The sequence below is a fragment of the Heyndrickxia camelliae genome (genome assembly GCF_002844575.1).
In the GTDB taxonomy this organism is placed as follows: domain Bacteria; phylum Bacillota; class Bacilli; order Bacillales; family Bacillaceae_C; genus Margalitia; species Margalitia camelliae.
On the sequence record NZ_PIQO01000006.1, the window covers coordinates 115,344 to 173,014 of the forward strand.

The 57,671-nt window shown below is 36.1% G+C and carries 57 protein-coding genes, 1 other RNA gene, 1 pseudogene and 1 other annotated feature (1 of these 60 only partly in view); of the genes and pseudogenes, 5 read left to right on the top strand and 54 right to left on the bottom strand.

Translation table 11 applies throughout. The features are described 5' to 3' along the window. From CWO92_RS10400 to mtnN, 10 genes are all read right to left on the bottom strand, one after another. Window positions 1–618, bottom strand: partial view of an MFS transporter gene (locus CWO92_RS10400; RefSeq protein WP_101354137.1) — the 5' portion only. Its footprint begins 576 nt before the window's first position; only the first 618 of its 1,194 coding nucleotides appear in the window; its start codon is at window positions 616–618; its stop codon lies beyond the left edge, outside the window. Window positions 619–850: 232 nt separating this feature from the next. Continuing rightward, window positions 851–2,461 (bottom strand): S53 family peptidase, encoded by a 1,611-nt coding sequence (locus CWO92_RS10405; RefSeq protein WP_101354138.1) that lies wholly within the window; start codon window positions 2,459–2,461, stop codon window positions 851–853. A gap of 321 nt (window positions 2,462–2,782) precedes the next feature. Beyond that, a complete protein-coding gene (locus CWO92_RS10410) occupies window positions 2,783–2,929 on the bottom strand; it encodes a YrzI family small protein (protein ID WP_101354139.1) in 147 nt (48 codons plus the stop codon). A gap of 208 nt (window positions 2,930–3,137) precedes the next feature. Continuing rightward, entirely contained in the window at window positions 3,138–3,284 is a 147-nt protein-coding gene (locus CWO92_RS25840) for a hypothetical protein (protein ID WP_158176987.1), read from the bottom strand. Between the two features lie 26 nt (window positions 3,285–3,310). Continuing rightward, entirely contained in the window at window positions 3,311–3,457 is a 147-nt protein-coding gene (locus tag CWO92_RS25375) for a hypothetical protein (protein ID WP_158176986.1), read from the bottom strand. A gap of 416 nt (window positions 3,458–3,873) precedes the next feature. Next, window positions 3,874–5,361 carry a DHA2 family efflux MFS transporter permease subunit gene (locus tag CWO92_RS10415; protein WP_233270130.1) on the bottom strand — a complete coding sequence of 496 codons (1,488 nt, stop codon included), beginning with the start codon at window positions 5,359–5,361 and terminating at the stop codon, window positions 3,874–3,876. A gap of 497 nt (window positions 5,362–5,858) precedes the next feature. After that, window positions 5,859–6,509: an HlyD family secretion protein gene (locus CWO92_RS10420; RefSeq protein WP_101354141.1), complete on the bottom strand. Its 651-nt coding sequence runs from the start codon at window positions 6,507–6,509 to the stop codon at window positions 5,859–5,861. Between the two features lie 7 nt (window positions 6,510–6,516). Beyond that, window positions 6,517–6,957, bottom strand: coding sequence for a MarR family winged helix-turn-helix transcriptional regulator (locus CWO92_RS10425; protein WP_158176985.1), 441 nt, complete (start codon window positions 6,955–6,957; stop codon window positions 6,517–6,519). Window positions 6,958–7,139: 182 nt separating this feature from the next. Then, window positions 7,140–7,397: a YrhC family protein gene (locus tag CWO92_RS10430; protein ID WP_158176984.1), complete on the bottom strand. Its 258-nt coding sequence runs from the start codon at window positions 7,395–7,397 to the stop codon at window positions 7,140–7,142. Window positions 7,398–7,527: 130 nt separating this feature from the next. Continuing rightward, window positions 7,528–8,220: a 5'-methylthioadenosine/S-adenosylhomocysteine nucleosidase gene (gene mtnN / locus CWO92_RS10435; protein ID WP_101354144.1), complete on the bottom strand. Its 693-nt coding sequence runs from the start codon at window positions 8,218–8,220 to the stop codon at window positions 7,528–7,530. A gap of 125 nt (window positions 8,221–8,345) precedes the next feature. Between mtnN and CWO92_RS10440 the strand changes: the two are divergent. Further along, window positions 8,346–8,557, top strand: a pseudogene (locus CWO92_RS10440) (YrzA family protein). Window positions 8,558–8,583: 26 nt separating this feature from the next. Here CWO92_RS10440 and CWO92_RS10445 read toward each other — a convergent pair. The 20 genes from CWO92_RS10445 to CWO92_RS10540 all read right to left on the bottom strand — a co-directional run bounded on the left by CWO92_RS10445 (window position 8,584) and on the right by CWO92_RS10540 (window position 27,537). Continuing rightward, window positions 8,584–9,282: a YrrS family protein gene (locus CWO92_RS10445; RefSeq protein ID WP_101354145.1), complete on the bottom strand. Its 699-nt coding sequence runs from the start codon at window positions 9,280–9,282 to the stop codon at window positions 8,584–8,586. Window positions 9,283–9,389: 107 nt separating this feature from the next. Then, the gene (locus CWO92_RS10450) at window positions 9,390–11,138 is read right to left on the bottom strand and encodes a peptidoglycan D,D-transpeptidase FtsI family protein (RefSeq protein WP_101354146.1); all 1,749 of its coding nucleotides are present in this window, start codon (window positions 11,136–11,138) and stop codon (window positions 9,390–9,392) included. Between the two features lie 129 nt (window positions 11,139–11,267). Continuing rightward, window positions 11,268–11,744 (bottom strand): transcription elongation factor GreA, encoded by a 477-nt coding sequence (gene greA, locus CWO92_RS10455; RefSeq protein ID WP_101354147.1) that lies wholly within the window; start codon window positions 11,742–11,744, stop codon window positions 11,268–11,270. A gap of 190 nt (window positions 11,745–11,934) precedes the next feature. Continuing rightward, on the bottom strand, window positions 11,935–12,570 hold the full coding sequence (udk, locus tag CWO92_RS10460; protein WP_101354148.1) for a uridine kinase: 636 nt from the start codon (window positions 12,568–12,570) through the stop codon (window positions 11,935–11,937). A 45-nt stretch (window positions 12,571–12,615) separates the two neighbouring features. Continuing rightward, window positions 12,616–13,251 (bottom strand): O-methyltransferase, encoded by a 636-nt coding sequence (locus CWO92_RS10465; RefSeq protein ID WP_233270110.1) that lies wholly within the window; start codon window positions 13,249–13,251, stop codon window positions 12,616–12,618. Between the two features lie 138 nt (window positions 13,252–13,389). Further along, window positions 13,390–14,532, bottom strand: coding sequence for an endolytic transglycosylase MltG (gene mltG, locus CWO92_RS10470; protein WP_437177533.1), 1,143 nt, complete (start codon window positions 14,530–14,532; stop codon window positions 13,390–13,392). Between the two features lie 228 nt (window positions 14,533–14,760). Then, on the bottom strand, window positions 14,761–15,057 hold the full coding sequence (locus CWO92_RS10475) for a DUF1292 domain-containing protein (protein ID WP_101354150.1): 297 nt from the start codon (window positions 15,055–15,057) through the stop codon (window positions 14,761–14,763). 12 nt (window positions 15,058–15,069) lie between these two features. Beyond that, entirely contained in the window at window positions 15,070–15,486 is a 417-nt protein-coding gene (gene ruvX, locus CWO92_RS10480) for a Holliday junction resolvase RuvX (protein ID WP_133120551.1), read from the bottom strand. After that, window positions 15,487–15,756, bottom strand: a complete 270-nt coding sequence (locus tag CWO92_RS10485) for an IreB family regulatory phosphoprotein (RefSeq protein ID WP_055739186.1) — start codon at window positions 15,754–15,756, stop codon at window positions 15,487–15,489. It lies immediately after the preceding gene. 89 nt (window positions 15,757–15,845) lie between these two features. Next, entirely contained in the window at window positions 15,846–18,479 is a 2,634-nt protein-coding gene (gene alaS, locus CWO92_RS10490) for an alanine--tRNA ligase (RefSeq protein WP_101354151.1), read from the bottom strand. 364 nt (window positions 18,480–18,843) lie between these two features. Continuing rightward, complete coding sequence (locus tag CWO92_RS10495) at window positions 18,844–19,920, bottom strand: AI-2E family transporter (protein ID WP_101354152.1); 1,077 nt, start codon at window positions 19,918–19,920, stop codon at window positions 18,844–18,846. A gap of 91 nt (window positions 19,921–20,011) precedes the next feature. Then, window positions 20,012–20,143 carry a DUF3918 family protein gene (locus CWO92_RS10500; protein ID WP_101354153.1) on the bottom strand — a complete coding sequence of 44 codons (132 nt, stop codon included), beginning with the start codon at window positions 20,141–20,143 and terminating at the stop codon, window positions 20,012–20,014. 18 nt (window positions 20,144–20,161) lie between these two features. After that, the gene (locus tag CWO92_RS10505; protein ID WP_101354154.1) at window positions 20,162–20,350 is read right to left on the bottom strand and encodes a YrzR-like zinc ribbon domain; all 189 of its coding nucleotides are present in this window, start codon (window positions 20,348–20,350) and stop codon (window positions 20,162–20,164) included. Continuing rightward, entirely contained in the window at window positions 20,322–20,843 is a 522-nt protein-coding gene (locus tag CWO92_RS10510) for a PRC-barrel domain-containing protein (protein ID WP_101354155.1), read from the bottom strand. Before CWO92_RS10510 ends, CWO92_RS10505 begins: the two co-directional genes overlap by 29 nt. A gap of 39 nt (window positions 20,844–20,882) precedes the next feature. Then, the gene (recD2, locus tag CWO92_RS10515) at window positions 20,883–23,282 is read right to left on the bottom strand and encodes an SF1B family DNA helicase RecD2 (RefSeq protein WP_101354156.1); all 2,400 of its coding nucleotides are present in this window, start codon (window positions 23,280–23,282) and stop codon (window positions 20,883–20,885) included. Between the two features lie 12 nt (window positions 23,283–23,294). Continuing rightward, window positions 23,295–23,960 (bottom strand): tetratricopeptide repeat protein, encoded by a 666-nt coding sequence (locus CWO92_RS10520; protein ID WP_101354157.1) that lies wholly within the window; start codon window positions 23,958–23,960, stop codon window positions 23,295–23,297. 177 nt (window positions 23,961–24,137) lie between these two features. Then, on the bottom strand, window positions 24,138–25,253 hold the full coding sequence (gene mnmA / locus CWO92_RS10525) for a tRNA 2-thiouridine(34) synthase MnmA (RefSeq protein WP_101354158.1): 1,116 nt from the start codon (window positions 25,251–25,253) through the stop codon (window positions 24,138–24,140). A gap of 26 nt (window positions 25,254–25,279) precedes the next feature. Next, a complete protein-coding gene (locus CWO92_RS10530) occupies window positions 25,280–26,422 on the bottom strand; it encodes a cysteine desulfurase family protein (RefSeq protein WP_101354159.1) in 1,143 nt (380 codons plus the stop codon). A gap of 30 nt (window positions 26,423–26,452) precedes the next feature. Next, window positions 26,453–26,872: a cysteine metabolism transcriptional regulator CymR gene (gene cymR / locus CWO92_RS10535; protein ID WP_101354160.1), complete on the bottom strand. Its 420-nt coding sequence runs from the start codon at window positions 26,870–26,872 to the stop codon at window positions 26,453–26,455. Continuing rightward, window positions 26,869–27,537, bottom strand: a complete 669-nt coding sequence (locus CWO92_RS10540; protein WP_101354161.1) for a YczE/YyaS/YitT family protein — start codon at window positions 27,535–27,537, stop codon at window positions 26,869–26,871. The genes cymR and CWO92_RS10540 overlap by 4 nt, the downstream gene beginning before the upstream one ends. A gap of 197 nt (window positions 27,538–27,734) precedes the next feature. Between CWO92_RS10540 and CWO92_RS10545 the strand changes: the two genes are divergently transcribed. Further along, a complete protein-coding gene (locus CWO92_RS10545) occupies window positions 27,735–29,021 on the top strand; it encodes a replication-associated recombination protein A (RefSeq protein WP_101354162.1) in 1,287 nt (428 codons plus the stop codon). Window positions 29,022–29,042: 21 nt separating this feature from the next. Here the strand turns inward: CWO92_RS10545 and CWO92_RS10550 are convergent, their stop codons facing one another. The 10 genes from CWO92_RS10550 to CWO92_RS25380 form a co-directional block, all read right to left on the bottom strand. Further along, a complete protein-coding gene (locus tag CWO92_RS10550; RefSeq protein WP_101354163.1) occupies window positions 29,043–29,984 on the bottom strand; it encodes an ABC transporter permease in 942 nt (313 codons plus the stop codon). Then, entirely contained in the window at window positions 29,977–30,891 is a 915-nt protein-coding gene (locus CWO92_RS10555; RefSeq protein WP_101354164.1) for an ABC transporter ATP-binding protein, read from the bottom strand. Before CWO92_RS10555 ends, CWO92_RS10550 begins: the two co-directional genes overlap by 8 nt. Continuing rightward, entirely contained in the window at window positions 30,888–31,610 is a 723-nt protein-coding gene (locus CWO92_RS10560; RefSeq protein ID WP_165786666.1) for an ABC transporter ATP-binding protein, read from the bottom strand. The genes CWO92_RS10555 and CWO92_RS10560 overlap by 4 nt, the downstream gene beginning before the upstream one ends. Beyond that, a complete protein-coding gene (locus tag CWO92_RS10565; protein WP_101354166.1) occupies window positions 31,600–31,977 on the bottom strand; it encodes a GntR family transcriptional regulator in 378 nt (125 codons plus the stop codon). Before CWO92_RS10565 ends, CWO92_RS10560 begins: the two co-directional genes overlap by 11 nt. 3 nt (window positions 31,978–31,980) lie before the next feature. Beyond that, window positions 31,981–32,760, bottom strand: coding sequence for a hypothetical protein (locus CWO92_RS10570; protein WP_101354167.1), 780 nt, complete (start codon window positions 32,758–32,760; stop codon window positions 31,981–31,983). Between the two features lie 120 nt (window positions 32,761–32,880). Beyond that, complete coding sequence (locus CWO92_RS10575; RefSeq protein WP_101354168.1) at window positions 32,881–33,645, bottom strand: tRNA threonylcarbamoyladenosine dehydratase; 765 nt, start codon at window positions 33,643–33,645, stop codon at window positions 32,881–32,883. A gap of 302 nt (window positions 33,646–33,947) precedes the next feature. Next, window positions 33,948–34,138: non-coding RNA, 6S RNA (gene ssrS / locus CWO92_RS10580), on the bottom strand. Between the two features lie 91 nt (window positions 34,139–34,229). Next, the gene (gene aspS, locus CWO92_RS10585) at window positions 34,230–36,008 is read right to left on the bottom strand and encodes an aspartate--tRNA ligase (RefSeq protein WP_101354169.1); all 1,779 of its coding nucleotides are present in this window, start codon (window positions 36,006–36,008) and stop codon (window positions 34,230–34,232) included. Window positions 36,009–36,022: 14 nt separating this feature from the next. Then, entirely contained in the window at window positions 36,023–37,291 is a 1,269-nt protein-coding gene (gene hisS / locus CWO92_RS10590; RefSeq protein WP_101354170.1) for a histidine--tRNA ligase, read from the bottom strand. A gap of 88 nt (window positions 37,292–37,379) precedes the next feature. After that, window positions 37,380–37,619, bottom strand: a binding site (T-box leader). A gap of 73 nt (window positions 37,620–37,692) precedes the next feature. After that, a complete protein-coding gene (locus tag CWO92_RS25380; protein ID WP_165786660.1) occupies window positions 37,693–37,869 on the bottom strand; it encodes a hypothetical protein in 177 nt (58 codons plus the stop codon). 190 nt (window positions 37,870–38,059) lie between these two features. Between CWO92_RS25380 and CWO92_RS10595 the strand changes: the two genes are divergently transcribed. Next, window positions 38,060–39,805 carry an N-acetylmuramoyl-L-alanine amidase family protein gene (locus CWO92_RS10595; RefSeq protein WP_101354171.1) on the top strand — a complete coding sequence of 582 codons (1,746 nt, stop codon included), beginning with the start codon at window positions 38,060–38,062 and terminating at the stop codon, window positions 39,803–39,805. Window positions 39,806–40,059: 254 nt separating this feature from the next. Here CWO92_RS10595 and dtd read toward each other — a convergent pair whose 3' ends face one another. The 6 genes from dtd to CWO92_RS10625 all read right to left on the bottom strand — a co-directional run bounded on the left by dtd (window position 40,060) and on the right by CWO92_RS10625 (window position 48,633). Continuing rightward, on the bottom strand, window positions 40,060–40,509 hold the full coding sequence (gene dtd / locus CWO92_RS10600; RefSeq protein ID WP_101354172.1) for a D-aminoacyl-tRNA deacylase: 450 nt from the start codon (window positions 40,507–40,509) through the stop codon (window positions 40,060–40,062). A 29-nt stretch (window positions 40,510–40,538) separates the two neighbouring features. Next, complete coding sequence (locus CWO92_RS10605; protein WP_101354173.1) at window positions 40,539–42,728, bottom strand: RelA/SpoT family protein; 2,190 nt, start codon at window positions 42,726–42,728, stop codon at window positions 40,539–40,541. A 162-nt stretch (window positions 42,729–42,890) separates the two neighbouring features. Then, window positions 42,891–43,403, bottom strand: coding sequence for an adenine phosphoribosyltransferase (locus tag CWO92_RS10610; RefSeq protein WP_101354174.1), 513 nt, complete (start codon window positions 43,401–43,403; stop codon window positions 42,891–42,893). Then, window positions 43,394–45,763, bottom strand: a complete 2,370-nt coding sequence (recJ, locus tag CWO92_RS10615) for a single-stranded-DNA-specific exonuclease RecJ (protein WP_101354175.1) — start codon at window positions 45,761–45,763, stop codon at window positions 43,394–43,396. The genes CWO92_RS10610 and recJ overlap by 10 nt, the downstream gene beginning before the upstream one ends. Before the next feature lie 158 nt (window positions 45,764–45,921). Continuing rightward, on the bottom strand, window positions 45,922–48,189 hold the full coding sequence (gene secDF / locus CWO92_RS10620) for a protein translocase subunit SecDF (protein WP_101354176.1): 2,268 nt from the start codon (window positions 48,187–48,189) through the stop codon (window positions 45,922–45,924). A 132-nt stretch (window positions 48,190–48,321) separates the two neighbouring features. Continuing rightward, window positions 48,322–48,633, bottom strand: a complete 312-nt coding sequence (locus CWO92_RS10625; RefSeq protein ID WP_101354177.1) for a post-transcriptional regulator — start codon at window positions 48,631–48,633, stop codon at window positions 48,322–48,324. Between the two features lie 105 nt (window positions 48,634–48,738). Between CWO92_RS10625 and spoVB the strand changes: the two genes are divergently transcribed. Next, window positions 48,739–50,283, top strand: a complete 1,545-nt coding sequence (gene spoVB, locus CWO92_RS10630) for a stage V sporulation protein B (RefSeq protein ID WP_101354227.1) — start codon at window positions 48,739–48,741, stop codon at window positions 50,281–50,283. 28 nt (window positions 50,284–50,311) lie between these two features. Here the strand turns inward: spoVB and CWO92_RS10635 are convergent, their stop codons facing one another. Further along, window positions 50,312–50,968 carry a DUF421 domain-containing protein gene (locus CWO92_RS10635; RefSeq protein WP_101354178.1) on the bottom strand — a complete coding sequence of 219 codons (657 nt, stop codon included), beginning with the start codon at window positions 50,966–50,968 and terminating at the stop codon, window positions 50,312–50,314. Window positions 50,969–51,120: 152 nt separating this feature from the next. Between CWO92_RS10635 and CWO92_RS10640 the strand changes: the two genes are divergently transcribed. Then, entirely contained in the window at window positions 51,121–51,558 is a 438-nt protein-coding gene (locus tag CWO92_RS10640; RefSeq protein ID WP_437177535.1) for a TIGR04086 family membrane protein, read from the top strand. Window positions 51,559–51,585: 27 nt separating this feature from the next. On the opposite strand, the gene yajC is transcribed toward CWO92_RS10640, so the two are convergent. The 7 genes from yajC to CWO92_RS10675 all read right to left on the bottom strand — a co-directional run bounded on the left by yajC (window position 51,586) and on the right by CWO92_RS10675 (window position 57,612). Then, a complete protein-coding gene (yajC, locus tag CWO92_RS10645) occupies window positions 51,586–51,894 on the bottom strand; it encodes a preprotein translocase subunit YajC (RefSeq protein WP_101354180.1) in 309 nt (102 codons plus the stop codon). Window positions 51,895–51,924: 30 nt separating this feature from the next. Continuing rightward, window positions 51,925–53,064, bottom strand: coding sequence for a tRNA guanosine(34) transglycosylase Tgt (gene tgt / locus CWO92_RS10650; RefSeq protein WP_101354181.1), 1,140 nt, complete (start codon window positions 53,062–53,064; stop codon window positions 51,925–51,927). Window positions 53,065–53,091: 27 nt separating this feature from the next. Continuing rightward, entirely contained in the window at window positions 53,092–54,120 is a 1,029-nt protein-coding gene (gene queA / locus CWO92_RS10655; protein ID WP_101354182.1) for a tRNA preQ1(34) S-adenosylmethionine ribosyltransferase-isomerase QueA, read from the bottom strand. Between the two features lie 199 nt (window positions 54,121–54,319). Further along, window positions 54,320–55,321, bottom strand: coding sequence for a Holliday junction branch migration DNA helicase RuvB (gene ruvB / locus CWO92_RS10660; protein WP_101354183.1), 1,002 nt, complete (start codon window positions 55,319–55,321; stop codon window positions 54,320–54,322). Between the two features lie 22 nt (window positions 55,322–55,343). Next, a complete protein-coding gene (gene ruvA, locus CWO92_RS10665; protein WP_101354184.1) occupies window positions 55,344–55,949 on the bottom strand; it encodes a Holliday junction branch migration protein RuvA in 606 nt (201 codons plus the stop codon). Between the two features lie 252 nt (window positions 55,950–56,201). Next, on the bottom strand, window positions 56,202–56,750 hold the full coding sequence (locus CWO92_RS10670; protein ID WP_101354185.1) for a BofC C-terminal domain-containing protein: 549 nt from the start codon (window positions 56,748–56,750) through the stop codon (window positions 56,202–56,204). Between the two features lie 151 nt (window positions 56,751–56,901). Continuing rightward, window positions 56,902–57,612, bottom strand: a complete 711-nt coding sequence (locus CWO92_RS10675) for a YhcN/YlaJ family sporulation lipoprotein (protein WP_165786662.1) — start codon at window positions 57,610–57,612, stop codon at window positions 56,902–56,904. Between the last annotated feature and the right edge of the window lie 59 nt (window positions 57,613–57,671).

The following is a 57,671-nucleotide window of genomic DNA, read 5'->3' on the forward strand; positions in this document are numbered from 1 at the left end:
GGCTGCGGCTTCCTTAATATCCATCAACACAGAGCCTTTAGATTTGTTTGGAGTAAAGTTTTTTTCTTTGACCCAAAAAATTACTAACATAGTAGATAAAAAGACAAGAATACCAGCGCTTGCAAAGGCAAAGCGATTTCCTGCTATTTCGGCTATCCCTCCACCTAATAATGGGCCAACAACACCTCCTGAGGCTGTAGCAGTTGAAATCATGGCAAGTGCATAACCTACTTTGTCGTTAGGTGTATTCGTTCCAATTAGCGCAATTGCTCCTGGTATATACCCAGATAAGAGTCCTTGCATTATCCTTAAAAGTAGTAATTCATAAGGATTTGTTACAAAGGCCGTAAGTGTATAGATGACAAACAGTGCTATGCCTGCCCTTATGATCATTGGCTTGCGGCCATAACGGTCAGACAGTCTTCCCCAGTAAGGCGAAGCAATGGCACCTGCAAAAAAAGCCGCACTAAATAATATCCCCGACCACACTTCTGTATGTTCCTGTACGCCAATTTGAAGAAGAAATAGTGGCAAAAAAGGAATAACCATTGAGTAGCTGGCAGAAGTAAAAAACGCACCAACCCAAAGTATCCATAAGTTACGCTTCCAATACGTCATAATGACTTCTCTCCTTAAAGTTCTCCCGAATAATGTTTAGTGAATCGAAATATTTCCAAAAGCAATCATACCATAATTTTTCACATCGTACATGGACTATTTTAAATAATTTATATTTTAAAAGAATACAATTTTCTTGTTTACTTGTCTCAAATAAACAAACACAGTAGCTATGCAACATCGTATGTAAAACTCAAGAAAATATAAAAAGCAGAAGGGATATCCCTTCCGCTTATTGAACAATCAAATTTGAAGAAAAATAAGCTGACAGTGCATTTAATAGCTTCAAACCATCAATACTCCCTAGCCCTGTACAAGGGTCCCAGCCAACTGTTGCCGCATAAGAACCATTCCCGACTGTATCATTGTTACCATCTGTAATATCCCGAAAGCTGTTATTTGAAGAAGTCATCTGATAAAAAAAGGGAGTAATAAAACCAATTGGACGCCCTAGCTGCTGATTTAAATTAGCAACTAATCCTGCATAAAGTGGAGCTACTGCACTTGTGCCCCCAAATACATATTCTTGACCACCCACTAAGATTTTATATCCAGTTAATGGATCTGCATTTCCGGCTACATCCGGAACTCCTCTTCTTTCATTCTGTATCTCCTCTTGAGAGTTCTGCAGATTTTTTTGCCATTCAGGCGACATGAAGTAAGAGCTAAATCCACCTCCAGTAGATCCATTGTTTACTTCGTTCCAAACAATTTCACGAGCAATGGAACCATTTATTCCCTCTAAACGAGTTCCACCGCATCCTATTACAAATGGACTTGACGCCGGAAAATCAACATGGACGGTTCCGTCATCCACACCATCGGAGGAACCATTGTCCCCCGATGCACAGAGAATGGTAATTCCTAGGGCTGCTGCATCTTTAAATGCCTTATTCATAGCATCCATTGCCTGTTTTGTCCAACTTTTTTCAGGAGCACCCCAACTAATGGAAATAACAGAAGGTTTATTTACCTTATCATGGATAGCAGTTGTAATGGCTTTTAAGAATCCTGCATCTGAGTTTGGAGCAAAATATACTGCTATTTTAGCATTCGGTGCAACTGCTGCGGCAATTTCAATATCTAAAGCAACTTCACCATCAGGACCATTCGCGTCACCGGTGGGTGAATTTTTTGCTCCATCGACTTCTATATCAACAATTTCCGGTGCGGGAACACCCAGCCTAGAAAAATATTGATCGATATCATCCTTAAGGTAGCCTCCACCTAACTCAATAATTCCGATGCATTGTTCACTACAATCTATATCCTGCGGAAAGTTATACAATTTTGCTATTTCTAAAGGGGTAAAGGAGGATGGTTGCCCATTTTTTCTCATCCGTATATCACCGTTTTGCATAAGTCGAAAATGCGCTTTTGTTTGTGGCCGATTATCCAATCCCAAAACTGCATGAATAATATGCGAAAGCTTTTGAGGTATGTGAACATATCCATTTCTGCCTCGGTAATGGAAATGAGGGTGTTCATAGTCTGCCATTTCCACTTGAAATGCTCTGGATAAATTCTCAATGGATCCTGTTAAACTTACAATACCTGAAGATGAAATGGTTTCATTTATTTTAAGACCATATTCATCAGCAAAATCCTCAAGAATTTTCAAATCATCAGGATGAATAAAAAAGTTCTTTTCAAACATCTCGTGTGTATAGTGTATTTTGGAGAATTGACAATCATTTAATATTGCGGAAGAATCTTTATCCTTACTATGGCGACGCACAATAACCAAAACAGAAATCTCATCATTTAGATTTGCTTCACTTGCTCTTCGTGCATTAGGAAGAATTTTTCTTTCACTGCCAATAATTTGAACATGCTTGTCCATTTAGTCCATCTCCTTTCACTATTTCATTCTATTTTACTTCATAATTCACTTGGTTTTCATGATATATCTGACTTATATTAATATTCGGTATATTTTACCTACAAAAATATAATAAAAAAAAGCTGACATAAAATCTGTCAGCCCTCATTTATATTTTTTGTCTTTTCTTTAATCTTATCGTCCAAACTAAAATGTGTAAAAACATCAATATCCCCCTTATCTTCGACAGTTAGGCGGAATCTTTCTCCACCCACATGAAATTTAGTCTTTTGATTTGAAATACGCAAAACATTTTTAACCTCTCCTTACTATTTTGATAGTTTAAAAATAATTTCTTAAAAGAATTTCACTATGTTTTAATTTATTTTCTTCGTAAATTCTTGCTATATTTTCTTCATGTAAATACTCTTCGGTCGTTTTTCTTCGCTTTTTAATAGTAACCGTAATAAAAATCAAATTGAGCGTCATTATTATCACCTCCCTATATTTCCCATTCAATATAAGATTAATAAAGTTTCCTCATTACCATATCTGCATGCCTAAGTTTGTTATTCTCATACACCTCTATACTAAGCTGTTCTCTTTTGTATTGCTCTGTCGTCTTTACAGGTATTTTAATATTTATCTTTGTAAAAAATAGATTCAGTATCATATTTACCACCACCTGGCGCTCTAATTAGTAATAGTGCCTTAACATCCCTTCGTTATGTTTTAACTTGTTTTGCTCCAAAATGTTCGCTATATGCTGCAATTGTTTGTATTCCTTTATTGCTTTTGCTTTCTTTCTTATACTCCAGTTTGAAAATATTACATTCAGTATCATACCTATCACCACCTATTGTTGTGGACTTAGTAATAATGTCTTAACATCATGTCATTATGCTTTAACTTGTTTTTCTCTAAAATGTCGGCTATATGTTGCACCTGTTTGTATTCTTTTATTGCATTGTTTTTCTTTTTTACCTTCATTTTTGTAAAGATTATATTGAGTAACATTCTAATCACCACCTAAAAATAAATAAGCCGCAGAAAGTCATCGAAACCTCCTGCGGCTTAAAAAAACGCATACCTCTAAAAGGGCATAAAAAAGCCGCAGGAAGAAAGACATTCTTCCTACGGCTGGATTATTGAAGTTAAATTACAGAAACCATCCATCCAAGGTCGAATGTGAACAATATGAATTTAGGGCTGATACATTTGCGATTAACTTTTTCATAACAAACGACCTCCTTAAAGAATTTTTTGCTTACAGTGGTAAGTATAACCAATTTTAAAATAAAAGTAAACATAAATTTTCAAGAAAACATGATTTAATTTTGAAAAGAAAACAAAGTTATTTTTCTCCTTAAAAAGGCCGACCCTCTACTATATGCAAAAAGCCAAAGAAAGTTTCCTCTCTTTGGCTAAGAAAATTATTTTTTTGTTGCTGGTCTTGATCTTTTGATAAAGAAAGCAAGGATTAGAGCTACTACAGCTATTCCTGTTGCAACTACAAATGCGTCATTAATTCCGCTAACAGTAGTTTGCTGCGCAACTTTTCCATAAATAACAGTGGTAGCTAAGGTTTGACCAGCTTCAGATGGAAGTCCGGCCATTTGTGCTAACCCTTGGCCAAGCTGTGAAAGCTTGTTTGTAATATAAGGGTTTGCACTACTGATAATATTTGAGTAGTTGGCGCTATGAAAACTTGCTCTAGTCGTCATGACCGTAACTAAGAAAGCAGTACCTATACTACCAGCGACTGTTCGTGCTGTATTGGAAGCAGCGGTACCATGACTTGTTAAATGAAGTGGAAGTTGGTTCATTCCCTCGGTCATAACAGTCATCATAATAAAGGACATTCCAAACATCCGTAAGACATATAAAAGCATAATATGTGCATAGGTTGTTTGCATGGTTAAATGGGTAAACTGCCAAGTAGTGGCTACAGTAATAATTAAGCCGATAATGGCAAGTGGTCTAGCACCCATTTTATCGAAAAGTCTTCCCGATATAGGCGACATAATCCCCATAATAATGGCACCAGGCAACATCAATAGCCCTGATTGCAATGCAGTAAATCCACGGATATTTTGCAAATAAATTGGCAATAGAATCATCGCAGCAAACATAGCCATATTAATAACCATACTTATTACCGTTGTCAAAGCAAAAATATCATATTTAAATACATGTAAATCAAGCATAGGATGATCTGTTGAGAATTCACGAATAGTAAAGGCAACTAAGGCCACAATTCCTACTATTAGTGAGATCATTACCGTCCCACTCGTCCATCCGTCATTTCCGGCTTCACTAAATCCATATAGTAAAAATCCAAATCCGATAGTGGAGAAAATAAATCCCCATGTATCAAATTTTGGTTTTGTAACTTTTGTTACATCCTTCATCCAGATAAAGCCTAGGATAAGATCTAATATTCCAAACGGAATAACGATATCAAATAATAATCTCCAAGAAAAATGTCCAATTAACCATCCTGATAGCGTTGGACCTATTGCAGGGGCAAAAATCATGGCAACGCCCATTAAACCCATTGCAGCCCCACGTTTTTCAGGAGGGAATATAGTCATAAATACAGTCATCAAGAGCGGCATGATGACACCAGCTCCGGCAGCTTGAACGACTCTTCCGATCATAAGCATAGAAAAACCGGTAGAAATAGAACATATAACAGATCCTATTGTAAAAGCAAATATCGCTGATAGGAATAGTTTTCTTGTTCCTAATCGTGCGATTAAAAAGGCGGTTATTGGTATGAAGATACCATTTGTAAGCATATAACCAGTTGATAACCATTGTACAGTATTCGCCGTTACTCCTAAATCATTCATTATATGAGGAATTGCAACATTCAATAGAGTTTGATTCAATATGGCGACAAATGCTCCTAACATCATTGCCGCAATAATTTTACCCCGATGCTTGGCAATATCCGGTGAAATCGTTGGTCCTTGTTTTGCCGTTTTCTTCTCTTCGGCATTTTCTGTATTCCCTGCTTCTTCATTGACGTATTCTAATGCAGGTTCAGAAACAGCATTGTCTTTCAATGTATCGCGTATTAAATTATCAGCTACAGTGGCATCTTTTGATGAGTCGTCCTCTTCCTGTATCGATGTAGTTTGAGGACTTTCTTCGATTATTTCTTCCTTTTCCTCATGCTGAATATTAACAGGTTTTTGGAAAGTTTCTTCTTTCGCTTCCACTTTTGTTTCTTGTTTTGCATCTTTCCTAACTTCCTGTCTCACTTTTTCTTTTCTAGTAACCGATTCATCCGGTACACTTGCTTTTATATTTTGGCGGTTATTTCTCCCTTTTCTAATCGCAAAATTAATAACGAGAAGCAATATAACCGATATAAGAACATAACTAGCGATAAATATTGTCATGATATCACCTACTTATGAATTCGCACAGTCACATTCATACCAGGAACTAAATCAAGACCACCATAATTTTCGATAGAGACTTTAACAGGAATGACTTGCACCTCTTTTGTATAGTTACCTGAAGCATTATCGCTAGGCAGTAAAGAAAAAGTACCCGCTGTTGCTAAACCAATCGATTGAATTTTACCGCTTAAAGTTGTATTTGGATATGCATCTACATAGATATCTACATCTTGACCAACTTTAACATCATTAATATTTGTTTCTTTAATATTTGCTGTTACCCATAAATTATTTAAGTCGTAGCTTTGCGCAATCGGAACTCCCGCTCCCACATAAGTATCTTTAACTGCAGTAGATTGTACAACTGTTCCATCTGCAGGTGCAGTAATATTAACTCTCGATACCCCTTTATCACTTACAACATCTACAGAACCAATTTTATCGCCTTTGTTAAATGTATCTCCAACTTTGCCGTTCCAGCTCACTAGTTTACCTGCTGCAGGTGATGCAATGGAAACTTGTTGGCCAGCAATTTGAGCATTGTCAGTTGATAAATAATTAACTGATTTATTATAGAAGTAGTAACCAGTAAATCCTCCTCCAACCAGGATTATGAGTAAGATAACATTAATTAAAATCATACGTCTTGCATTCATAGATGGATTATTCCTCCTTAATAGTCATTGTTTCTAATATACGTTCATGTAATTGAAGTAACTTCTGAATCTCATCTTGTGGAAATTGCTGAATTTGATTTAACTTTTCAATCAAAAGTGAATCCGATCCAAACAGTTTATTTAGCTTATCCTCTCCTTCTTGTGTCAAACGCAATGTTACAGCGCGACGGTCATGAGAAGATGTTACCCTGTCAACAAGTTTTTGATTCACTAAACGGTCAATTACCCCACTTACGGTACTATTCGTTAACCTCATATTTTCAGCTAATTCACTTAGTCCAATATTGGGATGATTTTGGATTCGAAATAATGCTTTTAACTGAACATCTGTAACACCTATAGACTCCGCATCCTTTTTCAAGAGTCTGTAGATAGCTTTATTTATTTTAGTAAATGATTCGATGATTTCATTATTAAGAAGCTTCATTTCCCCCCTCCTCATCAACAATTCGTTCTTATCCAAATATTTCGCATGCGAATTAAGTTAACGAGATATATAATACCATACTCACATAATAGTATGTCAAGAAGAAAATATTATATGAAAAAATAAAGCGTATTCACTTTTCGACATATTTAGAGCAAAAAAAAAATAACGTTTTGCCAACGCTATTTTTTTTGAAGATATTCTTGCCCTTCTTCAGATTCTAATAATTGGTTTCGACATTTATTGGAAAATAAAAAGCATATTGCTGATAATATCATTAGTATAAAAGTTCCACCTATTAATGTGTAAGTTTTCATTAAGGTTTTGCCGGCAATGGGCATGACAACACCTAAATATAGAAAGGCTGTTAATGCCAATAAAGTAAAACCGAATCTTTTAAAATCATTCATCTTTCCATATAATTTCTTTTCTTTATTCACATTTACACACCTTACTTTCTCTATGAATCTATAACTTAACTTTAACATAGAATAGACAGTGATTTAGTATGTAAATGTAGGAAAGGATGGAAGATAGGGGAAATAAAAATATTATTTCCCGAATGATTGATTAAAGACTAGATACAATATCCATCACTAAGTTTGCGGAGTGACGTGCAGCTTTATCAAGGAATTGATCAAATGAAATATTGGATTCTTTTCCGGCAATATCCGATAAAGCACGAATGATCACAAATGGAATATTAAATTGGTATGCTACTTGCGCTATAGCAGCTGCTTCCATCTCAACCGCTTGTAGATTTTGAAATTTATCACGAATAGCTTCTACTCTTTCAGGATCACTCATAAATGAATCACCAGTGGCAATTAGCCCTCTTACTACCTGTATTTCATTTATTTTTATGGCGCAATCTTCGGCAATCTTTATCAAATGTTCATCCGCTTTAAAAGCAGGGGGCATTTGCGGAACCTGTCCATACTCATATCCAAAAACCGTAGCATCTACATCATGATGACGAACTTCATTGGAAATAACAATATCCCCAACTTGAAGATTTGGGTCAAATCCGCCAGCAGATCCTGTATTTATGACAACATTTGGTTTGAATTCCTGCAATAAAATAGCAGTAGACATCGCCGCATTTACTTTCCCAATACCTGACCGAAGGAGAACAACATCCTTTCCTTTCATCATTCCAGAAATAAATTCATACCCTGCAATCGTTTGAAGTTTAGGATTCACTATATTTTCGCGTAATAGTGCAACTTCTTCTTCCATTGCTCCAATAATAGCTGCTTTCATTTCATAACCTCTTTCTACTCAAAAATCAACACTTTCATTATTATAAAACAAATAAAGAGGAAAACATACTAAGAATCCTTGAATCGTCGATTTCTGAAAGCTAAAATAGCGTTGGAGGGATGATTATGGATTTTCAATTAGAAATGATAGAGGATAAAATTGAATTTTTGAAGGAACGGATTTACATACTTTAGAAAAACAAATAAATGAAAAAATTGAGCAAAATAAAGCGATTATGCTGGAAGTTGCATCTGTTTCTCATCAAATGCATGTAGATGAAAGCGGAAGAAGATTCTATTCTGCTGTCGTTCATTTTAAATTAAGAAAAGGATATTAATTCACCTCGAATTAATATCCTTTTCTTTATTGTCTATCATTGTGGTTTAATTCTTCTACCTTAGATGGTTTCCAGCCTTGACCGTCTATCCATTCAAGATATACACGATATGCTTTTTTATCTTTCTTAGAAGTAATGGTCCCAATTACAGAAGAGTCAGATCCAACTCTTGACATATACCAAATAGTCATTTGATCAGAAGGGATTCCCGTAGCATAAGATAATGCCTTTTCTTTTTCCTTCCAGTCAGTTGAATTAAAGTCAGAAGAATATTGATGACCACCAGTTTGACTTGTCCCAACAGGTTTCCAGCTAGGATTTACATATGTTTTTTTCACATTTGGGTCATTACCTTCGTTGGCAACAACATTGGAATCATCTAATTGGCTATTGTCACTATCTTTATCCGCAGAAGAATCATCACTTGAATCCCCTGTGTTATCATTATTATCGGATACGGTGCCGTCACTACTGCCATTTTTATCGCCATTTGATTCACTCTTCGATTTATTCGAATCTATTGACGTTTCTTGCTTATGTGCGGTATTGGCAGGTGCAGAGCTTTTATTATCGTCTTTTCCACCGCCTAAAAATATAAAACTCGCCACAATGATAATTAATAATATCACGATGACAATTAATGAGTTTAAAATAATATTTGTTTTTCGGCGTTTAGCTCTTTGTAATGAGCGAGATCGGTTTGGATGATTATAATCATTCGCCATGTTTCAACCTCCCTTTTCCAATGTCAATATCATAACACGATATTAAATTTGAGAAAAGGACATATCACTTTTAAAAGCAAATCATCCATCTTTATTCCTATGATGGTTTACTTATGGTCTTCCTCATATAAATATTTTACAATGTCAGCAAAAAGAGGATTTACCCCTCCTGCATTCTCTGGAACACCTAAGTTTACTACAACCAATGCATACTTCGGTTGTTGAAATGGAAAATAACCAGCAAACCATTTGTTATGAAGCTGCTCCTTCCCTTTAAAAATCCCAGTTTCTGCAGTTCCGGATTTTCCTGCCACGTCATAAGGCAGATTTTGAAACCATTTGCCAGTTCCAGCGTCACTTGTTACAACATGTCTTAACATTTTCTGCAGCTTTATAGCAGTCACGCGTGATATATTTTCGCCTGATAGGTTCTTTTCAGCAAATGGAACAAGAGTGGTTCCATCCTTATATTTTAATGCTGAAGCAACTCTGATCATCTCTTTTTGACCGCCCCTTGCAATCGTAGCCATCATATTTGCAACACCCAAAGGGGTTACTCTTACTTCTTGCTGTCCTATACCCGTTTGAGCGACTAAATTATTATCTTTTTCACTTTCGAAACTAGCAAATATTTTTCCTTTATCTACCTGGAGCTGCTGAAAATCTTCCAGATGATAAACATCGCCATGCCAGCTGATTTGTCCAATTAACCCCAATTTATTTGCATATTCTTCTAAAAGATTTGGATTATTATCTTTTAATCTTTTGGCTAAATCCCCAAATGCACGGTTACAGCTTTGTGAAAAAGCTTCCTCAAAATTTAAGTCGCCAAGTTTACGCTTATCAGGTTTTCCATACATATTTTCACTACAATGAAATAATTCATTTTTTTGAACATCAAGCTTTTCAATGGTGGCTGCAGCTGTTACGGTTTTGAAAACGGAACCCGGAATTTGCTCTGTTGTCATCATATTTACTGCTGCCCCACCTGCAAAGGGATGGTTTGGATCCATAGCTGGCCTTGATACACTTGCAAGTATTTCATTGCTCTCGATATCTAATAGAACTACCCCACCCTTATTTATGTGATATTGATCTACAAGCTTTTCCATTTTCTCTTGTATATTTTTATCAATGGTCGTTTGAACATTTACAGGGTAATAGGGATTACCGGATCCCGTATATTTAACATCCACTCCAAAAAGCGGTGCGCCGAGTGCGTCAACATGGAACACAAGCTTAGACTCTCCTTCCGGTAATAAAAATTCATCAAATTGCTTCTGCAAACCCGTTATCCCAATTTTCTCATTTTGCATCCCCTTTTTATCTGGATATCTTTTCAAAAAGGTTTCTGCTTGTTCTCCGACTATTCCAATAAGCTGTTTTGCGGGATTGTTATTATCAGGGGATCGTTTCTTAACAGCAAATACTCCAGGTATTTTTAAACGGTTTATACTCTTCATTTGTTTCTCATCCAAAATATATGGGTCCTTCCCGCCAAATACAAATGGCTCCTTTGCATTTTGTATCGCCATTTGCAAATTATTGACAGGGATATTTAATATGTTTGCTACAGTATCTTCATTCCATTGAGTATTCTTTAAAAAAGGAAATAAAATAAGTACATTTTTCTCTGAATAGGTTAATGGCATGCCAAATCGATCAAGAAATTGCCCTCTTCCATCATCAATTACAATTTCTTGAGTCCTTTGTGCAACACTGTCCTTTAATAAGTTTATATGATGTTTTGAATAAGATTCCGTCTCTAATAATTGAATTTGAACAAGTCTAGCCATTAAAGCAATAATCATCAACAAGATAAGGGCCGCTAAGACATAATAACGTTTAATTCGCATTTAAACACCACACTTTATAACGTTATGGAATAGGCATTTCCCTATCAGTATTGACCAACTTTGATGTTTAAAATACACAAAAAAAACATCGATATTCACATTTCGTGAACATCGATGTTTTCATCTTAATTATTTTACGGAAGTAATCCTAACCCTCATTTCTCCTCCCGGAGTTTGAACCGTCACTTCCTCATCAACTTTTTTCCCTAATAAGCTTTTTGCAATTGGGGAATCGTTGGAGATTTTCCCTTCAAAAGGATCCGCCTCTGCACTACCAACAATTGTGTATGTTTCTTCATCACCATCAGGCAGTTCAACAAAGGTAACTGATTTTCCTAGCGTTACAGTATCAGAATTGGAACCATCATCTTCAATGATTTTTGCATTGCGAATCATATTTTCAATGGTTGTAATTCTTCCCTCAACAAAAGCCTGTTCTTCTTTTGCAGAATCGTATTCTGAGTTTTCCGAAAGGTCACCAAAGCTTCTTGCAATCTTAATTCGTTCCACGACCTCTTTACGTTTAACCGTTTTCAAATATTCAAGTTCTTGTTCTAATTTTTCCTTTCCTGCTTCGGTCATTGGAAATACTTTTTCTGTAGCCATATCCCTTCACTCCTATAAATTCTATTTTTTATGTAGAAAAATCTCAGATGCGATAACGCATCACTGATAAAATAACCTTCTACACTTTTATCCCATTCACTATCATTAAATGTTATATAAAATACACCATAGCGCGACTTAAAAAATGTCGCGCCTTTTTGTGTATCTAATTATTTTATAAATAATCGTATTACAAAAATGACTTTTGTTCAAGAATTGTTTGAATTTTAGTATTTACCAAATCGATGGCAACCACATTTTGTCCGCCTTCCGGTATGATGACATCTGCATATCGTTTTGTCGGTTCTATGAATTGATTGTGCATTGGTCTTACAACATTTATATACTGATCAATGACAGAATCCATTGTTCTTCCGCGATCCTCGATATCCCTAAGCAGGCGTCTTATAATTCTTAAATCAGCATCCGTATCAACGAAAAGTTTTATATCCATTAAGTTGCGCAATCTTTCATCTTCCAATACTAAAATTCCTTCTAAAATGATGACATCCTTCGGCTCTACAAGTATCCTTTTATCAGAACGTGTATGTTTTGTATAATCATACACTGGTTTTTCAATGGATTCATATTTCAACAGCTTTTGTATATGTTCAATTAATAAATCATTATCAAATGCAAGCGGATGATCATAATTGGTTCTCAATCGGTCTTCAAAAGGCAAATGACTCTGGTCTTTATAATAATAATCTTGCTCTAACACTAGTATGGAATGACCTTTAAACTGGTCATAAATAGCATTTGTAACACTTGTTTTTCCTGACCCTGATCCCCCTGCTACCCCAATAACTGCTGGCTTGCGTACCATCTAAATAGAACTCCCTTCAATCTAAAAACCTACATAATTTATTTATTATTTTCTTTTGCTGATGGCAAGTCCATCACCGACTGGAATAATGGATGTAATGTACTCATTGTGGTTCATTAGCCATTCATTATAATGATTAATTTTCTTCACTAAATTTCTTGTCCGTTTACTTTCAATGTATTCTTCTGCTACTAGCCCTTTAAATAATACATTGTCTGTGTAAATAATTCCGTCATGTGATAAGAAAGGCGTATACATTTCAAAAAATTTCAAATACTGCCCTTTTGCTGCGTCTATAAATAATGCATCAAAAGGTCCTAAATCTTTCATCTGTTCCACTATTTCTAAGGCATCACCATGCAGAACTTTAATTTGATGGTCCAAGCCGGAACGGGTAATATTATGAATTGCCTCATTAAAACGCTCTTCGTCTCTTTCTATCGTCACGATATTTGTATTAGGCAAAGCATCTGCCATTCTCATAGCAGAATAACCTATGGCAGTTCCAATTTCAAGAATTTTGGTAGGACCTTGTATTCTTAATATTTGCAGCAGTGCCTCTATCCCAGTCAATTCCATAATAGGAACATCATGTTCTAATGCATATTGCTCCATTTCGACAAATATCGGCTTTCTTTTTTGAATTAAAGATTCAATATAGGTATGTATTCTATCTTGCACTCTTTTAGCCTCCATTACAAAGAAAGTAGAAAGCTAATGGACTTAGCTTTCTACTATAGCACGATATGAATGTATCGCCCATTTGATAGCCGTTTATTATATTAGCATATTTTCATGTGGAATGCGAATTTTCTCCTATTATTTTTGACTGGTAATATATTTAGCCTTTAATTGATTATGTTCAGCTAAAGTGGAAGAAAAATATACCTTTCCTGTTTTGGTAGCAGCGAGAAAGTATAGATAATTAGTTTTTGAAGGATGTATAGCTGCCTCTATTGATAATTCCCCTGCATTTGATATCGGACTTGGAGGAAGTCCCTTAATCCTATAAGTATTGTAAGGTGAATTCACTTCTAAGTCTTTGTAAGTAACACGTTCTTTATGCTTATTTAAAGAATAAAGGACAGTTGGATCCGTCTGCAGAGGCATCCCGACTTTTAAACGGTTATAAAAGACACTGGAAATTTTATGACGATCTGCCTTGCTCGTCGCCTCTTCCTCAATTAATGAGGCCATAATAAGCATTTTCTGAGGAGTCAATTGCTTCTTGTTCATATCTTCCTGATACTTTTTCATCTCTATATTTGTTTTATCCAGCATTTTCACGATGATGGAATCTAGTGATGGCCTCTTTTCGTAAAAATAATAAGTAGCAGGGAATAAATATCCTTCCAGAGGATGTTTGATTTTAGGATTTAAGATATCTTTCGATAATAAATCAGGATACTTTTTCATCAGTTTCGTGACAAATTTTGTATCATCCAATTGTTTCATTATTTCCACATTTTTATATTGGGTATGCTTCGCAATAATATTGGAGATCTCTGTAAGTTGCACTCCTTCTGGTATGGCTAATTTTATTTCTGCATTTTTTGTTAACTTCCCTGTTTTCAAATATTTAACGATTTCATCTAATGTCATAGCGGGAGATAATCTGTATGTACCCGCTTGAAATCCGGTCTCATTGTTGAATTTAACGTAATATTTGAAGATAAATCCACTTTTTATTATTCCTTTCTCTTCTAAAATATTCCCAATAGAAGAGACGCTGGAACCAATCGGAATTACCACCCTTTTTTGTTGTTCACTTTTTGAATTTACGGGTTTTAAAGCAGATTTCACATATAAATAACCTGATAAAACTAAAGCTCCAATAATGATAATGATGGAAATACTAATTATCCCGACAATTCTTCTTATGGTTCTTGCTTCTGTTTGTCTGGCTAATAATTTTTCCATTATTTCATTGGAAGATTTCCCACTTTGCTGTTTATCTGTCAAATAGATTACACTCCTTTTGCAAAAAATTGCTTTTTATTGCACACCTCGAAAAGTTTTATATATTATTTTTCCAATAGTCCTTAACCATTCCTCTATGTTATTTTTCCCAGTACATTATACTACAAATTTCGTCATTTTCGATTTATTTTATGAAAATGATCGAAAAGTAAGGAATAAAAAAGAAAAATAAAAAACCGACCTAGAAAAACTAAGTCGGCTTCTAATTCTTTATTCTTCCTCTTCTTCATCTAGAAATGTGTTCAACATTTCTTCAATCATATCCCATTCTTCGTCTGTTTCTATTGGTTGAAGATCTCCTTCTGTACCATCTTCATGTTGTACATAAGAGGAAGCATGAATTTCAATTTCTTCATTATCGTCTTCTTCAGCACCTATAGGATAATAGAGGACATATGATTTACCAAAATCCTCGGAGTCGAAAGTAAAGAGCACTTCAAATAATTGCTCATTTCCGTTCTCGTCTACTACTGTAATATGTTGATGTTCTTCATGTTCATGTGCCATTTTTTCACCTCATTATAATTGGCTGTCAAGAAACCCTTGCAAAATCATGACTGCAGCCATTTTATCAATTACCTTTTTTCTTTTTTTCCTGCTTACATCAGCTTCCAGTAACACTCTCTCAGCGGCCATTGTACTCATTCTTTCATCCCACATGATAACAGGAAGGCCAAGAAGATCTTTTAATTTATCAGCATACGCCAAAGATGCTTCTCCCCTTGGTCCTACTGTATTATTCATGTTTTTTGGAAAACCGACAACAATTTTTTCGATTTTATAATCGCTCGCTAGTTCTTGTACACGTTCAAAACCAAATTTTCCATTTTCCTCATCAATAGAAATGGTTTCAATACCTTGTGCTGTCCAACCCAGTTCATCACTAATGGCAACTCCAACTGTTTTGGATCCAACGTCTAGACCCATTATTCTCAATTAGTATCCCTCACGATGCTGTTTTAAATACGATTTAACTAATTCTTCGATGATTTCATCACGTTCGAGCTTTCGAATAATGTTTCTGGCATCATAATGTCTTGGAATGTATGCAGGATCACCGGAAAGCAAGTAACCGACAATTTGATTTATCGGATTATACCCCTTCTCTTGAAGTGCTTCATATACTTGCAAAAGCACTTCCTTCACATCATGTTCGAAAGGTTCCTCCGAAAAGTTAAATCGCATGGTTTTGTCAAAAGAGCTCATCTTACAGCACCTCACTTTAAGGCTTGTCCATTTCTAAACAAGAACCTTATTCAAACTTTATTACCATTGTACACCACTTTTTATACTAATCAAATGGATTTTATCCATTCTTCCACATATTGTAGTGCAGAATCAAGTTTTGCAGGATCTTTTCCACCAGCCTGAGCTAGATCCGGACGACCTCCTCCGCCTCCGCCGCAGCGTGATGCAACTTCTTTCACCAATTTACCTGCATGATATCCTTTTTCGACTAAATCTTTGGTGACACCTGCAATGATATTTACTTTATCATCTTGTACAGATCCAAGCACTACAATACCTGAACCCAGTTTTTCTTTCAGTTCATCCACCATATTTCGAAGATTATTCGAATCTTGTGCTTGAACCTTACTTACAATAAGCTTTATGCCATTCAATTCTTTTGCAGATTCGGAAAGACTTCCCGCTTCAATATTGGAAAGTTTTGCAGAAAGGGATTCATTTTCCCTTTGTAATTCTTTTATTTCTGTTTGGACATTTTCAATTCTAGTTAAAATATCTTTCGGATTTGTTTTTAAAGCATATGCTGCCTGATTTAACGTTTGAATTTGCTCATTCATTAAATGGTAAGCAGCTTCTCCTGTCACCGCTTCAATTCGTCTAGTTCCTGCTCCTATTCCGCTTTCCGATACGATTTTAAATAGACCAATTGTCGAGGTATTAGGAACATGACATCCACCGCATAATTCTAAGCTGTAATCTCCCATCGAAACAACTCTGACAATCTCACCATATTTCTCACCAAATAAAGCCATTGCTCCCATTGCCTTTGCATCGTCAATATTTTTCAAGTCGATGTTCACTGGTAAACTAGCCCAGATTTTTTCATTGACGATTTCTTCAATCTTTACAAGTTCTTCAGGAGTAATTTGCCCAAAATGGGAAAAATCAAAACGAAGTCTACCTGGTTCTACAAGTGAACCAGCCTGATTAACATGTGTTCCAAGAACATCCTTTAATGCTTGATGCAATAAATGAGTTGCAGAGTGATTCTTAATGATTTTATTTCGATTTACACGATTTACTTCTGCAAAAACTTCTTGATCCAATGTTAAACTGCCTTGTTCTACAATTGCATGATGTAAATTCTGACCGTTTGGAGCTTTTTGAACATCTTTGACTGTTACCTTTAACCCATCTGCTGTTAAGGTTCCTGCATCTGCTACTTGACCACCACTTTCCGCATAGAATGGGGTTTGATCCAATACAAATTGGATTTCGTCTCCAGTTTGCACTTCTGTAACTAATTCGCCATCTTTTACAATTGCTATCACTTTGGCATTTGTTTCTAAGGTTTGATATCCAACGAATTCACTTTCAACTTTAATTTCTCCTAGAATACCGCCTTGAACCTGCATAGATCCAACATCTTGACGAGCCTTACGAGCACGCTCCCTTTGATTTTGCATTTCCACTTCAAAGCCTTCGTGATCGACCTTTAAGCCTTCTTCTTCTGCATATTCTTCCGTGAGCTCGACTGGGAATCCATAAGTGTCATATAAGCGGAAAACATCTGAACCTGAGATTGTCTCTTTCCCTTCCTCTTTGGCTTTTTTCATAACTAAAGATAGTATAGACAAACCTTCATGCAGAGTTTCATGGAAACGTTCTTCCTCATTTTTGATTACTTTTTGGATAAACTCAGTTTTTTCCTTTACTTGAGGATAATAATCAACCATAATTTCTGCCACAACAGGCACTAATTTATACATAAATGGTTCCCCAATATTGATATTTTTAGCATATCTTACTGCCCTGCGAAGCAAACGTCTTAATACATATCCACGTCCTTCATTAGAAGGAAGCGCACCATCACTTACAGCAAATGCAACTGTTCGAATGTGATCTGCGATTACCTTAAAGGCAGTATCAAGAGTTTTATCTTTTCCATATGCAGCTCCAGAGATTTTTTCGGTCTCTTTTATTATAGGCATAAATAGGTCTGTATCAAAATTAGTAGGAACATCCTGAACAACTGATGCCATTCTTTCTAATCCCATACCTGTATCAATGTTCTTCTTAGGAAGTGGTGTATAGGAACCATCAGGATTATGATTGAATTGAGAAAATACAAGATTCCAAACTTCTAAATATCTTTCATTTTCTCCACCTGGATATAATTCTGGATCATTTTCATCATCCCCATATTTTGGACCACGGTCATAGAATATCTCTGTATTAGGTCCACTTGGTCCTTCACCGATATCCCAGAAATTTTCCTCCAAACGGATAATTCTTTCTTCTGGAATACCAATTTTTTTATTCCATAATTCAAATGCTTCTTCATCCTCAGGATGAATAGTTACAGATAATTTTTCTGGATCAAAGCCAATCCATTCAGGACTTGTTAAAAACTCCCATGCCCATGTTATGGCTTCCTCTTTAAAATAATCCCCGATGGAGAAATTCCCCATCATTTCGAAGAATGTATGATGGCGGGCAGTTTTCCCAACGTTTTCAATGTCATTGGTACGGATCGCTTTTTGCGCATTTACAATTCTTGGATTTTCGGGAATTACACGTCCATCAAAATATTTTTTTAGTGTTGCAACCCCACTATTTATCCAAAGTAATGATGGGTCTTCATGTGGAATAAGTGATGCACTTGGCTCAACCTTATGGCCTTTTTCTTGAAAAAAGTCCAGAAACATTTGACGTATTTGAGCTCCTGTTAGTTTTTTCATATTAATCCTCCTTAATTTGAAATAGGTTAGACAGAGAGTCTAAACTTGTTAAATTTATGAGACAATATCTCAAAATAAAAAAAATCCCCCATCCCTGGTATTGCAGGGACGAGAGATTGACTCGCGGTACCACCCTGATTTTAGACAGACCAAATGAATGCCTAACTCTTGGGTGCCTATAACGTGGCAAGACGGCAGGGTTTAGCTGCTCTCCAGATTAGCCTTCTGTTATCCTTCATCTAGAATTTCTCTCAGCCGTGGAAATTCCTCTCTTCTTAGATGGCCTATAACATACTCGATCTTTCAATGATTTACATAATGAATAATATGTATAGTCGAATTATAAAAATTTCCTACCCATTTGTCAATTATTCGTTTGATTATTAGCGGCAAAATGATATTTTGCATGGATCAATGCAACTTTAATAACCGCTAAAACAGGCACTGCCAAGATTAATCCCAGGACACCGCCGATTTCTTCTCCCACGATTAATGCCATAATGATAAAAAGCGGATGTAAATGCAGGGACTTACCAACAATAAGCGGCGAAAGAACATTTCCTTCTAGAAATTGTAAGACAAACATAATAATGACCACATATATTAGATGTTTTGTTGAAAGGGTCATCGCAATTATCGCGGCAGGGATGGCCCCGATAATCGGTCCAAAATATGGAATAATATTGGTAATACCGACTATTAAACCCAGTAAAACAGGGTAACGAATCCCAAGCACCCAAAAGGCTATAGTTGAAATTAATCCAATTAAAAAACAAACCAATAATTGACCTCGAATATAGCTCCCAATAGACAGATCTACGTCTTTTAAAAAAGAAATCGCCCGTTTTCTCCATTTTTTAGGGGTGATATACCAAGCAGATTTTTTAACCGCCTCTATATCCTTTAAAAAGTAGAAGGAAATAAACGGAATGATTGCAAGGATAAATATAAAATTCACCAATTTCATCATCGTATTAATAATTTTCACTAAATACTCATTTAACCAAATTTCAAAACGGTCTATCCGTTTATCGATTTGATCTTGTATGCCGTCTGGAAACCTAGAAGTGGAATCATGTAATTGTTGAATCCAGTTCCGATATTGGCTAGCGAATTCTGGTAAATGATCGGATAAATCCTTCATTTGTTCAATTAATAACGGAATCCCTAAATAAATACCATAACAGATTCCTCCAAAAAAAATGATATAAATGATGGAAATGGCAAGTGCTCTATGCATCCCTTTGTCATGAAGCTTTTCTACTAAAGGGTGAAGCAAATATGTAATAAAGCCCCCTATAAAAAAAGGGATTAAAGACATGAACAAGACCTTTAAAATCGGGGACCATATAGGTTTTAACAATAATAAAATATATAAAATAATAAATATTAACAGAATAACGCTAAGATTATATAGCCAATTCCCACGAGGCTGTTTCATATCTATCACTCCTTTTTGTATTATTTGTAAAAGGAGCGTATTTATCCGCAGTATATAGAAAAGCTGCCTCAAAATGAGACAGCTTTAAAGGTTATTTAAACGCTTTTCGTAAGCGTTTTGTCATTTTTCGCATTTGTTTTCCATTAAATCCTTGGCGCTGCGAATAGGCAGCTGCAGCAATACCTGCTCCAAAGCCTAGCAAGGAAACAATCGTTTTGTTCAAAACTATGCACCCTTTCCATTAGCTTAGTTTTCTTGATTCTTCATCAAATAAATCGTCCAGAGAACTTAATGATCCGTCTTCTTCCACTTGATGGGTGTAAATCATCTCTTTGTTAACGGATAATTCAATAAAGCAATTCCAGCAATAAAATTGGTTAATCCCAATTTTCCCCAAATCTTTACTCTGGCAATTTGGACACTTCATCATAGGCAATATCTCCACCTCGTAATGGTTTTACAGTCACGATGATGGCATCCTTCCCAAACTTCGGAGGATGGGCTGAATGAATAACTCGCTTCCCTTCCAACATATCGGAAAAAAAGCCATCCGTAAGCTCGTATCCTATGATTGTGCCCACTTCTTCTTGAAAATATACGTCCTCCAGTAACCCTAACTCCTCGCCGCTGCCTGATATCATATACCGTTGAGCAATAGGCTGATAATGAAACATAGAATATTCATTATGTGTCTCTTTATATTTGGTCCATTGCTCACATTTTTGAAGTACAATAGCCTGCCGTCCAAAGGACTTCACTTCAGCCATTGGCACACTGTACAGCTTATGAAAGAAACCTTTGCTTTTTACTATTAAGGATTTTACTCTTCCCTCATCTGTAATACAGATATCACAAACTTCTCCCACTAAGCACCCATTACAGTCATAAACCGGCATGTTCTTCAGAAGAGAATATGTTCGCAAAAGCATCCCCCACCTTTTCGAACATTTCTATTTTACGCCTTAAACCATAAAATCATAAGGTGTAACGTTTTCCATGCCAATCATTGGGTCAACGGTAAGAATCGTATCTTCCGTTAAAATAAAATGATCCGACCTTTTTGGTTGATCTTCGAGGGAAGAATGATCAAGCAAACTCAATTTTTCACACAAAGTTGTTTTTCTCTGCCCATCATCTTCCCGTTCTACTCCTAGACGAAATGCTTCTTCTTCCCCGCATAAAATGAGAAATTGCTTGCTTCTTGTAATAGCCGTATATAATAAATTTCTGCGGAGCATACGGTAATAGCTTTTCACAACAGGTAAAATAACAATTGGAAACTCGCTGCCTTGCGATTTATGAATAGAACAACAAAATGCATGTGTAAATTGATTAAAATCTTGCCGTGTATACGTTACTTCCGTACCATCAAAGGAGATAATAATCATATCTTGCTTTTCGGTATTTTCCTTTGCATAAAAAATCGAAATAATCTCACCTATGTCTCCATTAAATACATGTTGTTCAGGTTGGTTAACAAGCTGAAGCACTTTATCCCCAATTCGGTATTTTACATCCCCAAATTGAAGCTCTTTTCGATTTTTCCCGGTATTCGGATTAAGAATTTCTTGAAGCATAGAATTTAATCGGTCAATTCCTGCTGGTCCTCGATACATCGGCGCTAAAATTTGTATATCCTTCGCTGAATATCCTTTTCTTTTTGCACTCAAAACAACTTTTTCTACTACTTCCGGAATTTGTTGTGTAGTGCACTTGATAAATGATCGATCATTATACTGTTTCATTAGGTTTGGCGGCATACGGCCATTTTTTATTTCATGCGCTAACTCGATAATGGATGAGCCATCAGCTTGCCTGTAAATATCTGTTAATTTTACTGTAGGAATGGCTTTTGAACGTAATAAATCTTTAAGGACTACCCCAGGTCCAACGGATGGCAGCTGATCCTCATCCCCAACTAAGATAACTTGTATATGGTCTGGCAACGCCTTTAGCAATTGATGGGCTAGCCATGTATCCACCATGGACATTTCATCCACAATAATGAATTTGCCATCTACTTTCCTATCATCATCGGTGTCCATTCCTTCCTGACCTGTCATTCCTAACAAGCGGTGAATTGTCATAGCAGGCAAACCTGTAGATTCTGACATACGTTTAGCAGCTCTCCCAGTTGGTGCTGCTAAAATGATCGGGAATGGATTATCCTTACTATAGTCTTTAGGATTTAATGAGCACCCGTGCAATTCAGAGTATAGCTCGACAATACCTTTAATAACAGTAGTTTTCCCTGTACCAGGTCCTCCTGTCAATATCATCATTGGTGACATTAATGCAGTTTGAATCGCTTCTTTTTGAGACGGAGCATATTGTACATTAATTCGTTCTTCTAAATTGCCTAATGCTAACAGAAATTCGGACTCTGGAAATTGATCCTTATATTCGTCTTGTGCCAAAATTCTCTGGATGTTTGTTACAATTCCTTTTTCAGAAAAATAAAGAGATGGAAGATATATTCGTTTATTATCTATAACTAATTTGCTTTCCTCCTCCATTTTTAATAATTCCGTGGAGATTTCCGTAAATTGTATTTCGTATGATTGATGGTATTCAAGTAGTTTTTTAACTTGAGGCAATAATTCTTCTGCATCTACATAAACATGTCCATTCTGGAGACATTCAATTTCCACCGTATATTTAATTCCAGCCTTTATACGATCTGGATGATTGCCAGTTATTCCAAGTGATTTACCAAGTTCATCCGCTCTCCCAAACCCGATACCTTCAATATCCTCCACAAGTCGATAAGGGTTCTTGCGAATTATTTCTAAGGTCTGCTCCTTATACATTTGATAAATTTTCATGGAGATTTGCGGTCCAAATCCATATTGATTAAGTCCGATCATAACCTGTTCTAAGCCCTGATGTTCCATTAATGTATCATAGAGGAGCTTTGCCTTTTCAGGCGGAAGCTTTGGCACCTTATCTAGCAAGGATGGCTGCTCTAATATCTTACTAATAGCATTTTCACCTAATTCATCCACTATCCGCTCTGCAGTTTTTTTACCAATTCCATTAAATAATTCGCTGGAAAGATAACCTATGATTCCTTGCTTTGTATGAGGAATTTCCTTCTTAAAGTGCTTTGCATTAAATTGAAGACCAAATTTTGGATGCTCTTGAAAAGCACCGTAAAAAATATAAGTCTCCTGTTCATGCATCTTAGGAAAATGACCAGTAATAATTGCCTCTTTATCCGCACTATTATCATTCGTCTCATCGACTCTAATGCGAATAACAGAATATAGATTTTGCTCATTATGGAAAATCGTCACTAAATGTCTGCCTTTAATGAACTTTTCCTCATTTTCGAATAAATCCATTGAATTTTGCCGTTCCAAATAAAGTCCCCCTTACTGCGGGCCTTTTATTTTTTCTATCATTTTCAATCCATAACCAGCTAACATATGATCAGGCTGGATGTCTAATGCTTTCGTGAAATAACCAAGCGCTCTATCTGGATTGTTATAAATTCCCAAATAAGCTACTCCTAAGTTATAAAAAGCATCTGCATGATGAATGTCTTGTTTTACAACTTCTTCAAACTGTGCAACAGCTTCCTTATATAATTCACTCTTTGCTAATGCAAGTCCATATTGAAAACGAGCTTCTACATCTTCTTCATTTAATTCAACACTTCTTTGTAAATACGGAATTGCAAGTTTTACATTATCCATGTTGACAAAACACATGCCCAGCATATAATAAACATCGTTCGTTTGAAGACCGTTTCTCATAGCCTTCTCAAACTGAACGGCTGCATCAGAAAAATTATTTAGATTAAAGTATAAATTCCCCAAACAATAATAAGCAGCTGAAGCATTTTCATCGAGCTCAATTGCCTTAGAATAAAAGTTAATAGCACGTTCATTTTCCCCTACTGCAGTAAGGACATTCCCAAAATTAATATATGCCACTGGATCCATTGGATTTTCTTCAATAGCTTCGCTAAAAAATTTAATGGCATCCTCATATTTTCCAGCTTTTAAACTTTCAATCCCTTGTTTATTCTTATCCATTATTCACACTCCGCACATAGTTTATATGCAAATTATAACACGAAAGTGAAAAAAAATGACCGCTCAACTCAATGAGAGTACAGCGGCCATTTTTTACAGATGAATTATCGGAAAATTTCTAGCGAATTTACAATTTAATCTTGCTAGTATGGTATCTCGCAAATTATGTGCAAAGACCTAACCAACATATAATAATTGTTGTTCTTTTTTATAGATTTTATCAATGGTGGCTCCTCCAAGACATTCCTCGCCATCATAAAATACGACAGCTTGTCCAGGTGTAACAGCACGAATCGGTTCATCAAATATTACCTTTACTTCATCATTTGGTAAAATTTGTACCGTTACTTTATGATCTGGTTGACGATAACGGAATTTAGCCGTACATTCAAAGCTTTCTGGCTTTTTACGATCAGATACCCAGCTTACTTTAACTGCTGTAATGGAATCAGAATACAATGAATCATGATCAAATCCTTGTTCTACGAAAAGCACATTTTCCTTTAAATCCTTTCCTACTACAAACCAAGGATCACCTGATCCACCAATTCCTAGGCCATGTCTTTGTCCGATTGTATAGTACATAAGACCGTCATGTGTCCCCATAACTTTACCGTCTAAGGTTTTCATTTGCCCTTTTTGTGCAGGTAGATAGTTACTTAGAAATTCCTTGAAGTTTCTTTCACCTATAAAGCAAATCCCTGTACTATCCTTTTTTGTAGCGGTAGCAAGTCCAGCATTTGCAGCAATTTCACGTACTTGTTTTTTATTAATATTCCCAATTGGGAACATTACTTTTTCAAGTTGATGTTGTTGCAATTGGTTTAGGAAATATGTTTGGTCCTTATTATCATCTAAACCTCTTAACATTTTATATTCACCATCTTGAAATGCTACTTGCGCATAGTGTCCTGTTGCCAAATAGTCTGCGCCTAAATTCATAGCATGTTCTAGAAAAGCCTTAAATTTGATTTCTTTATTGCACATTACATCTGGGTTTGGCGTTCTGCCCGCTTTATATTCATCTAGAAAGTAGGTGAAAACCTTATCCCAATATTGTTTTTCAAAATTCACTGCATAGTATGGGATCCCAATTTGATTACATACTCTAATGACGTCATTATAATCTTCTGTAGCAGTACAGACACCAAACTCATCTGTGTCATCCCAATTTTTCATAAAAATTCCGATAACATCATAACCTTGTTCTTTTAAAAGCAATGCGGCCACAGAGGAATCTACTCCTCCTGACATACCGACCACTACTCTTGTATCTTTTGGTGATTTATTCATTTTTTATCTCCTACTTTCAACTATCACTATGCCTGGAATCGACGTACAATCTCAGATATCTTTTCAGCAGCTTCTTCAATCTGCTCCATCGTGTTAGTAATACCAAAGCTGAAACGTATGGAATTTCTAAGTTGCTCAGAATTTTTTCCATGCATTGCTACTAATACATGTGATGGTTCAATAGAACCCGCTGTACATGCAGACCCGCTTGAAGCCGCTATGCCAGCTAAGTCTAAATTCACCAGCAAGGATTCTACGTCCGTTCCAGGAAAGCTTATATTTAAAACATGCGGAAGCGATTGTTCAATCGTTCCGTTCAACGAAAATTCGACTTGATTTTTTGTTAATATATCAATAAATGTTTCCTTATATTTTTTATAGGAAGCCTGTTTTTCCTCCATAGTCTCCTGAGAGATTTTTACAGCTTCTGCAAATCCTGCAATAGAACTTATATTTTCTGTACCAGCACGTCTTTTTAACTCCTGTTCTCCACCATGGGAACGAGGTACAATTTTAACCCCATTGCGAATATAGAGAAATCCTACCCCTTTAGGTCCATTAATTTTATGAGCAGAAACAGATAACATATCTACTTGTAAATCTTCTACATTTAATTTCACTACACCATATGCTTGAACAGCATCTGTATGAAAATATGCCTTGTGATCCTTTAGAACCTCACCAATTTCCTTTATAGGCTGAATACTACCGACTTCATTGTTTCCATACATGATAGTTACAAGTATCGTATCATCGCGAAGGGCACTCTTCACATCTTCAATGTTGATTCTGCCATTCTGGTCAACATCTAAATATGTTATTTCAAATCCCTTTTTTTCTAGGTACTCACAAGCATGTAGTACAGCATGATGTTCGATTTTACTTGTAATGATATGTTTACCTTGTTCTTTCTTTGCCTCTGCAGTACCAATAATGGCATAGTTGTCACTTTCGGTTCCACCGCTTGTAAAGATAATTTCATTAAAATGTGCACCAATACTGTCTGCTATCGTTGTTCTTGCTTCATCCAAAATATGTCTTGCCTCACGACCATATGAATGGATACTGGAAGGATTTCCGAAAGAATCTGTTAGAATGCCCACCATTTTTTCTACCACTTTTGGATGTACTGCTGATGTAGCTGCGTGATCTAAATATATACGTTCCATTACTGTCACCTCAAATATTTTGCCTACACCTTATATATAAAACATGTAGGAATCTGTTTCCCCTTCATCTTTATAGTTTGCTAAATCTTCTATTGTAGTATTATCGAGAACATTCTTTACGGCATCACGAATTCTAATCCATAGAGAACGTTTCACAGGTTCTTCTTCTTCAATACCCTCCACAGGGCTAATAGGGCCTTCCAGAACTCTTATAATATCACCTGCAGTAATTTTAGACGGTTCATCTGCTAAGATATACCCTCCATAAGCCCCTCTTATACTTTTAACCAGACCTGCATTTCGCAATGGTGCAATTAATTGCTCCAAATAATGTTCAGATAAATCGTTAATTTGGGCGATCGTCTTTAAGGATATAGGACCATCTCCGTATCGCTTTGCTAATTCAATCATAATCGTTAAGCCGTATCGGCCCTTTGTAGAAATCTTCATACACTAGCACCTCTATTTATATCATTTTTCCAATTTTTATTACGTAGTCTCGCTAAAATGGCATCGGTAAGAAATTGACATTTAGGTAAGGCAATTCCTACTATCGTCCCTATAGAAATACTAAAAATAATCGTTCCCCAATAAATCGGTCCGCCAAATAACCAGCCCAAAATCAAGACCAAAACTTCCATTAAGCGTCTAACATGAGCGATTTTCCAACCTGTTAAGTTAGTAAGAACCAGCATGAAACTATCTCTTGGTCCAGCACCCATTTGGGCAGAAATATATACTCCCATTCCAATTCCATTAATAACTACTCCGGCAATAAACATTAAAATCTTTCCAATAGTAGATTCAGGTGTAATCATAAAAGCCAGATTCATAAACCCATCCATAAATATTCCAACTAATAGCATATTTAAATAAGCACCTAATTTGGGCCATTTTTTCATTAACATTGCTGATATGCCTAAAACAAAAAAGCCGATGATTATCGACCAAGAACCTATTGTTAAGCCAAAATGCTGAAATAATCCCACATGTAAAACATCCCATGGCGTTGCACCGAAGTGAGCCACAATGATTAAATCCAATCCAAACGCCATAATAAGTAATCCGATCACAAAAATAAGAAATCGAACCATTAATATCCCTTTGTCCCTCATTAATACGCCTCAATTCATGTGGTAAAAGTATCTATAACTTATGACATTATAGCATAGGCAAACAACATTTTGCATTATGTTGAAATTCCACTGATTTGTTAGAATGAAATTAAATACTTGTTATTTCATTTTCAGACATTCGAAATGATATACTTCTATTATAAAATTCGAATCTATTAACTCATGGAGAGAGAAATATGAATGATCAACCATTAGCTTATCGTATGAGACCAAGGACCTTGGGAGAAGTTGCAGGACAACAACATCTAGTTGGAGAAGGAAAAATCATCCACCGCATGGTTACAGCTAAGCAATTATCCTCAATGATTTTATATGGTCCCCCCGGGATTGGAAAAACATCCATCGCTAGCGCCATTGCTGGGAGTACAAAATATGCATTTCGAAAACTAAATGCGGTAACAAATAATAAAAAAGATATGGAAATAGTTGCAGCTGAAGCGAAAATGTCCGGCAAAGTTATTTTATTGCTTGATGAGGTTCATCGGCTAGATAAAACAAAACAAGATTTTCTGCTTCCATACCTAGAAAATGGAATGATTGTATTAATAGGGGCAACAACTAGCAATCCTTATCATGCAATCAACCCAGCCATACGTAGCCGTTGCCAAATTTTCGAGTTATTTCCGCTCACACTGGAAGAAATGAAAAAAGCATTAAGGAATGCGCTACATGATACTGAAAGAGGATTAGGAAACAAACAAATTGAAATGGAAGAAAATGCTTTTCTTCACTTTGCTTCTGCAAGTAATGGAGATGTCCGCAGTGCTCTTAATGCACTTGAATTGGCAGTTCTGTCGACCCCGCCAGATGCCGATGGTATGGTTCACATAACGGTTGATATTGCGGAGGAATGCCTACAAAAGAAAGCTTTTGCACATGACAAAGATGGCGATGGACATTACGATGTACTAAGTGCTTTTCAAAAATCAATTCGCGGCAGTGATGTAAATGCAGCCCTTCACTATCTAGGGCGATTAATTGAAGCCGGCGATCTGCCAAGCATTAGTCGACGCCTGCTGGTTATCGCTTACGAGGATATAGGTCTTGCTAGTCCACAAGCCGGTGCCAGAACATTAGCGGCAATACAAACCGCTGAAAAAATTGGTTTTCCTGAAGCGCGGATTCCTCTCGCAAATGCCGTAATTGAGCTTTGTTTATCACCAAAATCAAACTCAGCTATTTTAGCAATGGATGAGGCAATTGCCGATATCCGTGCAGGAAAAAGCGGAGATGTCCCTTTGCATCTTAAGGACGCACACTATCAAGGAGCAAAACAATTAGGAAGAGGGATTGATTATAAATACCCTCATGATTATGAAAATGGTTGGGTAAGTCAAGAATATATGCCAAATACACTAAAAGGGAAAACATATTATAAGCCAAAGCAAACAGGAAAATTTGAACAAGCACTCGCTGGAATTTATGAAAAACTATTAAGAAATAAAAAAAAAGGAACAGAATGATTGTTCCTTTTTTCATTTGATTTATGCTGCTACATCACGCTTCGTAAATACTGCAAATGCCAGTATATGGAAGATAATGAAGTAGATAAAGAGCATCGTAATAGAGAATCCAAGAGTCATCCCTTTTATCATTGGCGATCCATCCACATATTGCATTAAATTGGTATTTGCGAACAAGATATATTTTGCCCAATCAAATTTCACTGAAAGAAGCAATGTTACGTTTGAACCCATCACTAAAAGGAAAATAGAGATTCCAATAGCTAAAGAACTATTTCTGAATACCGCTGATATCATAAATGCCATCGTTGCTAGCATTAACACATCAATGGACGAAAGTAAAAACTTTTTCACCAAATACCAAAGCATGCTTTGTTCTACTACATGACCATTTGCATATACTAGATGAATATTACTTCCGTTTCCTGTACCAAATAGGATTAAACCGATTAGTGCTGAACTGACAAAAAGTATTGCAGTCATTAAAACACCGAATAAGATAACCGTTGCGTATTTAGATAACAGAATCTTGGAACGCTTTATAGGTCTAATCAGCAATAATTTAATAGTTCCCCATCCGAATTCGCTGGCTACAATCCCTGCGGCAATGATAATGGTAAATAGACCTGCAAAAGTAATAAGTTCTGAGCTATCATTTATAAAAGAATACATCGTCTTCTTTTCTTGTGGTGGTATATTATGATCGATTCGATATTTATTAATGTCAATTTGTTGCTGTATTTCGCTTCTTGCAATTTTCGGCATGCCTTTCAATGATTTTTCATCATTTTGCACTTGCGCACTTAGTTCCGTTTTCCAATTATCATTTTGTTTGTCTTTATCTAAATATATTTTCTGTATTGCTCCCATACCAATGACCCCAATAATAATGAGGCCTATCATCACATACGTACCCGTGCGTTTAAAAATCTTCAACCATTCATTCGTAATAAGATTAAGCATTTGCAACTTCCTCCTTGCCAGTAACTTCTAAGAAACGATCCTCCAGTGATTTGGATACTGCCTTGACTCCATAAATACGAACCCCATTTTCCACCAAATGTTTGATGACGTCCGGAACTTTTTCCTTTTCTACTTCCACTTCAATTCCATTTTCATGAAGATCAAATGCAATATTAGTAAGATTTGGTACAGAATTTAGATTGGTACTATCTATTTCAATGAAATATTTATTAACATCATCTGCAACAAAATCATGGACTTGCTGAACATCAATCAACTTCCCCTTTTGAATGATAGCAATTCTATCACACATCATCTCCATTTCCGATAAGAGGTGACTTGAAACGATAACCGCCATGCCTCTTTCTTTCGAGAGGATACGCAAGTGATCACGGATTTCTCTTATTCCAGCAGGGTCCAATCCATTTGTTGGCTCATCAAGTATCATGACTTTTGGGTCATGAAGCAAACTTTGCGCTAACCCTAAACGTTGCCTCATCCCTAAAGAATAGGTTTTCACCTTATCATGTATGCGGTCCGTTAAACCTACCAGTTTAACTACTTCATCTATTTTTTCCTTCGTAATTCCCTTGATCATACGGGCATACTGCATTAAGTTTTGATACCCCGTTAAGAACTTATACATTTCAGGGTTTTCGACGATTCCCCCCACATTGCGTAAAGCTTGATCATGGTTTTTCGTAATGCTATTTCCACAAATGATAATTTCACCAGAAGAAATACCCATTAAGCCAACAATCATTCGAATAGTGGTTGTCTTTCCAGCACCGTTAGGCCCTAAAAAGCCGAATACTTCTCCTTCATTTATCGTAAAACTTAGATTATCAATAATTTTTTTACCTTTAATCACCTTAGTGACATTCTTTAGTTCGACTGCCGGTTTCATTCTTTTTCTCCTCCATATATTTCATTTTCTTCCACAATGTTTTTAAACCATCGCAATACAGAAAGCCCATATTCCTCCCTTAATGTTTCTACGTTTTGTATATCAATTAGGTTCCCATTATATATGGCAAGCACTTCATCTAATAATGGTTCAATTTCATCAATTTCATGGGTTGCAATAATGACGGTTTGTTTTTCAAAATCAATATAGCTTAATAAACTTTTCACCATTGAATCCCTTACCATCGGATCCAATCCCGAAAATGGTTCATCTAAAAGCAAGATTGGAGCTTTCCTTGATAGGGCAAGAACAAGTTTCAAACGGCCACGATTTCCTTTTGATAATTGTTTTACCTTTTTTGTAAGATCCAGTTTTAAATCTTTTACAAGGATATTTGCCTTTCTTATATCGAAATCAGGAAATTGAGTGGCATAGAATTCAATCATATGCTCAACGGTAAACGGTTCATAGAACATATCAAGTTCTGTCAAGTAAGCAACTTTTCTTGAAATTCCTCGATTTACATTCTCTCCATCTACATATATTTCTCCTTTATTTGGATAGACTAACCCACAAATCATTTTAAGGGTGGTTGATTTCCCACTACCATTAGGACCAAGCAACCCATAAATCTTCCCAGGATGAAAGGAAATGGATACATCCTTCAAGGTAAAATCCTTTCCATATTTTTTGGATACATTTCTTAACTCAATCATGATTATCACATCCGCTTAAATAATCCTGTAACCCTCGCACTATTTCATCTTTGGAAAAACCAATATCTTTCATGTTTTTGACAAATGATTCAATTATATCTGTTTGCAATCGAATTTTTAATTCAGCTAATATTTTCTTATTTTCTGTCACAAAAGTCCCTTGCCCCCGTCTGGTTTCCACTATACCCATCCTCTCCATCTCACTATATGTCCTTTGGATTGTGTTTGGATTTACTCCGGTTTGTATAGCCATTTCCCTTACCGATGCTAGCTTTTCCCCGGATGCCATTTCGCCTCTGACAATTTGTTGAAAAATACGTTCGGCAATTTGCATATAAATCGGTTTGGATGTTTGAAATTCTTCTGTCATTTCTTACACCTCAACTTTTTTGTCCAATAACCAGCTGGAAATAAAATAAAGAGTAACTGCGATTATGGCGTATATAAAGATTGGAATGATAGATACTGGTTGCATATCAAAATGCAAATTCCATTTATGAGAAGTTACCTCATAATGAAATCTTGGATATATATCCAACGAGAGTTTCCATTTCGTTACTACATCTCTTAAAGAATCTATTTGCGCGATAGCAGTTTCAATGGCGTTAAAGATGAACCACAAAATTAGGATGAATAACCATCTTATTTTCTTGATACCTGGATATTTTCCAAGTGAGTGAAAAATACACCAATAAAATAAGATCCAGCACGAAAAATACAAGCCAGTTAATAATAGAAGGAGAAAAAATGTTACAAATGTTAAATAAGGGAAAGGTTCTATTTTCAGCCCCTGACTCAGGACATATTCGTAAACAATATAGCCGGAGATAGTAAGAATAATTTGTGAAATGAACTGATAGATAAATAAGGCAGTTAGTTTTGCTAAAATTAAGACCTTACTACTTTGAGGATTGTGTAGCCACAATTGGTTTTTTCCTTCAAGCTTCAGCGAGGATAATAGCATAATAGGTAAAAAACCGAAATGCAAAACCGCAAGTCCTATATGGAAACCCACTGGTACCATTGGCTGATCCATTCGATAGGCAATAATATAGGAGGAAATGACAGCGATAAGCATAATAATAATCCAGGTAAAAAACCAAAGTCTTGTAATAGAAAATTCCTTTTTCAACAATCCTTTGAATGGCGTCATCTAGTATCCCAACCTTCTGTATTAGTGTTCTATTTGAATAGTACACTAATACAGAAATACAAGTCAATAGATTTTCGCAAAAAAAATGAGCTGCTTACATCAGCAGCTCATTTTACTATTTTATTTATCTTTTACTCGTTTAATTTCAATATCTTTTAGTATTGAATTGACTACATAACTTGCCATAAACAAACCAACAGTCGATGGAACGAATGCATTGGATGACGGCGGCATTTTTGCCTTGCGAATCTTGGCATCCTCTTTTCCGACCACTTTACGGATATCTTCACGAATAACAATCGGACTTTCATCTGAAAAAACGACTGGTATTCCTTTGCGAATCCCTTCTTTCCGAAGCTTAGTACGGATGACTTTTGCAATCGGATCAGTATGTGTTTTTGAAATATCGTCAATACGCAAGCGTGTCGGATCCGTTTTATTCGCAGCTCCCATGCTTGAGATAATTTGAATATTTCTCTTCAAACATTCCTTCATTAAGTGGATTTTATAAATAATCGTGTCGGAAGCATCCACAACAAAATCCAAATTGTGGCTAAAAAATTCTTCGTATGTTTCTTCTGTATAGAACATTTTTAACGCGATAACTTCACATTCGGGATTTATATCCTTTATTCTTTCTTTCATTAAATCTGCTTTTGGTTTCCCAATAGTGGAAAGAAGTGCCGGAAGTTGTCGGTTTATATTGGTAATATCTACATCATCTTTGTCAACTAAAATTAGTTTACCTACTCCACTTCTTGCAAGTGCCTCTGTAGCAAAGGAACCCACACCGCCAATTCCAAGAATTGCAACAGTACTATTCTTTAATTTTTCAAGACCCTCCACGCCTATAGCAAGTTCATTACGTGAAAATTGATGAAGCATTTGTATCATCTCCAAAGCAAGTTTTCGTATAGATTGTTGTTTTCGTATATTAAAAATTCTAAAGTGAACTTAGTTTTATGGCAACTTTTCTTTAAGTTCCTTATTCTTAACCCAATTAAGAGAGTTTATAAGGTTTTGATCTACAAAAACAACATATGTTAAGAAAAGAGCCTTTCCAAAAAATATCTTTATTTACTTGATTAAGAATAAACAATTCATAGTTGAATTGCAATATGAATTATCACTAATGCAAATAAAAAAACTCCCTATTATCTAGAGAGTTAATTGTAATGTTATAGGTGATGAGCCCCAATCATGCCGTTAACAAAAATCCTTTTGTTTTGATCCCGCTCATCGGCAGGTGGGTGTTCTGCCCCAACTTTTATACGTCCTTTTCTTTGAAGGCATGTATGCCAGTCGGAAACTCCGAACTCCCAAAGTTAATATGTTCGGTCAAAACGATAAGGTGTCTACACGAACACATCAGGACTCATCTGCTTGTAAATAGAATATCACGGTTTCTTTTTCATTTCAATGTGACTAAAGGTGGAATTGATTGACTAATTTCGACACTAGTCTCTGATTTATTCTGATTTTTTCTTCAAGTTTAAAGTTAAGCTTAGTTCATCCAATTGTTCTTGGCTAACTTCACCAGGCGCTTCCGTTAGCAGACAACTTGCACTTGCTGTTTTCGGAAATGCTATGGTATCACGAAGATTTGTTCTTCCGGCAAGCAGCATGACAATTCGATCTAAACCAAGGGCAATGCCACCGTGTGGAGGTGTACCATAATCAAAAGCATCAAGTAAGAAACCAAACTGTTCCCTAGCTTGTTCTTTTGTAAATCCAAGTGTTTTAAACATTTTTTCTTGAACATCCCGTTCAAAAATACGTAGAGATCCACCACCAAGCTCATAGCCATTAAGCACCAAGTCATAAGCTTGTGCTTTAACACTTGCAGGATCGCTTTCTAATTTGTCGATTTCTTCACGAACAGGCATTGTAAATGGATGATGGGCTGCATAATAACGACCTTCTTCTTCGTCATATTCAAATAGCGGCCAATCTGTCACCCATAAGAAATTAAATTTGCTTTGGTCAATCAATTGAAGATCTTTTCCAAGTTTTAATCGCAATGCACCTAATGCATCTGCTACAACAGATTTTTTATCTGCTACGAATAATAGTAAATCTCCTGTTTCTGTTTCAAGTAGTTGACTTAGCTGACTTTGTTCTTCTTCGGAAAAGAATTTCGAGATAGGACCTTTTAAGCCTTCTTCCTCCACTTTTAACCACGCTAAGCCTTTAGCACCATATACAGATACAAATTCTGTTAAGCCATCAATATCCTTTCTAGAATATTTATCTGCTGCACCTTTTACATTAATCGCTTTTACTTGACCGCCAGAGGAAACTGCTCCTGAAAATACTTTAAATCCAGAATCCTTCACTAGCTCTGAAACATCTACCAATTCCAATCCGAAACGTGTATCCGGCTTGTCGGAACCGTAGCGGCTCATCGCTTCATCATATGTTAATCTTGGAAGTGGGGTAACAATATCTATTCCTTTCACTTCTTTCATCAAACGGGACATCATTCTTTCCGTCATAGCCATAATATCTTCTTGGCTATAGAAACTAGTTTCAATATCGATTTGGGTAAATTCAGGCTGACGGTCAGCACGTAAATCTTCGTCTCTAAAGCATCTTGCAATTTGATAATATTTATCAAAACCAGCAACCATTAATAATTGCTTAAAAATCTGAGGAGATTGCGGAAGTGCATAAAATTCACCTGGATGCACTCGGCTAGGCACTAAATAATCACGTGCCCCCTCTGGAGTACTCTTCGTTAAAATTGGTGTCTCCACATCTAAAAAGCCTTCTTCATCTAAAAAGTTGCGAAAAGATTTCGTGACGTTATGACGCATTTTAAAAGTCTCAAATAAAACAGGTCTGCGCAGATCCAAATAACGATATTTTAAACGTAAATCTTCAGAAACATCGGTATTGTTTTCGATCATAAATGGTGGTGTTTTAGCTTCATTTATAATAGACACTTTTTCCACTTTAATTTCAATTTTACCTGTTTTTATGTTTTCATTAATCGTTCCTTCACTTCTTCCAACAACTTCCCCTTGAACATCCAGAACATATTCATTTCTTACCTTTTCAGCAATGGCTAACGCTTCTGTTGAATTAGCAGGATTGAAGACAATTTGTACTATACCGCTGCGGTCACGCAAATCAATAAAGATTAAGCCACCAAGATCCCGTCTTTTTTGTACCCATCCTTTTAAAGTAACTGTTTCTCCAATATTTTTTTCTGTTATTTCTCCGCAATAATAGGTTCTTCCAAACATAACCGTTGCCTCCCTTAACAAGCTAATTTTTCAAATTCTCTGATGAAGTCCGTGATAGAAAGTTCAACTTGCTCTCCATTCTCCATATTTTTCACTACCACTTTGTTAGCTTTTATCTCATCCTCGCCTAAAATAGCCACGAATTTCGCTTTTATTCTGTCTGCTGCCTTAAGCTGAGCTTTCATTTTACGATTCAGATAATCTTTATCAGCAGAATATCCTGCTTTTCTAAGTTGCTGTAATAAAACCATAGAAGGAATTTTTGCTTCCTCCCCTAAAGAAATAACATAGCAATCTACTTTTGATTCTGTCTCAAGTTCAATACCTTCCGCATCCAATGCAGCAATTAATCTTTCGATACTAAGGGCAAATCCGATTCCAGCCGTTTCAGGTCCGCCCATTTCCTGAACTAGGCCATTATACCGTCCACCGCCGCATAAAGTGGTAATAGCTCCGAATCCTTCCGCCTCGCTCATAATTTCAAATGCGGTGTGATTATAGTAATCCAGCCCTCTTACTAGCGTAGGATCCACCTCATACTTGATACCAAGAGCATCTAAATAAGCAAGAACTTGCTCAAAGTAACGCTTGGATTCTTCGTTAAAAAATTCAAAAATAGGCGGTGCAGACTTCATCAATTCATGATCGCGATCTCTTTTACAGTCCAAAATCCGTAATGGATTTTTTTCGAGACGATTTTGACAGTCTGCACAAAATTCGTGAATTCTTGGTTTAAAATGTTTAATTAAAGCATCGCGATGAGAAATCCTACTTTCCTTATCTCCAAGGCTGTTAATAACTAATTTCAAATGCTTTAAGCCAACTCCTTGATATACCTCCATTGCGAGAGAAATAACTTCTGCATCAATGGCCGGATCTTGACTCCCTAGAGCTTCTACTCCAAATTGTACAAACTGACGATATCTGCCCGCCTGCGGTCTTTCATATCGAAACATTGGTCCATTATAAAACAATTTAACCGGTTGGTTGGCATCTCCGTACATTTTATTTTCCACATAGGAACGAACAACTGCCGGAGTTCCTTCAGGACGCAACGTTAAATCCCGATCCCCACGATCCTTAAAAGAATACATTTCCTTTTGAACTATATCGGTTGTTTCCCCGCTCTTATGAAATAATTCTGTGTGTTCGAATATTGGAGTTCGAATTTCTTTATATTGATATTTATGACAAATTTCTTTCGCCTTATTTTCAATGAATTCCCATGTACCAACTTGGCCAGGTAAAATATCCTGTGTTCCTCTTGGAATCTGAATTGCCACTGATTATTCCTCCTTTATTTTTTTTCAGTATGTACTATTTGCACAGGAAACGGAAAAAATAAAAAAACTCCCAATCCCTTGTTAAAAAACAAGGGACGAGAGTTTTGTTTCCCGTGGTGCCACCCTAATTGAAGCTTACACTTCCACTTAAGAACAGTTAACGCCTGTCATACGTTCTATCCCTACTAAAAATCGTTGTTTCGAATTTTTCAGGAAGAAACCTACAAAGTGTTCATTCGCTAAGTCATCATGTGGAGTGCTTTCAGCCTAGGCAACTCTTCTCTTTCCATGTGTATTCTTAGCTACTATGCTTTATCAACGGTTTTACTTGAAATGTTCTTTTATATTTATATAATAATACGAGGGGGAAAACGCATTGTCAAGTGTATTCAGAATAAAAGTTAAGAACGTTCCATTTTCTTTTTCAACAATTTTATTTCACCCAAAGACAAACCAAATTCTGATGCAAGTTCCATAGAATGCGTTTGATTTTCTCTCTCGATAAAATGATGAAAGTCTGTGTGGAAAATTTGGCTGCTTCCAGCATTGATCATTTGATTTTTGTCATTTATTCTCATAAAGTGTCTCCTTTTCCCTAAACTGACGAAATGAATTCAAAAATGTTGTCATAATATTATTCTTTCCCACGATAATTCTTTTCTTTCATCAAACAGGAGATTTTTATTTTACAAAGAATACATACATGTGGCACAAAAATAGGGAAATCCATTAAGCTCTCATAAAAAGATAAGGAGGTGCAGTACCCTATTGGGTAGAAAATTAACAATTATTTTGCTGATAATATTACTTACATGCACTGGATTCAATCAGCCAGTGAAACAGGTTCAGGCGGAAACAAGCAAAGTCACCGTTAATGTCTCCGTGCTGAATATTCGAAAAGGACCTGGATTATCATATCCTATTTTAGAGCAGGTGCAAAAGGGAGATCAATTTACTATTTTACAGAAAAAAAATGATTGGTATGAAATTAGAATGCCTTCAGGAGACACAGGATGGGCAGCTAGCTGGCTCGTTTCAGTAAACGAGTCTAATACACTTGGAGGCGGTAAAGGTACTGTAACGGTAAATGGATTGCGCTTACGAAGTGCTCCAAGTTCGGATTCTTCCATATTAAAAGTGCTGCAGAAAGACCAGGTAGTGACCGTACAATCTCAGAATGGTGACTGGGTAAAGGTCACGGTAAATGGAATTAGTGGATGGATATCCAAGGATTTCATAGAAACAGATAAAAAAACATCAACTCCATCTTCCAGTAGTAGTGGAATGATCACGGTTGATCATGTTAATGTCCGAACCTCTCCAACTATTTCGAGCAGTGTAATTGGTTCATTAAACTCCGGCAATGAAATTACCATATTGGAGGAGCAAAACGGTTGGGTTCATTTTACGATGGGTTCATTAGACGGCTGGGTTAGCAGCCAATATGTTCAAAAAGTAAAAGAAAACCAAGAAAAACAGAACCCATCATTGAATAATTCCAGTCAAAAGATGACTGGTACTATTAATGTGAGTTCTCTCAACATTCGCAGTAAACCTTCATTAGACGGAAAAATCATTAGCACCATTACAAAGGGCCAAAGCTTTGAAATAAAAAGGGAAGAAAATAATTGGATTGAGATTAACATTAATAATCAAATTGGCTGGATTGCAGGTTGGTATGTCAATAAAACCAATTCATCAACCGTTACTTCGCCCCAGAGTGGTAATCAAAAGGGCAGCGTTACAATTCTTTATAATGGGACAAATTTAAGAAGTAACGCAACGACAACTTCCAGCATTCTTTCGAGAGCAAATGCCGGAGATTCCTTTAATATTCTCGACACTGTAAACGATTGGTATAAAATTCGGCTTGAAAACGGAGGAATTGCCTACGTTGCTTCTTGGTTGGTTTCATCCAGCAAAACAAAAGCTAAAAACGTATCTAAAAATAATACACCTCCTAGTACAACTGGTGGACTTAAAGGAAAAGTTATTGTAATTGATCCTGGTCATGGCGGCCAGGACAAAGGGACAAGCGGATATAGAGGAACATTTGAAAAAAATCTTACCTTGAGTACTGCTTTAACACTATATCAAAAATTAAAAAATGCAGGTGCGAATGTGATTCTAACGCGTAGTGATGATCATTATATATCATTGCCTTCTCGAGTAGGAATAGCAGAAGGCAATCATGCGGACGCTTTTATAAGCATTCATTTTGATAGTTTAAAGGAAGACCCAAGTGTCTCGGGACATACTACCTACTACTATCACGGTAATCAAAAAGAATTAGCGCTTGATGTTAACACGGGGATATCTAAACAAGTAGGAATTAATGATAGAGGTGTGCGGTTTGGGGACTTCCATGTAATACGTGAAAATAATGCCCCTGCGGTTCTTACTGAATTGGGATATTTAAGTAATCCTAATGAAGAGCTTTTAGTTAATTCAAAGCAGTACCAAGAGCTTGTAACGACAGGAATCTATAATGGATTAGTGGAATTTTTCAATTAATGCTAGAACAACCGCCCGCAAGCACTCCAAAAAATAGCGGTTTCTCTGGAATAACGGATTTTCTATCCATTATATATTTGAAAAAAGGGAGAATTCGCTAGCTTCTAGGCAATGAAACTAGTCACAGACAATTTTTAAAACAGAATGTTAACGACATGCGTAAAATTTTTTAAATTTCCAAGAGGAAAACAATCTGGGAAAAGGGACCTGTCCCCTTATCCCGCAAAAAAAGAGAGAATCTGATAAGATATTGGTCAGATTCTCTCTTTGCTTTCTACTATTAGAGTTACGGGGCCATCGTTAGTTAGTTTGACATCCATCATGGCGCCGAACTCACCTGTTTCCACATGAACGCCTTTTTCGCTTAAGTATTCATTGAAATATTCGTATATAGGCAAAGCATGGTCAGGTTTTGCTGCATCCATGAAATTTGGTCTTCTGCCTTTTCGGCAATCCCCATATAAAGTGAATTGAGAAATAGATAAAATTTGTCCACCTACATCTAATAATGACTTATTCATCTTTTCATTTTCATCCTCAAAGATACGAAGATTTACGATTTTATCAGCTACATATTTTGCATCTTCCTTCGTATCAGAATGAGTAATTCCAACTAATAGAACCAATCCACCAGAGATTTGTCCAACGATTTGTCCGTTGACTTCCACACTGGCTTCCTTACTTCTTTGCAATACAACACGCATAAATCTTTTTGCTCCTTTTAACTACGTCCCTAACTCATAATTCGACGAACAGAATAAATATCAGGGATTTGTTTAATTCTTTCTACGACTTTATGAAGATGGCTAATATTTACGATTGAAATGGACATTGTGATAGTGGCCATTTTGTTCCGATCTGATCTGCCACTTACAGCTGTAATATTTGTTTTTGTCTCATTAACGGCCTGCAATACTTCATTTAATAAGCCTCTTCGATCATATCCGGATATCTCTATATCTACATTATATTCCTTACGATTAGCAGAATCGGATTCCCATTCCACTTCAATTAGACGGTTTTGCAACTCCTCATCAGTCACATTTGGACAATCCGCTCTATGCACAGAAACCCCTCTGCCTTTTGTGATGAATCCTACAATTTCATCTCCCGGCACAGGATTACAGCAACGAGATAAGCGAATTAATAGATTGTCAATTCCTTTCACGACTACTCCCGTTTCGTGTTTTTTCTTTTTTGAAGGAGCTTTAAGCTCTGTTATGACTTCTTGCACAGCTTCTTCTTGATCCCGTTTTTTACGCCATTTTTCTGTTAATCGATTGGCAATCTGTAAAGCAGTCATCCCATTATATCCAACAGCAGCGTACATATCATCTTCTTGAACAAAATTGAACTTTTCAGCAACCTTCTTAACATTTTCGGCCGTTAAGATTTCCTTTAAATCAAAGTCCATATTCTTGATCTCTTTTTCAACTAATTCTTTTCCTTTGATGATATTTTCTTCTTTTTGCTGTTTCTTAAAGAATTGCCGTATCTTATTTTTTGCCTGGGATGTTTGAGCTAACTTTATCCAATCCCTGCTTGGACCATAGGAATGCTTAGATGTTAGTATTTCAATTATGTCACCGGTTTTGAGCTTATAATCAAGTGTAACCATCTTGCCATTTATTTTGGCGCCAATTGTTTTATTGCCAATCTCTGAATGAATACGATAAGCAAAATCAATTGGGACCGAACCTGAAGGAAGCTCAATGACATCCCCTTTTGGCGTAAATACAAACACCATATCAGAAAAGAGGTCAATTTTTAAGGATTCCATAAATTCTTCTGCATTCGCTGATTCATTTTGAAATTCTAAAATTTCCCTAAACCAGGAAAGCTTTTTCTCAAATGAAGTCTGGTTGTTAACAGATTTTCCCTCTTTATACGCCCAATGTGCAGCAACCCCGAATTCAGATATTCGATGCATTTCAAATGTCCTGATTTGAACCTCCAAAGGATCCCCTTTTGGACCTATAACAGTCGTATGCAACGATTGGTACATATTTGGTTTTGGCATAGCAATGTAATCTTTAAAACGACCAGGCATTGGCTTCCAGCATGTGTGAATAATACCAAGAACTGCATAACAATCTTTTATGCTATTCACAACGATTCGGACAGCCAATAAATCATAAATTTCGTTAAATTGTTTATGCTGAAGAACCATTTTTCGATAAATCGAATAAATATGCTTTGGTCTTCCGGAAATTTCTGCTTTAATTGATACATCGTTTAACCGTTCCTTAACCTCATCGATAACGTCATCTAAATACTGCTCCCTTTCAGCACGTTTCCTTTTCATTAAATTTACAATTCGATAATATTGTTGGGGATTTAAGTACCTGAGGGCAGTATCCTCGAGCTCCCATTTAATTTTGGAAATCCCGAGTCGATGTGCAAGTGGGGCGAAAATTTCCAATGTTTCATTTGCAATTCTTCTTTGTTTTTCGACGGGCAAGTGTTTTAATGTTCTCATATTATGAAGACGGTCAGCTAGCTTAATTAAAATCACACGGATATCCTGTGCCATTGCTACAAACATTTTTCGGTGATTTTCCGCTTGTTGTTCTTCATGAGATTTATATTTAATTTTTCCTAGCTTTGTGACACCATCAACTAACATGGCTACTTCTTCATTAAATTCATCGCAAATTTCTTCAAGTGTTACACTCGTATCTTCTACGACATCATGGAGAAACCCTGCAGCCACAGTGGAAGGATCCATCTCTAAATCGGCTAGAATGCCGGCAACTTGAATGGGATGAATAATGTATGGTTCACCCGATTTACGAAATTGCTCTTTATGTGCTTCCTTTGCAAAATCATAAGCTTTACGCACTAATGCAACATGTTCGTCGTTTAAATATTCTTTTGTACGATTTATCACATCATCGGCGGATAATATTTGATCCTTCGCCATAGTATAAGATCACCTTTAAATGAATTTTTGAATGATTGTATTTATTATCGAAAAAAAAACGAATATTGTAAAGTGATTCCTTACGTTTTTTTATGGAAATCTAAAATATTTGTCGAATCTTTTGAAATGAGTTACTAAAAAAAGCACTCACTCGAGTGCTTATTAATATTCCATTAATGTAAGTATATCGTAACCATCTAATTTTTTGCGACCTTCTAAATAAGATAGTTCAATTAAGAAAGCGATTCCAGCGACAACTCCACCAAGTTGTTCTACTAATTTAATGGTTGCTTCAATTGTGCCACCAGTTGCAAGTAAATCATCTGTAATAAGAACCCGTTGTCCTGGTTTAATGGCATCCTTGTGAATCGTTAAAGCATCTTTGCCGTATTCCAACCCATACTCAACTTGAATTGTTTCTCTAGGGAGCTTACCTGGTTTTCTTACTGGTGCAAAACCAACTCCAAGTGCATAGGCAACCGGGCACCCAATAATAAATCCACGGGCTTCTGGACCAACCACTAAATCAATTTCTTTTTCCTGTGCATATTTAACAATTTCATCTGTAGCGAATTTATATGCTTCACCATTGTCCATTAAGGTTGTAATATCCTTAAACACAATGCCTTCTTTCGGCCAATCTGGGACAATTGTTACATACTGCTTTAAATCCATTTCGTCATTTCCTCCTCATGTTCCACTGCACGTGAAACTCTTTCATCAAACCATGATTTCAACTCTTTATAGGATGAATATAAAAGTTCATTTTCAAGAGTTATTTGTTCAAGTTTTGCTTGATATGATCTTGATTCTTCTAAATCTCTTTTTGCTTTCACAGGTTTAAGGGAAATTAGCCCATCCTCTATTGTAACAAAATCTAGTTCAAAAAACACTAGTGACATAAAATCAATTGTCTCCCGAGACCAGCCTTTATAAGCAGCAAGCTCATCCCCGCGTTTTTGTATATTAAATATCTTTTGTTTCATTAAGAAGGCATAATACCATTTAAAATGCTCTCTTGTTGGGATCGTGCTGAAAAAATGCTCCAGTTCATGGTAAAAGTGACAATAAATGCGACTAGGCTGCTTTTCTTTAACAAGCAAATCTAGTAATGCTTTAGAAGATGGAAGATCTAATAAAACGATATTTCGATTATCCACCTTAAGTTCCAAACTTTGTGTTTCCTTATTGATATGAACAATATTTAGTTGATAAGAATCCAACGCAAGCTTTTCTGCCGTTCTTTTCTGAAACATTATAAATAAAGTATCGTTCTTAGGAATATTTGGTATCCATTTATTTAATTGTTTAACCCCACGAACATCAAAGAGCTGCCATTCTTCAATTTTTATATCCCTTATAAATATTTGTGGCTTTCGTATGTTATTCCATTCATTAATTGCTAATTCCCCTAAAACAGATACATTTGCTACGGGGGATACTTGGTGGAAGTAATCTCCCATCCCAAAACCTACTCCATCTAATGAAGTTCCTTCTTTTTCTAACACGACTTTTAAATGTTTATTGTCTGCGCCAATTTGCCTTAATTGGCTAACAGTTAATTCTTCCATAATGATTTTCGGCTTAGGATTTCCAGTTCCGTATGGCGCCAGCAAGTTAAGCTGTTGTATTGACTCTAAATTTACTTCCTCAAGTGGAATGCTTGCATCCACTTCTGTAAGCGGAACAAAATCTTCATTAGATAGATTTGTTTCAGCTATTTCATTTAAACGGGTACGTAATTCTGGCACGTCCTCTAATGCCAATGTCATTCCCGCTGCCATTGTATGACCGCCAAAATGAGGCAATATATCGCGGCATTTCGACAGACTTTGAAAAAGATCAAAGCCGACAATGCTTCTTGCAGAACCCTTTGCCAAACTTTTTTCGGCATCAAAATTTAAGACAATGGTGGGGCGATAATATCGTTCAACGAGCCTTGATGCCACAATGCCTATTACACCTGGATTCCATCCTTCTTTACCTATGACAATTACTTTATTATCTTGAAGGTCAAATTCTGTTTCAATCATGGAGATAGCATCTTTTGTAATTTCGTTCACGATAGCTTGTCTTTCTTTATTTATTCCATCAATTTCTTTCGCAATACTTTTTGCTTTTTCGGTATCATCGGTTAATAATAGCTCAACTGCGGGACCTGCATGATCTAAACGTCCAGGAGCATTTAAACGAGGTGCAAGTATAAATCCTACTGTTTCCTCATTTATATCTTCCGGTGAGGTATTCGTTAAAGCATATAATGCACAAATTCCAGGACGCTCTGTCACCGCCAATCTCTTTAAACCCTTTTTCACTATCAGACGATTTTCCCCATGTAATGGGACTAAGTCTGCTACTGTACCAATGGTTACTATATCTAATAATTCTTCCGGCACGCGGTTATATAACGCGTGTGCCAATTTAAACGCGACCCCAACACCTGCTAATTCCTTAAAAGGATATTCACTCTTTGGGTGTTTCGGATGAACAATAGCCAATGCTGCAGGAAGCTCTGGACCAGGCTCATGGTGATCGGTAATAATCAAATCTAATCCTAATTGTTTAGCAATAGCTGCCTCATTAATTGCTGCTATTCCAGTATCAACCGTAATAATTAATTTATAACCATGAGACTCTGCCCAACGAAATGCCTTTTCATTTGGTCCATACCCCTCTGTAAAGCGATTAGGAATATAGAAGTCAGCTTTTGCACCCAAATCCTTTAAAACCGTCATAAGGACTGTTGTACTGCTTACACCGTCAGCATCATAATCACCAAATACAAGAATCGGTTCGTCATTAGCAATCGCTTGGTTAATTCTATTTACTGCAATGCTCATATCCGGAAGCAGAAATGGATCATGAAAGGTTGCATCCTCCATAAATAAAAAAGACCTCGCTTCTTCTGTTTCTACAATTCCACGATTTACTAATAAGGTAGAAACAAGCGGGGTTATGTTTAATTGTTCTACTAATTTATTAACCGCTTCAGGTACGCTGTCTTGAACTACCCAGCGCGTTTTAGATTTTAACATAGGTTCACCTCTTAACAATCTAATTATACAATTAATAATTCTACTCTGTCATCCTTTCATTCTAAGGTAAAAGACAATCAGAATAACCACTTTTTTCACATACTGTTATACTTTGTATATAAAAAAGGAACCTAAAATATCAGGTTCCTTTTTTATGTTTAAACTTGTGGTTCATCTGACCATTTACGTTTTTCTTTTACTGTTTTCAGAGTACCTTTCTTCTTCAATTCCTTATTCTTTAGATCAAACCAAAGCTGTGCCGCGATGAAAATAGAAGAGTAGCAACCCATAATCAATCCGACTAATAAGGCAATAGAGAAGTTTCGAATCGACTCACTTCCGAATATTAACAATGCAACCGCAGTAATAACTACTGTTAACACTGTGTTAATGGAGCGGGTTAAGGTTTGACGTATACCAGCATTTACAATGTTTGCAATATCTTCTGTTGTTTTAAGTCTTCCTTTTGACTTCATGTTATCGCGGATTCGGTCAAATGTAACAATGGTATCGTTGATAGAATAACCCACGATTGTTAAAACAGCCGCTATAAAGGTTAAATCTACTTCCAGTCTTGTAATACTGAAGAAGGCAACTATCAGAAAGGCATCATGCAAGAGTGAAACAATGGCCGCCAATCCCATTCTCCATTCAAATCGAATAGAAACGTATATTATGATCCCTATTGCAGCGATAATAAGCGAAATAATCGCATTCTTTGCAAGTTCTTTTCCTACAGTAGGAGATACTTTGCTCAAACTGGTAGTATGGTTTCCATATTTATTGTCAAAATAGGATTTAACTTGTTCCTCTTTTTGTTTTGAGAAGTCATCTTTAAATCGGACAACACCAACTTGATTTTTACTTCCACCTAATACTATATCTTCCGGAGTCAGATGAAGAGTTTGTAAATCAGATTCGATTTGTTGCTCCGTTAATGGTTGTTTTGCCATTATTTGCAAACGAGAACCTTTAGAAAAGTCAATACTTAAATTCAAACGGAAAATCGCAAGGAAAATTATTCCCAAAACAGTCAGACCGATAGCAATGGAATAGAATATTTTTCGATGCTTTACAAAATCAAATTTATCGAAATGCGTAGATAAATCATGTGTATCTATATTATCAGCTAAATTATGAATATGTTTGCGATTAACCCCAAACCAACCAGGTTTATTTTTCAGTACATTACTATTAACCCAGAAGCTTAAGAAGATTCTAGCTCCATACACAGCTGTAAGGAAACTTAACAGAATACTGATAATTAACATGGTAGCAAAACCTTTTACGGAGCTATTTCCGTAAACGAACAATACTGCTGCAGCTAATATTGTTGTAATATTGGCATCAAAAATCGCAATAAATGATGATTTATTCCCGGCATGAAAGGCAGATTTTATCGTCCTTCCAACCCGAATTTCTTCTTTAATCCGCTCATACGTAATGATATTGGCGTCGACTGCCATACCGACCCCGAGAACCAAAGCGGCAATACCTGGCAAGGTTAAGACACCATGTATCAGATGGAAAATTAAAAGCGTTAAGTAGATATAAATCATTAATGTAATTGTTGCAATAACCCCTGGCAAACGATAATAGCCAATCATGAATAAGAAAATGACAATAACTCCAATAATACCTGCTGTAACAGTTGTATTTAGAGAGTGTTGTCCAAACTTCGCCCCTACGGATGTGGAATATTCTTCTTTCATTTTAACTGGCAGTGCACCAGCTTTTAATAGAGAGGCAAGATTTTGTGCCTCTTCCACTGTAAAGTTACCTGTAATTTGCACACTATCTGTATTTAACACTTGAGATACACTTGGATTAGAGAGGAATCGAGGATTTTTCTTTGCAACCTCTGCCTTATAGGAATCTTTGCCCTCTTTAAAATCCATCCAAATAATTAATTGATTATTTGGAGCCATATCAAGAATCTTTTTGGTAACATTTTTGAACTTACTACGATCCTTTAATTTAAGTACAACATCAGGATTTCCAGCTTCATCAAAAGATTGCTTCGCGGATCCCTGAACTAAATCTGTACCGTCCATCATCTTTTTATCGTTTACATCGCGAAATGATATATTTGCTTCAGTGGACAACATTTTTCGTGCTTCATCTTGATTCTTAACGCCTGCAAGCTGAACACGAATTCTGTCTTTACCCTCTATTTGAATACTTGGTTCATTCACACCAAGAGCATTCACACGTTTATCAAGGGCCTTGACAGTGTTATTTAAAACATCTTTTGTAATTTTCTGTCCCTTAATAGCAGGTTCTACTTTGTATAAGACTTCAAAGCCGCCTTGCAGATCGAGACCTAGGTTAATTTTTTTCACAATACTGTCAGTAGTGCCTCCCAATAGTCCTGCAAATAAAAGGACAATCAGAAAGAAGGCAATGATACGACTTCTTTTTACCATTATGTAAAATCCTCCCAGCAAAAATAAAAAGCTACAAAATCTACTTATTTCTTATAAGTGCAGTTTTATTCAGTTATTAATCATTATGAATTAGAAAAAAAAATGTGTCAATTTTTGTTTTAATCTACTTAATTAATTATCATTTGGTTTTAATAGCTCTCGTAATTCATCTCCGTCAAGTTCCACAAACCAGTTGGAAGATTTATATGCCTCTATTGTTGTGAAGTTCATATATTCTCCTACTTTTACTGATAGGACGTCTGAAAATAGCTCATGCAATCTTATATCTGCTTTTGTTTTTTTCCATTTCTTTTTCGTCAGGTATTCCCATAAATCCTTTATTTCCACTTTCCCATACCCAATTAATAAGAACTCCTCCACTTTGCTTTTTAACGCAGGTTGAAGCAATTCAAAATATTCATCATACGGATGTATATTATCCAACCCCTCTTCCCTCCTCATAATGAACTTGTCATGCTTTGTCCATCATGCAGCATATATATCTAATTGTATATGAAATTACCGATTTTGAGAAGGTAGGTTAAAATGATGTCAAGGTTTCTCAAGGGGACGATGATTTTATTAGCGGCAGGGCTTTTCACAAGAGTCTTAGGGTTTATAAATCGAATTGTAATTGCACGATTTCTCGGTGAAGAAGGTGTAGGGTTATACATGATGGCTTTCCCTACTCTTATGCTTGTCATTTCGATTACTCAGCTCGGGCTCCCTGTTGCCATTTCAAAATGTGTTGCAGAGGCTGACGCAATAGGAGACCGTCAAAAAATTAAAAAAATTTTAGTTGTTTCCTTAACCATAACAATTTCTCTATCCTTAATCTTTACACCAGGGTTAATTTTATTGGCTCCTTATTTAACACAAGTATTATTTACAGATTCCAGAATTTATTATCCATTAGTAGCGATAACGCCAATCATCCCAATTGTTGCTGTTTCTGCAGTATTGCGAGGATATTTCCAAGGCAAACAAAATATGAAGCCGTTTGCTATTTCACAAATGATAGAGCAAGTGGTAAGAATTTTTTTAATTGCAGTGTTTGCAAATGCTTTTTTACCTTTTGGAGTTGAATATGCAGCAGCAGGGGTTATGTTTGCTTCCATTTTAGGAGAATTGATATCCTTACTTTATATGTTCACCATGTTTAAGCTAAAGAAGAAATTCAGAGTTCGCAGAAACTTCTTTCATGTTGTAAAGTCAGGAAGAGATGCATTAAACGAGTTAATGAGTGTAGCACTGCCTTCTCTCGGTAGCCGTTTAATAGGAAATGTTTCTTGGTTTTTAGAGCCTATTATCGTTGCTAATAGTTTGGCAATTGCCGGTATAACAACAAGTATAGCCACCAAACAATATGGTCTCCTAACTGGCTTTGCAATGCCGTTAATGATGCTTCCTTCCTTTGTGACCTCTTCCTTATCGACTGCTCTTGTACCCGCGATAAGTGAAGCAAATACTAAAAGGAATAGTGAACTAGTAGAGCACCGACTGCAGCAAGCACTAAGATTCTCTTTGTTGGCTGGTGGATTATCTGTCATTATTTTATACGTTTTTGCCGATCCGTTAATGAAGGCGATGTATGGTAACAGCAACGGTTCACAGTTTATTAAAATAATGGCACCCTTTTTTCTCTTACAGTATTATCAAGGCCCATTACAAGCAACTCTGCAAGCATTAGATATGGCCAGAGCTGCTATGATAAATAGTTTAATTGGGGCAATTGTTAAGCTTGCAGTAATTTTTATACTTGCCTCTCGTCCAGAGTTTGGAATAAACGGTGCTGCACTGGGGATCGTTACAAGCATCGTATTAGTTACATTGCTGCATTTTGCTACAATACTTAAAAAAATTTCTTTTACAATTTATGTGTTGGAATACGTTAAATTTTCCATTGTAACGATATTAGCCTGCGTCTTTGGATATTGGATCTATCATCACATTTCTTTCCATGAATTGGCTATTATCCACTTGCTGATTTGTATCATACTTACTAGCATACTATATGTGTTATTATTACTTGGCACCAAGCTATTAACAAAATCTGATTTGCGTTTAATTCCAATCATTAACAAATTTATTTAACGAAGTGGCCATAGAAATGGCCACTTCGTTATTTCTTCTCGTCAATTAAATCAATATAAAATTGCCCATCTTGAAAGCTGCATAATGAGATATCTTTAATATTAGAATAACCTCTTTTTCTGAGTTCTCTTCTTAACCACATTTCACTTTTTTCTGTTCTTTGCAAATTAGCTTGAATAATTTGACCATCCATAATTAAAGGCATTGTAAAAGTATTAGTTTTTTTCTTCTTTTTATCCTTTTTGACAATAGATAGCTCTCCAGATGTTTCAAGAATGGCAAATTCGACATCTGCAATATTATTTATATCCTTTGTCCTAAGTTGCATAAGAAGATCATCAAAATTATAATGGATTTTACGCATTGCATTTTCATCTATTTTGCCTTTATTGATAATAATGGTTGGTGATCCATCAATTACTTTTCTAAACCGCGAGCTCTTAATGGAGATGAGAGCAAGTATCGTTTGAATAATTAATAACCCCACCATCGGTACTAGGGTGTGAAATATGGGAGATTTAAAATTTTCAATTGCTACTGCTGCCATTTCACCCATCATGATAAATACAACTAAATCCAATACACTTAATTCACCAATTTCTCTTTTCCCCATTAAGCGAAAGATGATAAGGATACTGGCATATAACACTAATGTTCGTAAAATGATTACGAAATAATCGTACATCCTGTTTCCCTCCTAATGGCACTTTAACAGTTAGTATGTTCAGATATAGTGAAAAATAGCTTGGAAATAGTTGTTAGCATTTTTTACAAATTTTTTCGTTTTCTCATGACTTTCCTTTCAAATTTTTGATTCTAAATTTTCAGCTGAAGAATATGCTTGTACTAGATGAAGAAACGTTAATACGGAGGGAGAGAACGAAAATAGAAACGAAAAAAATGGGAACAAGTGTCTTATATGGTGTATTAGTTATATTTATTATCATCACCATTTCCAGTCTTATAATTTCCTTTATATTGCGATTTACCAATTTACAAGAGCATTCCATTAGACTTTTCGTAACCATTATTTCTTTTATTGCTTTGTTTATTGGCGGTTTTGTTTGCGGAAGTAAAGGGAAGGAAAAAGGATGGTTGCTTGGAACATTAACGGGTATCCTTTATACATTTATTATTTTCTTATCTCAGTACTTAGGATACGGGAATGTATTTACTTTTGAACAAACTGTTTATCACATTTGTTATATTCTAACAGCAATGATGGGGGGAGTTTTAGGAGTAAATATGCTTTCTGGGAAATCGAAATATGTGTAATACTTACATTAACAAAAAAAGAAGCAATTAAGATTGCTTCTTTTCATTTTCCAAAGTGGAAACTGGCTCTGGCCTTTTTACTTGTTCTACCACTTCGCGAATCGCTGAGCGGTCATATGTAAGACGGCTTCCATCCCCACATTTTAAGACAATTTTATTATCGTCAAGGGAATCGATAATCCCATGTAGTCCTCCAATTGTGACGATTTTATCGCCTTTTGAAAGACTGTTTTGCATATCTTGAATCTTTCTTTGTCTCTTTTGATTTGGTCTGATTAATAAGAAATAGAACAGAACAATCATTAAGACAATAGGGATAATTTGAGCAAATGCCATTCTTATTCCTCCTTTCTGTAGAATATCTATTTAGAAGTTTTTCGCATCTGGACGATTAAATCCGTACTGCTCAAAAAATTCTTCCCGAAAATCACCAAGCCTATCTTCCATAATTGCTTGTCTAACTTCTTTCATCAATTGTAACAGAAAATAGAGATTATGGTAAGATGTAAGTCTAATTCCAAAAGTTTCATCACATTTCATTAAGTGGCGAATATAAGCTCGTGTATAGTTTCTACAAGCATAACAATCACAATTTTTATCAAGAGGACTAAAATCCCTAGCATATTTCGCATTTTTAACTACTAGTCTGCCTTCACTCGTCATAACTGTGCCATTTCTTGCAATCCTCGTTGGAAGTACACAGTCAAACATATCAATTCCTCGTATGGCACCATCAATTAATGAGTCGGGTGAGCCCACGCCCATTAAATATCTCGGCTTGTTTGCCGGAAGAAGCGGAGTAGTAAATTCTAACACTCTATTCATCACATCTTTTGGTTCTCCTACAGATAATCCACCCACTGCATAACCTGGAAAATCAAGAGAGGTCAAATCAGCTGCACTTAAGCGACGCAAATCCTCATATTCTCCACCTTGAACTATTCCAAATAGTCCTTGATCACTAGTACGGTTATGAGATTTCAAGCATCGTTCCGCCCATCTTGAAGTTCTCTCTACTGACTTTTTCATATATTCATGTGTCGCAGGAAATGGCGGACATTCATCAAAAGCCATCATAATGTCTGAACCTAAAGCATTTTGGATTTCCATTGATTTTTCAGGAGATAAAAATAACTTATCTCCATTTAAATGATTCCGAAAATGGACTCCCTCTTCTTCAATTTTGCGAAAATCACTTAAACTAAAAACCTGAAATCCGCCTGAATCTGTTAGGATTGCTTGATCCCAATTCATAAATTTATGTAGTCCGCCTGCTTCACGTACAATGTCATGACCAGGACGAAGCCATAGATGATAAGTATTGCTTAATATCACGCCGCTTCCTATTTCCTTTAGTTCTTCGGGTGACATTGTTTTCACTGTAGCTAATGTTCCCACTGGCATAAACATAGGTGTGTCGTAAGAACCATGGGGTGTATGAATTTTCCCAAGACGTGCACCTGTTTGTTTGCACGTCTTGATTAATTCGTATTTAATTGCTGTCAAATGTATAAACTCCTTCCAAAACACCATTTATATTATTAGCATGGCATCTCCAAAACTAAAAAATCTATATTTTTCTTGTACGGCTGTTTCGTAAGCATGGAGAATATGTTCTCTTCCTGCCAAAGCACTTACCAGCATAATTAACGTGGATTTCGGTAAGTGGAAGTTTGTAATCATGCCATCAATTCCTTTAAATTGATATCCAGGATAAATGAAAATATCCGTCCATCCATTTTGGGCAACTATTTCTCCATCATGCTCTGAAGCTATCGTTTCCAGTGTTCTTGTAGAGGTTGTCCCAACAGATATAATTCTTCCACCCTGTTTTCGCACACGATTAATTAAATCCGCCGTTTCCTTGGAAACTTGATAATATTCCGAATGCATATCATGTTTCTCTACATTCTCAACACTTACAGGTCGAAAAGTTCCTAGCCCTACATGCAGAGTAATGAACGTAATATGGACACCCATATTTTTAATTTCTTCCAGAAGTTCTTCTGTAAAATGCAAACCAGCTGTAGGTGCCGCAGCAGAACCACGTTCTTTCGCATAGACGGTTTGGTAACGATCTTTATCATCCAATTTTTCTTTAATGTACGGAGGTAACGGCATTTCCCCCAACGCCTCTAATACTTCATAGAAAATACCTTCATATTCAAATTTTAGTACCCGTCCGCCATGCTCCTCTTCTTTCACACAGTGGGCAATAAGCTGTCCATCTCCAAAGATTAGTTTTGTTCCAACCTTGACCCTTTTTGCCGGTTTAACAAGTGTTTCCCAATTATTTTCCTCGAGCTGTTTTAATAATAAAACTTCGATATGTGCACCAGTATCTTCTTTTACTCCGAATAATCTGGCAGGCAATACCTTTGTATCGTTTAGTACGAGGCAGTCGCCTTTTCGCAAATAACTGGTAATGTTTTTAAAAATAGTATGTTCTATTTCGCCATTTTCCTTGTTAAGTACCATTAACCGGCTGTCTGACCGATTTTTCAAAGGAGTTTGAGCAATTAATTCTTCTGGTAAATGAAAATCAAATATGTCTACTTTCACAGTTGTCACCTTCATGTTTATATTAGTTAGAAAAGTATAAGTGCCTGGAACTCTAGCCTATGGATGGATTTCTGAATCTTTGACCTATCGCATGGAAAGTGGCAGAAATCCGCTAACGGATAGTTGCTTCGCGCTAGACACGGAATAATAATGTTATATACCATAGATTTTAAAAAATGTACTTTTTCATGCTTTTATATTACATTGTTGGAATTTCTATGTGGAAGTGGTCATATACAAGCTTTGTCACCATTCTTCCTCGTGGGGTTCTTTGCAAAAAGCCTATTTGCAGCAAATATGGCTCATATACATCTTCAATAGTATCTGATTCTTCTCCAATACTTGCGGCAATGGTTTCCAAACCAACTGGGCCACCTTTGAATTTTTCAATGATGCCTTTTAACAGTTTATGATCAATATGATCTAAGCCTAAGCGGTCTACTTGCAGCCTTTCTAAAGCCGTTTCAGCAAGCTCCATGGTGATCTTACCATTCCCTTGTACTTGTGCATAGTCGCGAACCCTTCTTAACAATCGATTTGCAATTCTGGGAGTCCCTCTTGATCTGCGGGCGATTTCAATTGCACCTTCTCTATCAATACCAGTATGGAGAATTTCTGCCGTTCTTAAAACAATGTTTGTTAGTTGATTTTCCGAATAATATTCAAGTCGGCACAGCACCCCGAATCGATCCCTAAGCGGTGCGGAAATGGCTCCCTGCCTTGTAGTAGCACCGACAAGAGTAAATGGCGGCAAATCTAACCGAACAGATCTTGCACTTGGTCCTTTCCCAATTACTATATCCAAACAAAAATCTTCCATTGCCGGATATAAAATTTCTTCGATTGCCCTCGGTAAACGATGGATTTCATCGATAAATAAAACTTCTCCCGGCTCCAATGCCGTTAAAATAGCAGCCAAATCACCAGGACGTTCAATCGCAGGTCCGGAAGTGGTCCTGATATTCACACCCATTTCATTAGCGATTACAGCAGCTAAAGTTGTTTTTCCAAGACCAGGAGGACCGTAAAGAAGGACATGGTCTAATGTTTCCTTTCTTTGCTTTGCTGCTTCAATAAAAATGGCTAAATTATCTTTTACCTTATCTTGACCGATATATTGTGATAAAACCTGTGGTCTCAAGCTTTGTTCAAATGAGAGATCTTGACTGTTTGCAGCACCGGAAACTACCCTATCTACCAATCTTCTCCCTCCCTCTACTATATTATTTCATTAATTTTTTCAAGGCTAATTTTATATATTGGTCTGTCGATAATTTTTCTTTTTGTAATTCTTTTGAAACCTTCTTGATTTCCTTATCTGAATATCCCAATGCTTTAAGCGCAAGGATTGCTTCATCAAATGAATGAGATTCCACTGCTTCTTCCACACCGTTCTCATTAAATAGGTTTGGAAAATAATCAGGAACTACATCTTGTAGCTTGCCCTTCAAATCGAGAATCATTTGCCGTGCAGTCTTCTTTCCGACCCCAGGAAATTTCGTTAAAAAAGCTTCATTTTCGTTTTCAATTGCTTGAATAACCTGAGTAGGTTCTCCATAGGCTAAAATAGCCAAAGAACCTTTTGGACCAATTCCGGAAACCCCTAATAATTTTTTAAATAAAGCGCGTTCTTCTCTTTGTTGGAAGCCATATAATGCAATTAAATCTTCCCTAACATGCTGATATGTATAGATTATCGTTGTTTGCCCATAGAGACTTGAAAAAGTAAATGGATTTGGAGTAGAAATCTGATAACCAATCCCACCATTTTCAATAACAATAAACTCCGGACAAACATACTCAATGGTTCCTTTTATAAATTCATACAATCTTTTTCTCTCCTCTTACCAACTAGTGAAATTTCCCTTCAAATTTCACTAACCCCAAGCAATTAAGTTCTTTATCACTATTCTCCATTGTAACATATCCATTATGCTAATTGGTAGTCAAGAAAAGCGCAAGCCTCTTGCCCATTAGCATACAGATCCTAATTAAATATTCTACGTAAAAATTTATACTTCATTTGCTCTTAATTAGAAAAAAACCGACTGGCTGTCGGTTTTTGATAGATATGCATATCATTATTGTTCTTTTCCTGGTATTGAGTAACGCTTTAACGTTTCTAATACACTAGTATAATCCTCTTTTGACTTTATCGGAATCCCTTTTAACAATTCCTCTTGCTTTTTCCCTTCTAATTTTTTCATATCAATCTGAAAAAAGGACTGAATGATATCTGCTTTATTTGGTTTTCCATTAAAGATGCTTAATGTCCCATCATTTGAAATCCCAAAATAGCCATTTGACTTAAGCAAAGGAGAAATATCATCTACTTGTTTCTGAAAAACAAGCTGAGCATCATCCATTTCAACTAATTTCCAATCTTTGTATTTTTTCATATATTCTTTAGTTGATACATACGGCTCATGAAGAATTTCTTCACTAACTTCTCCATCAACAAAAACTCTCTCTAAAATGATTGTTTTTTTTCCTTTGGAAAGAACCACTTCGGATGGTTGAACATTAGCTTTATTTACATGATGATATTCTTTTTCTGCAGGCGGCAAAGTTGTGAAATCTATACCAAAAAGCACCGCTATCATAACGACCGTTCGTACAACAAAAGTCATCGTTGTCACCTCTATATCCAAATATACATTTCTATATTCGTATTCATAGTGTGACCCTTTTTTAGATTAATATCCTTTTTTAAAAAAAATTAGTAAAAAAAGGAATAGCAGGGATTACCTTAACTATTCCTAAGAAGTCTTATTTTGTTGATTATTCGTTATAACCTTGAAACATTTTATCAGTATCAAGTTTAATTATTTCTTTCGGTCCGCCGTTCCGCAAATCATTATCTAATTGTCTTACCCGATAATAGTTACCGATATTGGTGGTAACCACATAATTTCGTCCCCTTAAATATGGATGAACCGCTTTTTCAACTGAACTTTTAGTTGCTTTTGCTTTTTTATCATCTTTCACCGCAACTGCTATTAACACTCTGTTGCCATCAATGATGGTCCGAGCATCTGAAACATTCGGTATAGCAGCAGCTGTATTCGAAATATCTTCCGCAAGCTTACCTTCATAAGCATTGTAATAGGATGGGCGAGCTTTGCTGTTCCTCGTGTTTAAGTGGCCATGATAGTTAATATCTCGTAAATGTCTTTCGCGATTCACAGTTGAAATATTGGTATTATATTGTGTCATGGATGAATTTAAATGTGGCTCATAATCATCGGGATATCCTGACGGTAGAAAGCGATTATTATTTTTCACATGATCAACATTTCCAGTCGAATAATCCATTATTTCTGTCAATGGCCCATCATGATCCACCGTATTGTTGCGGTCGTTCGTTGAATACCCTACAGGCTGGAATCTGTTTACGTTTTGATCATTTACTGCATTTTTATCCTGAGCACAAGCGGCTAATCCACTTATTAATAATGCTGATATGGGTGCAACAAATAATTTTTTTTGCAAACCAAAACTCCCCCTATATTTTAGGTAGAGCAAACATTTATGCTCTACTTTAGTTTGTG

What these genes read in the sequence shown, in the direction of transcription:
- CWO92_RS10445 (WP_101354145.1), bottom strand. Translation starts at nt 9,282, where the DNA reads ATGGCGAATGATTATAATCATCCAAACCGATCTCGCTCATTACAAAGA.
- CWO92_RS10575 (WP_101354168.1), bottom strand. Translation starts at nt 33,645, where the DNA reads ATGCTTCATCAATTTTCACGTAATGAACTTGCTATAGGCGTGGAGGGT.
- CWO92_RS10485 (WP_055739186.1), bottom strand. Translation starts at nt 15,756, where the DNA reads ATGAGCTCTTTTGACAAAACCATGCGATTTAACTTTTCGGAGGAACCT.
- CWO92_RS10670 (WP_101354185.1), bottom strand. Translation starts at nt 56,750, where the DNA reads ATGACTTTTGTTGTACGAACGGTCGTTATGATAGCGGTGCTTTTTGGT.
- CWO92_RS25840 (WP_158176987.1), bottom strand. Translation starts at nt 3,284, where the DNA reads ATGATACTGAATGTAATATTTTCAAACTGGAGTATAAGAAAGAAAGCA.
- CWO92_RS10570 (WP_101354167.1), bottom strand. Translation starts at nt 32,760, where the DNA reads ATGACGCCATTCAAAGGATTGTTGAAAAAGGAATTTTCTATTACAAGA.
- CWO92_RS10540 (WP_101354161.1), bottom strand. Translation starts at nt 27,537, where the DNA reads ATGAGGGACAAAGGGATATTAATGGTTCGATTTCTTATTTTTGTGATC.
- dtd (WP_101354172.1), bottom strand. Translation starts at nt 40,509, where the DNA reads ATGCGTGTTGTATTGCAAAGAAGTAAGGAAGCCAGTGTGGAAGTCAAC.
- CWO92_RS10565 (WP_101354166.1), bottom strand. Translation starts at nt 31,977, where the DNA reads ATGACAGAAGAATTTCAAACATCCAAACCGATTTATATGCAAATTGCC.
- CWO92_RS10610 (WP_101354174.1), bottom strand. Translation starts at nt 43,403, where the DNA reads ATGGATTTAAAGCAGTATGTAACAATTGTCCCAGATTGGCCGAAAGAA.
- CWO92_RS10495 (WP_101354152.1), bottom strand. Translation starts at nt 19,920, where the DNA reads ATGAAACAGCCTCGTGGGAATTGGCTATATAATCTTAGCGTTATTCTG.
- CWO92_RS10530 (WP_101354159.1), bottom strand. Translation starts at nt 26,422, where the DNA reads ATGGAACGTATATATTTAGATCACGCAGCTACATCAGCAGTACATCCA.
- CWO92_RS10550 (WP_101354163.1), bottom strand. Translation starts at nt 29,984, where the DNA reads ATGCTTAATCTTATTACGAATGAATGGTTGAAGATTTTTAAACGCACG.
- CWO92_RS10425 (WP_158176985.1), bottom strand. Translation starts at nt 6,957, where the DNA reads ATGAAGCTTCTTAATAATGAAATCATCGAATCATTTACTAAAATAAAT.
- CWO92_RS10420 (WP_101354141.1), bottom strand. Translation starts at nt 6,509, where the DNA reads ATGAATGCAAGACGTATGATTTTAATTAATGTTATCTTACTCATAATC.
- CWO92_RS10505 (WP_101354154.1), bottom strand. Translation starts at nt 20,350, where the DNA reads ATGATGAAGTGTCCAAATTGCCAGAGTAAAGATTTGGGGAAAATTGGG.
- CWO92_RS10410 (WP_101354139.1), bottom strand. Translation starts at nt 2,929, where the DNA reads ATGACGCTCAATTTGATTTTTATTACGGTTACTATTAAAAAGCGAAGA.
- CWO92_RS10640 (WP_437177535.1), top strand. Translation starts at nt 51,121, where the DNA reads ATGCTTGTACTAGATGAAGAAACGTTAATACGGAGGGAGAGAACGAAA.
- CWO92_RS10475 (WP_101354150.1), bottom strand. Translation starts at nt 15,057, where the DNA reads ATGGCACATGAACATGAAGAACATCAACATATTACAGTAGTAGACGAG.
- yajC (WP_101354180.1), bottom strand. Translation starts at nt 51,894, where the DNA reads ATGGCATTTGCTCAAATTATCCCTATTGTCTTAATGATTGTTCTGTTC.
- aspS (WP_101354169.1), bottom strand. Translation starts at nt 36,008, where the DNA reads ATGTTTGGAAGAACCTATTATTGCGGAGAAATAACAGAAAAAAATATT.
- CWO92_RS10450 (WP_101354146.1), bottom strand. Translation starts at nt 11,138, where the DNA reads ATGCGAATTAAACGTTATTATGTCTTAGCGGCCCTTATCTTGTTGATG.
- CWO92_RS10415 (WP_233270130.1), bottom strand. Translation starts at nt 5,361, where the DNA reads ATGATGTTAGGAGCATTTGTCGCCATATTGAATCAAACTCTATTGAAT.
- CWO92_RS10605 (WP_101354173.1), bottom strand. Translation starts at nt 42,728, where the DNA reads ATGGCGAAGGATCAAATATTATCCGCCGATGATGTGATAAATCGTACA.
- mnmA (WP_101354158.1), bottom strand. Translation starts at nt 25,253, where the DNA reads ATGAATAAATCACCAAAAGATACAAGAGTAGTGGTCGGTATGTCAGGA.
- CWO92_RS25380 (WP_165786660.1), bottom strand. Translation starts at nt 37,869, where the DNA reads ATGAGAATAAATGACAAAAATCAAATGATCAATGCTGGAAGCAGCCAA.
- mtnN (WP_101354144.1), bottom strand. Translation starts at nt 8,220, where the DNA reads ATGAAAGCAGCTATTATTGGAGCAATGGAAGAAGAAGTTGCACTATTA.
- CWO92_RS10405 (WP_101354138.1), bottom strand. Translation starts at nt 2,461, where the DNA reads ATGGACAAGCATGTTCAAATTATTGGCAGTGAAAGAAAAATTCTTCCT.
- CWO92_RS10545 (WP_101354162.1), top strand. Translation starts at nt 27,735, where the DNA reads ATGAATGATCAACCATTAGCTTATCGTATGAGACCAAGGACCTTGGGA.
- cymR (WP_101354160.1), bottom strand. Translation starts at nt 26,872, where the DNA reads ATGAAGATTTCTACAAAGGGCCGATACGGCTTAACGATTATGATTGAA.
- spoVB (WP_101354227.1), top strand. Translation starts at nt 48,739, where the DNA reads ATGTCAAGGTTTCTCAAGGGGACGATGATTTTATTAGCGGCAGGGCTT.
- recJ (WP_101354175.1), bottom strand. Translation starts at nt 45,763, where the DNA reads ATGTTAAAATCTAAAACGCGCTGGGTAGTTCAAGACAGCGTACCTGAA.
- CWO92_RS10555 (WP_101354164.1), bottom strand. Translation starts at nt 30,891, where the DNA reads ATGAAACCGGCAGTCGAACTAAAGAATGTCACTAAGGTGATTAAAGGT.
- alaS (WP_101354151.1), bottom strand. Translation starts at nt 18,479, where the DNA reads ATGAAAAAACTAACAGGAGCTCAAATACGTCAAATGTTTCTGGACTTT.
- CWO92_RS25375 (WP_158176986.1), bottom strand. Translation starts at nt 3,457, where the DNA reads ATGTTACTCAATATAATCTTTACAAAAATGAAGGTAAAAAAGAAAAAC.
- CWO92_RS10520 (WP_101354157.1), bottom strand. Translation starts at nt 23,960, where the DNA reads ATGGATAAGAATAAACAAGGGATTGAAAGTTTAAAAGCTGGAAAATAT.
- greA (WP_101354147.1), bottom strand. Translation starts at nt 11,744, where the DNA reads ATGGCTACAGAAAAAGTATTTCCAATGACCGAAGCAGGAAAGGAAAAA.
- secDF (WP_101354176.1), bottom strand. Translation starts at nt 48,189, where the DNA reads ATGGTAAAAAGAAGTCGTATCATTGCCTTCTTTCTGATTGTCCTTTTA.
- CWO92_RS10635 (WP_101354178.1), bottom strand. Translation starts at nt 50,968, where the DNA reads ATGTACGATTATTTCGTAATCATTTTACGAACATTAGTGTTATATGCC.
- udk (WP_101354148.1), bottom strand. Translation starts at nt 12,570, where the DNA reads ATGGTACGCAAGCCAGCAGTTATTGGGGTAGCAGGGGGATCAGGGTCA.